This window comes from Bradyrhizobium sp. ORS 111, from assembly GCF_045571485.1.
Lineage (GTDB): Bacteria > Pseudomonadota > Alphaproteobacteria > Rhizobiales > Xanthobacteraceae > Bradyrhizobium.
Map to the genome: position 1 here is coordinate 4599133 of NZ_CP120701.1, position 56890 is coordinate 4656022.

Annotated in this window: 53 protein-coding genes, 1 tRNA gene and 1 pseudogene (2 of these 55 running past the window's edge); 19 read left to right on the plus strand and 36 right to left on the minus strand. The window is 64.0% G+C overall.

Going from position 1 to position 56890, the window contains the following annotated elements; translation table 11 throughout:
• Positions 1–251: the 5' portion of an acetoacetate decarboxylase gene (locus P6U30_RS21575; protein ID WP_407164934.1), read on the minus strand. 532 nt of this gene lie to the left of the window's left edge; the window shows 251 of its 783 coding nt (coding positions 1–251); its start codon is at positions 249–251; its stop codon lies beyond the left edge, outside the window.
• A gap of 217 nt (positions 252–468) precedes the next feature.
• Between P6U30_RS21575 and P6U30_RS21580 the strand changes: the two genes are divergently transcribed.
• Positions 469–1635 (plus strand): patatin-like phospholipase family protein, encoded by a 1167-nt coding sequence (locus P6U30_RS21580; protein ID WP_407164935.1) that lies wholly within the window; start codon positions 469–471, stop codon positions 1633–1635.
• A 176-nt stretch (positions 1636–1811) separates the two neighbouring features.
• Here P6U30_RS21580 and P6U30_RS21585 read toward each other — a convergent pair whose 3' ends face one another.
• Both P6U30_RS21585 and P6U30_RS21590 read right to left on the minus strand, forming a co-directional pair.
• A complete protein-coding gene (locus tag P6U30_RS21585; protein ID WP_407164936.1) occupies positions 1812–3371 on the minus strand; it encodes an acyl-CoA carboxylase subunit beta in 1560 nt (519 codons plus the stop codon).
• Entirely contained in the window at positions 3301–4275 is a 975-nt protein-coding gene (locus tag P6U30_RS21590) for an IclR family transcriptional regulator (protein ID WP_407164937.1), read from the minus strand. Before P6U30_RS21590 ends, P6U30_RS21585 begins: the two co-directional genes overlap by 71 nt.
• A 129-nt stretch (positions 4276–4404) precedes the next feature.
• Between P6U30_RS21590 and P6U30_RS21595 the strand changes: the two genes are divergently transcribed.
• The 3 genes from P6U30_RS21595 to P6U30_RS21605 all read left to right on the plus strand — a co-directional run bounded on the left by P6U30_RS21595 (position 4405) and on the right by P6U30_RS21605 (position 8049).
• Positions 4405–4626 (plus strand): acetyl-CoA carboxylase biotin carboxyl carrier protein subunit, encoded by a 222-nt coding sequence (locus P6U30_RS21595; protein ID WP_407146826.1) that lies wholly within the window; start codon positions 4405–4407, stop codon positions 4624–4626.
• A 153-nt stretch (positions 4627–4779) separates the two neighbouring features.
• The gene (locus P6U30_RS21600) at positions 4780–5943 is read left to right on the plus strand and encodes a TAXI family TRAP transporter solute-binding subunit (RefSeq protein WP_407164938.1); all 1164 of its coding nucleotides are present in this window, start codon (positions 4780–4782) and stop codon (positions 5941–5943) included.
• Between the two features lie 51 nt (positions 5944–5994).
• Positions 5995–8049 carry a TRAP transporter permease gene (locus P6U30_RS21605; protein WP_407164939.1) on the plus strand — a complete coding sequence of 685 codons (2055 nt, stop codon included), beginning with the start codon at positions 5995–5997 and terminating at the stop codon, positions 8047–8049.
• 259 nt (positions 8050–8308) lie between these two features.
• Here P6U30_RS21605 and P6U30_RS21610 read toward each other — a convergent pair whose 3' ends face one another.
• Positions 8309–8632, minus strand: a complete 324-nt coding sequence (locus P6U30_RS21610) for a YMGG-like glycine zipper-containing protein (protein ID WP_407164940.1) — start codon at positions 8630–8632, stop codon at positions 8309–8311.
• Positions 8633–9264: 632 nt separating this feature from the next.
• Between P6U30_RS21610 and P6U30_RS21615 the strand changes: the two genes are divergently transcribed.
• The 3 genes from P6U30_RS21615 (at position 9265) to glsA (ending at position 12239) form a co-directional block, all read left to right on the plus strand.
• Positions 9265–9492 carry a hypothetical protein gene (locus tag P6U30_RS21615; RefSeq protein WP_407164941.1) on the plus strand — a complete coding sequence of 76 codons (228 nt, stop codon included), beginning with the start codon at positions 9265–9267 and terminating at the stop codon, positions 9490–9492.
• A 213-nt stretch (positions 9493–9705) separates the two neighbouring features.
• The gene (locus P6U30_RS21620) at positions 9706–10002 is read left to right on the plus strand and encodes a hypothetical protein (protein ID WP_407164942.1); all 297 of its coding nucleotides are present in this window, start codon (positions 9706–9708) and stop codon (positions 10000–10002) included.
• Between the two features lie 377 nt (positions 10003–10379).
• The gene (gene glsA, locus P6U30_RS21625) at positions 10380–12239 is read left to right on the plus strand and encodes a glutaminase A (RefSeq protein WP_407164943.1); all 1860 of its coding nucleotides are present in this window, start codon (positions 10380–10382) and stop codon (positions 12237–12239) included.
• Between the two features lie 174 nt (positions 12240–12413).
• Here glsA and P6U30_RS21630 read toward each other — a convergent pair whose 3' ends face one another.
• The 15 genes from P6U30_RS21630 to P6U30_RS21700 form a co-directional block, all read right to left on the minus strand.
• Entirely contained in the window at positions 12414–12941 is a 528-nt protein-coding gene (locus P6U30_RS21630; protein WP_407164944.1) for a carboxymuconolactone decarboxylase family protein, read from the minus strand.
• Positions 12942–13358: 417 nt separating this feature from the next.
• Entirely contained in the window at positions 13359–13718 is a 360-nt protein-coding gene (locus P6U30_RS21635; RefSeq protein ID WP_407164945.1) for a Zn-ribbon domain-containing OB-fold protein, read from the minus strand.
• Positions 13715–14851 carry a thiolase family protein gene (locus tag P6U30_RS21640; protein ID WP_407164946.1) on the minus strand — a complete coding sequence of 379 codons (1137 nt, stop codon included), beginning with the start codon at positions 14849–14851 and terminating at the stop codon, positions 13715–13717. The genes P6U30_RS21635 and P6U30_RS21640 overlap by 4 nt, the downstream gene beginning before the upstream one ends.
• Before the next feature lie 162 nt (positions 14852–15013).
• Entirely contained in the window at positions 15014–16180 is a 1167-nt protein-coding gene (locus P6U30_RS21645; RefSeq protein WP_407164947.1) for an acyl-CoA dehydrogenase family protein, read from the minus strand.
• An 11-nt stretch (positions 16181–16191) separates the two neighbouring features.
• Positions 16192–17394 carry a CaiB/BaiF CoA transferase family protein gene (locus P6U30_RS21650; RefSeq protein ID WP_407164948.1) on the minus strand — a complete coding sequence of 401 codons (1203 nt, stop codon included), beginning with the start codon at positions 17392–17394 and terminating at the stop codon, positions 16192–16194.
• Positions 17395–17534: 140 nt separating this feature from the next.
• On the minus strand, positions 17535–17735 hold the full coding sequence (locus P6U30_RS21655) for a hypothetical protein (RefSeq protein ID WP_407146838.1): 201 nt from the start codon (positions 17733–17735) through the stop codon (positions 17535–17537).
• 94 nt (positions 17736–17829) lie between these two features.
• On the minus strand, positions 17830–19359 hold the full coding sequence (locus P6U30_RS21660) for a class I adenylate-forming enzyme family protein (protein ID WP_407164949.1): 1530 nt from the start codon (positions 19357–19359) through the stop codon (positions 17830–17832).
• 16 nt (positions 19360–19375) lie between these two features.
• Positions 19376–20545: an acetyl-CoA acetyltransferase gene (locus P6U30_RS21665; RefSeq protein ID WP_407164950.1), complete on the minus strand. Its 1170-nt coding sequence runs from the start codon at positions 20543–20545 to the stop codon at positions 19376–19378.
• Positions 20546–20588: 43 nt separating this feature from the next.
• Complete coding sequence (gene eda / locus P6U30_RS21670; protein WP_407164951.1) at positions 20589–21236, minus strand: bifunctional 4-hydroxy-2-oxoglutarate aldolase/2-dehydro-3-deoxy-phosphogluconate aldolase; 648 nt, start codon at positions 21234–21236, stop codon at positions 20589–20591.
• A complete protein-coding gene (locus tag P6U30_RS21675) occupies positions 21233–22189 on the minus strand; it encodes a sugar kinase (protein ID WP_407164952.1) in 957 nt (318 codons plus the stop codon). The genes eda and P6U30_RS21675 overlap by 4 nt, the downstream gene beginning before the upstream one ends.
• A gap of 28 nt (positions 22190–22217) precedes the next feature.
• Complete coding sequence (gene denD, locus P6U30_RS21680; protein WP_407164953.1) at positions 22218–23204, minus strand: D-erythronate dehydrogenase; 987 nt, start codon at positions 23202–23204, stop codon at positions 22218–22220.
• A gap of 60 nt (positions 23205–23264) precedes the next feature.
• On the minus strand, positions 23265–24188 hold the full coding sequence (locus P6U30_RS21685) for a carbohydrate ABC transporter permease (RefSeq protein ID WP_407164954.1): 924 nt from the start codon (positions 24186–24188) through the stop codon (positions 23265–23267).
• Positions 24189–24254: 66 nt separating this feature from the next.
• Positions 24255–25214 (minus strand): carbohydrate ABC transporter permease, encoded by a 960-nt coding sequence (locus P6U30_RS21690; protein WP_407164955.1) that lies wholly within the window; start codon positions 25212–25214, stop codon positions 24255–24257.
• Between the two features lie 108 nt (positions 25215–25322).
• Positions 25323–26642, minus strand: coding sequence for an ABC transporter substrate-binding protein (locus P6U30_RS21695; RefSeq protein WP_407164956.1), 1320 nt, complete (start codon positions 26640–26642; stop codon positions 25323–25325).
• Between the two features lie 78 nt (positions 26643–26720).
• On the minus strand, positions 26721–27788 hold the full coding sequence (locus P6U30_RS21700) for an ABC transporter ATP-binding protein (protein WP_407164957.1): 1068 nt from the start codon (positions 27786–27788) through the stop codon (positions 26721–26723).
• A 207-nt stretch (positions 27789–27995) separates the two neighbouring features.
• Here P6U30_RS21700 and P6U30_RS21705 point away from each other — a divergent pair, with 207 nt between their 5' ends.
• The 5 genes from P6U30_RS21705 to P6U30_RS21725 all read left to right on the plus strand — a co-directional run bounded on the left by P6U30_RS21705 (position 27996) and on the right by P6U30_RS21725 (position 32871).
• Positions 27996–29024 carry a LacI family DNA-binding transcriptional regulator gene (locus P6U30_RS21705; protein ID WP_407164958.1) on the plus strand — a complete coding sequence of 343 codons (1029 nt, stop codon included), beginning with the start codon at positions 27996–27998 and terminating at the stop codon, positions 29022–29024.
• A 213-nt stretch (positions 29025–29237) separates the two neighbouring features.
• Positions 29238–31076, plus strand: coding sequence for an IlvD/Edd family dehydratase (locus P6U30_RS21710; protein ID WP_407164959.1), 1839 nt, complete (start codon positions 29238–29240; stop codon positions 31074–31076).
• 125 nt (positions 31077–31201) lie between these two features.
• Complete coding sequence (locus tag P6U30_RS21715; RefSeq protein ID WP_407164960.1) at positions 31202–31933, plus strand: SDR family oxidoreductase; 732 nt, start codon at positions 31202–31204, stop codon at positions 31931–31933.
• A gap of 25 nt (positions 31934–31958) precedes the next feature.
• Positions 31959–32705, plus strand: a complete 747-nt coding sequence (locus P6U30_RS21720) for an SDR family NAD(P)-dependent oxidoreductase (RefSeq protein ID WP_407164961.1) — start codon at positions 31959–31961, stop codon at positions 32703–32705.
• A gap of 40 nt (positions 32706–32745) precedes the next feature.
• The gene (locus tag P6U30_RS21725; RefSeq protein ID WP_407164962.1) at positions 32746–32871 is read left to right on the plus strand and encodes a hypothetical protein; all 126 of its coding nucleotides are present in this window, start codon (positions 32746–32748) and stop codon (positions 32869–32871) included.
• Between the two features lie 110 nt (positions 32872–32981).
• On the opposite strand, the gene P6U30_RS21730 is transcribed toward P6U30_RS21725, so the two are convergent.
• Positions 32982–33851 (minus strand): LysR substrate-binding domain-containing protein, encoded by an 870-nt coding sequence (locus P6U30_RS21730; protein ID WP_407164963.1) that lies wholly within the window; start codon positions 33849–33851, stop codon positions 32982–32984.
• Between the two features lie 93 nt (positions 33852–33944).
• Between P6U30_RS21730 and P6U30_RS21735 the strand changes: the two genes are divergently transcribed.
• From P6U30_RS21735 to P6U30_RS21750, 4 genes are all read left to right on the plus strand, one after another.
• Positions 33945–34853 carry a DMT family transporter gene (locus P6U30_RS21735; protein WP_407164964.1) on the plus strand — a complete coding sequence of 303 codons (909 nt, stop codon included), beginning with the start codon at positions 33945–33947 and terminating at the stop codon, positions 34851–34853.
• A 95-nt stretch (positions 34854–34948) separates the two neighbouring features.
• Positions 34949–35629: a site-2 protease family protein gene (locus tag P6U30_RS21740; protein ID WP_407164965.1), complete on the plus strand. Its 681-nt coding sequence runs from the start codon at positions 34949–34951 to the stop codon at positions 35627–35629.
• Positions 35630–35680: 51 nt separating this feature from the next.
• On the plus strand, positions 35681–36091 hold the full coding sequence (locus P6U30_RS21745; RefSeq protein WP_407152575.1) for a hypothetical protein: 411 nt from the start codon (positions 35681–35683) through the stop codon (positions 36089–36091).
• 251 nt (positions 36092–36342) lie between these two features.
• Positions 36343–37563, plus strand: a complete 1221-nt coding sequence (locus tag P6U30_RS21750; RefSeq protein ID WP_407164966.1) for an ABC transporter substrate-binding protein — start codon at positions 36343–36345, stop codon at positions 37561–37563.
• A 106-nt stretch (positions 37564–37669) separates the two neighbouring features.
• On the opposite strand, the gene P6U30_RS21755 is transcribed toward P6U30_RS21750, so the two are convergent.
• The 7 genes from P6U30_RS21755 to P6U30_RS21785 form a co-directional block, all read right to left on the minus strand.
• Positions 37670–38458, minus strand: coding sequence for a TonB family protein (locus tag P6U30_RS21755; RefSeq protein WP_407164967.1), 789 nt, complete (start codon positions 38456–38458; stop codon positions 37670–37672).
• Positions 38459–38474: 16 nt separating this feature from the next.
• Positions 38475–38939, minus strand: coding sequence for a TonB system transport protein ExbD (exbD, locus tag P6U30_RS21760; protein WP_407164968.1), 465 nt, complete (start codon positions 38937–38939; stop codon positions 38475–38477).
• Between the two features lie 3 nt (positions 38940–38942).
• Positions 38943–40004, minus strand: coding sequence for a tonB-system energizer ExbB (gene exbB / locus P6U30_RS21765; protein ID WP_407164969.1), 1062 nt, complete (start codon positions 40002–40004; stop codon positions 38943–38945).
• 2 nt (positions 40005–40006) lie between these two features.
• Positions 40007–40696, minus strand: a complete 690-nt coding sequence (locus P6U30_RS21770) for a Fe2+-dependent dioxygenase (RefSeq protein WP_407164970.1) — start codon at positions 40694–40696, stop codon at positions 40007–40009.
• Positions 40697–40717: 21 nt separating this feature from the next.
• Positions 40718–43279, minus strand: a complete 2562-nt coding sequence (locus tag P6U30_RS21775; RefSeq protein WP_407164971.1) for a TonB-dependent receptor — start codon at positions 43277–43279, stop codon at positions 40718–40720.
• A gap of 255 nt (positions 43280–43534) precedes the next feature.
• Positions 43535–43774 (minus strand): hypothetical protein, encoded by a 240-nt coding sequence (locus P6U30_RS21780; RefSeq protein WP_280979466.1) that lies wholly within the window; start codon positions 43772–43774, stop codon positions 43535–43537.
• Between the two features lie 111 nt (positions 43775–43885).
• Positions 43886–44347 carry a MarR family winged helix-turn-helix transcriptional regulator gene (locus P6U30_RS21785; protein ID WP_407164972.1) on the minus strand — a complete coding sequence of 154 codons (462 nt, stop codon included), beginning with the start codon at positions 44345–44347 and terminating at the stop codon, positions 43886–43888.
• Between the two features lie 188 nt (positions 44348–44535).
• Here P6U30_RS21785 and P6U30_RS21790 point away from each other — a divergent pair, with 188 nt between their 5' ends.
• The 3 genes from P6U30_RS21790 to P6U30_RS21800 are packed head-to-tail and all read left to right on the plus strand — an operon-like array spanning position 44536 to position 49454.
• Entirely contained in the window at positions 44536–45705 is a 1170-nt protein-coding gene (locus tag P6U30_RS21790; protein ID WP_407164973.1) for an efflux RND transporter periplasmic adaptor subunit, read from the plus strand.
• Entirely contained in the window at positions 45702–48848 is a 3147-nt protein-coding gene (locus P6U30_RS21795) for a multidrug efflux RND transporter permease subunit (RefSeq protein WP_407164974.1), read from the plus strand. The genes P6U30_RS21790 and P6U30_RS21795 overlap by 4 nt, the downstream gene beginning before the upstream one ends.
• A 57-nt stretch (positions 48849–48905) precedes the next feature.
• Entirely contained in the window at positions 48906–49454 is a 549-nt protein-coding gene (locus P6U30_RS21800) for an invasion associated locus B family protein (protein ID WP_407164975.1), read from the plus strand.
• 32 nt (positions 49455–49486) lie between these two features.
• On the opposite strand, the gene P6U30_RS21805 is transcribed toward P6U30_RS21800, so the two are convergent.
• The 9 genes and pseudogenes from P6U30_RS21805 to cyoB all read right to left on the minus strand — a co-directional run.
• Positions 49487–50203, minus strand: a complete 717-nt coding sequence (locus P6U30_RS21805; protein WP_407164976.1) for an ABC transporter ATP-binding protein — start codon at positions 50201–50203, stop codon at positions 49487–49489.
• The gene (locus tag P6U30_RS21810) at positions 50200–50970 is read right to left on the minus strand and encodes an ABC transporter ATP-binding protein (protein WP_407164977.1); all 771 of its coding nucleotides are present in this window, start codon (positions 50968–50970) and stop codon (positions 50200–50202) included. Before P6U30_RS21810 ends, P6U30_RS21805 begins: the two co-directional genes overlap by 4 nt.
• Positions 50960–51943, minus strand: a complete 984-nt coding sequence (locus P6U30_RS21815) for a branched-chain amino acid ABC transporter permease (RefSeq protein ID WP_407164978.1) — start codon at positions 51941–51943, stop codon at positions 50960–50962. The genes P6U30_RS21810 and P6U30_RS21815 overlap by 11 nt, the downstream gene beginning before the upstream one ends.
• Positions 51943–52806, minus strand: a complete 864-nt coding sequence (locus P6U30_RS21820; protein WP_407164979.1) for a branched-chain amino acid ABC transporter permease — start codon at positions 52804–52806, stop codon at positions 51943–51945. Before P6U30_RS21820 ends, P6U30_RS21815 begins: the two co-directional genes overlap by 1 nt.
• Positions 52807–53303: 497 nt before the next feature.
• Positions 53304–54557, minus strand: coding sequence for an ABC transporter substrate-binding protein (locus P6U30_RS21825; protein WP_407164980.1), 1254 nt, complete (start codon positions 54555–54557; stop codon positions 53304–53306).
• Positions 54558–54926: 369 nt separating this feature from the next.
• A tRNA-Gln gene (locus P6U30_RS21830) sits at positions 54927–55000 on the minus strand.
• A gap of 226 nt (positions 55001–55226) precedes the next feature.
• On the minus strand, positions 55227–55613 hold the full coding sequence (gene cyoD, locus P6U30_RS21835; protein ID WP_407164981.1) for a cytochrome o ubiquinol oxidase subunit IV: 387 nt from the start codon (positions 55611–55613) through the stop codon (positions 55227–55229).
• Positions 55610–56251 carry a cytochrome (ubi)quinol oxidase subunit III gene (locus P6U30_RS21840; protein ID WP_407164982.1) on the minus strand — a complete coding sequence of 214 codons (642 nt, stop codon included), beginning with the start codon at positions 56249–56251 and terminating at the stop codon, positions 55610–55612. Before P6U30_RS21840 ends, cyoD begins: the two co-directional genes overlap by 4 nt.
• A pseudogene (gene cyoB / locus P6U30_RS21845) lies at positions 56251–56890 on the minus strand (cytochrome o ubiquinol oxidase subunit I); it runs 1356 nt beyond the window's last position. The gene P6U30_RS21840 and the pseudogene cyoB overlap by 1 nt, the downstream one beginning before the upstream one ends.

Below are 56890 nucleotides of genomic sequence, written 5' to 3' on the forward strand. Positions count from 1 at the left end.
GCGGGGATCACGAGGCCGGACTCGGTGTAGCTGCCGAAGCCGGAGCTATCGGGCATCTTGATCCATTCGTAATGCACGATCGGATCGGCAACCGGCTCCAGCGGCTCGGGCAGGCCGGCGCGGATCAGCTCCGGGTCGGTCTCATAGGTGATGACCAGGAATTCGCGGTCGATGAAGCGGTATGGACCGGCTGGATAGCTCGGACCGGCGGCCGGCATCGACGGAAGCTTGAGCAGTTCTTCCCTGCGCATCGCGACAACCCCCTGCTTGAAATGTCGGCGGGGAGGCTAGCGACCCTGATTGACAGCGATGTGAGGGATTTCCGTCAGCCGCGTGACCTGCGCTTCGCAAGACAAGGCCATGCTCACCATGCAGGCAAGTGCGCCGGATACGGGCGGCACGGACGCAGCGGTTGTCATCACGGCGTCATGGCTCGGCTGAATTCTCGCCGCGCAAGGAGTGACGGTCATGGATGCGCGATCCCCTCACCTCGATACGATCGATCACGCGACGCCGGGCTGGCGGCCCGAAGGGTGCGATCGGGTCGCATTGGTCTTGCAGGGTGGCGGCGCGCTCGGCGCCTACCAGGCGGGCGTCTATCAGGCGCTGCACGAGGCCAATATCGAGCCGGATTGGGTGTGCGGCGTCTCGATCGGCGCGATCAACTCGGCGATCATCGCCGGCAATCCACCGGAGCGACGGCTGGAGCGGCTGCATACGTTCTGGGATCGCATCACCAGCCGCAAGATCTGGCACTACACCCCCGACGGCGACATCTTCCGCAAGGCGCGCAATCTCACCAGCTCATGGATCACGACCACGCTGGGACAGCCCGGCTTCTTCACCCCGCATCCGACCAATCCGTGGTTCAGCCCGACCGGCGCGCGCACCGCCACCAGCTACTACGACACCGCGCCGCTGCGCGAGTCGCTGCTCGAGCTGGTCGATTTCGGCCGCATCAATTCCAAGATCATGCGCTTCGCGGTCGGCGCCGTGAACGTGCTCTCGGGCAACTTCATCTATTTCGACAATGCCCATGACGAGATCATCCCCGAGCACATCATGGCGAGCGGCGCGCTGCCGCCGGCCTTGCCGATGGTCAAGGTCGGCACCGACCACTTCTGGGATGGCGGCATTGTCTCCAACACGCCGCTGCAGCATCTGCTCGACCAGGAGGACAGCCTGAACTCGCTGGTGTTCCAGGTCGATTTGTTCTCGGCGCGCGGCGCGCTGCCGCGCGACATCCAGGACGTGATGGCCCGTCACAAGGACATCATGTATTCGTCGCGCACCCGCTACAACACCGATGTCTACCGCAAGACCTATGCGCTGCGTACCGCCTTGCACCGCGCGCTGTCGAAGATCCCGGACGACGAGCTGTCGGAGGAGGAACGCCAGCTCAAGAAGACCAACAGCACCCTGCCCGGGATCACGCTGCTGCAACTGATCTACCAGCAGAAGGCCTATGAGGGCGACGCCAAGGATCACGAATTCTCGGGCACCTCGATGCGTGAGCACTGGGCGAGCGGACATGAGGACACCAAGCGCTCGCTGAAGCGCCGCGACTGGATCAAGATGCCCGAGAGCGGCATGGGCATCGTGATCCACGACGTGCATCGGGAGAGCGAGCCGTAGCCGATGGTCCTGAGCGTCATTGCGAGGAGCTCGCGACCAAATTGCAAAGCAATTTTGCGCTGAAGCGACGAAGCAATCCATGCTTCAGCAAGCGGTGACGTGGATTGCTTCGCGGAGCCTGTCATCGGGCGCGCATTCGCGCGACCCGTTGGCTCGCAATGACGATCGGCCGGCAGCTAAGGCCGCGTCACCATGTTGCCGGGCGGGCCCGGCGTGCGGATCGGCTCGGCGAGGCGCGCGAACTCGCACAGCAGCGAGCGCGTCTTGCGCGGGTCGATCACCTCCTCCACCCAGAACTTCTCGGCGGAGCGGAACGGCGAGCGCAGCTTGTTGAGACGGTCCTCGATCTCGCGCAGCTTCGCGGCGGGATCGGCCGCCGCCTCGATCTCCGCGCGATAGGCCGCCTCGATGCCGCCCTCGAGCGGCAGCGAGCCCCAATAGGCCGACGGCCAGGCGTAGCGCATCGAGAAGCGGTTGGCCGGCTGGTGCACCACGCCTGCGACGCCGAACGCATTGCGGATGATGATGGTGCACCAGGGCACCGTGCTCTGGTTGACCGCTGCCATCGCCCGCACGCCGTGGCGGATGGTCGCCGTCTTCTCCGCCTCGAGCCCGATCATGAAGCCGGGGCAGTCCATCAGATAGACCACCGGCAGATGGAAAGTCTCGGCGAAGTCGACCCAGCGCACCACCTTCTGGCAGGCGTCCGCCGTCCACGAGCCGCCGTAATGGAACGGATCGCTCGCCAGCAGCAGCACCGCCCGGCCCTCGATCCGCGCCAGCCCCGTGATCATCGGCCGGCCGAAATTGGCGCTGACCTCGAAGAACGAGCCCTTGTCGACCACCGCCTCGATGATCGGGCGCATCTTGTAGACCTGCCGGCGACTGCGCGGCACCGCCCTCAGCAGCGACTCCTCGGCCCGCTCAGGATCGTCGGTGCACGGGATCGTGGGCGGCAGCTCATAGACCGACGACGGCAAATAGGACAGGAAGCGCCGAGCATATTCGAACGCCTCCTCCTCGGTCTCGACAGCCTGGTCGATCCCGCCGGCGCGGGTCTGGATATCGGCGCCGCCGAGCTCCTGCTTGGTCAGATCCTGGCCCAGCCGCTTCACGACGGGGGGACCGGCGACGAACATCGCGGAATCCTTCGTCATGACGGAGTAATGCGTCGCCGCCAGCCGTGCGGCGCCAAGGCCGGCGACCGAGCCGAGCCCAAGACCGACCACGGGTACGCGGGCCAGATTGGCGAGCGTGAACCAGTAGGAGCGCGTGCCGCCGACGCCGCCGGGCAGATTGGCGGCGCCCCTCGTCTCGATGGTCTTCACCGAACCGCCGCCGCCCGAGCCTTCGATCATACGGATGATCGGCAGCCGGAAGTCGTGCGCCATCTCCTCCGCCATCAGTGGCTTGGCGGAAATCGACGCGTCGGCCGAGCCTCCGCGCACGGTGAAGTCGTCGCCGACCACCACCACGGTGCGGCCGTCAACCCTGGCGCGGCCGAACACGCAGTTCGCCGGCGTCAGATGCTTGAGCTCATTGTTCTCGTCATATTCGGCGATGCCGGAGATGGCACCGATTTCGTGGAAGCTGTTCTGGTCGACGAGCTTGTCGATGCGTTCGCGGACGGTCAGCCGGCCCTGGTCACGTTGTCGCTTGACCTTGTCAACGCCTCCCATCTCCCGCGCGAATGCTTCGCGCCGGGCGAGGTCGTCGAGTTCCGGCTTCCAGGTCATTCATTGCCTCCGTCTTGATCATCTTGTTGTTGTTATGAGCGGTCACCGGAAGCGACTTACGATCGAGCCGGTTGGAGAAGATATCGCCGTCGGCGCCTTCGAGCAGGCTGCCGACCGCGGCGCCGAGCTCGACCATCTGCGGCGCGACTTCGGCATGCAGCCGCTTCTCGTCATACATCGCCGAGAGCAGGCCGATCGTGGTCACGACATAGGTCTGATATTGCGGCGACCACAGCGGCACCGCGACACCATTGATGTGCGGGCTCCAGAGGCCGCAGGCGACGACATAGCCATGTTCGCGCAGATGACGGCGATTGGCCTCGATGCGCGGCGTCAACAGCTTCGCGCCATCGGGCATCTCGCGCTCCATCTCCGCGATCAGCGCATCGCCGACCTCCGGATCGAGCGCCGCGGTATAGGCATGGCCTGCGGCCGTCGTCGCCATCGAGATGCGGCTGCCGGTGGTCTCGTGCAGCCCGAGCGCGTTCGCGGCGCGGGCGAATTCGAGGTAGACCAGATGGAAGCGATCCGGGATCACGAAGCCCACGGTGCCCGGCAGTTGCTCGGCGACATCCTGCAGGCGCAGCCGGATCAAATTGCGAAGCTGCAGCCCCTTCATCATCGTCGTGCTCATCGCCACCGCGCTCGGGCCGATGCGATATTTCTGATCGCGCGGCAGATAGACGAGCTGTCCCATCCGCGTCAGCGTGTGCGTCAGGCGCGACACCGTCGAGCGCGGCAGACCGCAGCGATTTGAGATCTCGAGATTGCCGAGACGAGACTCGTGGCCCTCGAAGCACCGCAACACATCAAAGGCGCGCGAAACCACCTGAATGACATCGCCGTCGCCTGTCTCGCCGGCGAGCATTCCCTGCCTGCTAAGCCGTTCCGAGCGCCGTCCCATATCCCTGGCTCCGTTCCGTCCTACGGAATAAAATTCCGCTTGCAGAACAAGCTACCTCAGGCAATGTGCGGCCACAACAAAAAGCCGTTCGCCGGATGAAATTTCGGCAAGGCGGTATCGGAGAGTGGAATGCCAGACATCAAGATCGTGACCGAAGTCGCCGGGCGCGTTTGCGCGCTTCCTGTTGAGACCGGCAGCAGCGTCGGCGATGGCGACGAGATCGCGTTCGTCGAAGCCATGAAGATGGAAATACCCGTCACCTCGTCAACAGCAGGGAAAATCAAGTCGATTCTGGTCAAGATTGATGACGTGATCGCTGAAGGTCAGGCCGTCGCAATCATCGAGGCCTGAGCGCCGCCGCCCAAAACTCACCCGCGACAATCTGTCTGGTGATGCAATAGCGCAAATCGCCAGCTCGTCGCCTGCCGGCGTTGCCATCGCAGGATCGTGATGCAATCATTTCTCCCGCGAAAAGTTTCGCACAGCGAAACATTGGGAGGAATTATGATTCATCGGCTGATGGCGCTCGCGCCTGCCGCTCTTGCCGGCCTTTCCCTGACGACAGCGCTGCCCGCCTCGGCCGAGGACATCAAGCTGCCGCCGACCATGGCGGTGACGGCCTATGACACCGGCACCGCCGGCTTCAATATTGCGGTCGGTGTCGGCAAGATGCTGAAGGACAAATACGGCACCGACGTTCGGGTGCTTCCGGCCGGCAACGATGTCGCGCGCCTGGCGCCGCTGCGCGCCAAGCGAGCGATCTCCTCGGCGATGGGATCGGGGACCTACTTCGCGCAGGAAGGCGTGTTCGAATTCGGCGCCAAGGAATGGGGCCCGCAGCCGCTGCAATTGCTGCTGTCGTCGGTTGACTGCAATTGTGGCGCGCTCGGCGTGGCCGCCGATGCGGGCGTCAAGGAGATCAAGGATCTCCGCGGCAAGCGCGTCGGCTTCGTGGTCGGCTCGCCGGCCCTGAACCAGAATTCGCTCGCGATGCTTGCCTTTGGCGGCCTCACCAAGGACGACGTCAAGGTCGTCGAATTCGCCAGCTACGGCGCAATGTGGAAGGGCCTCGTCAACAACGACGCCGACGCCGCTTTCGGCACAACGATTACGGGCCCCGCCAAGGAAGCCGAGACATCGCCGCGCGGCCTGGTCTGGCCGCCGCTGCCCGCCAGCGACAAGGAGGGCTGGGCGCGCGTGCACAAGGTCGGCTCGTTCTTCTTCCCGCAGACTGCGACCTGCGGTGCCGGCATCTCGCCCGACAAGCCGATCGAGCTCGGCAACTACCCCTACCCGATCTTCGTCGCCTATGCCTCGCAGCCGGTTGAGCAGGTCTATGCCATCACCAAGGCGATGATCGTGAACTACGACGCCTACAAGGATTCCGCGCCGGGTGCCGCGGGGCTCGGCGCCGATCGTCAGACCAAGAACTGGGTCGTGCCGGTGCATCCTGGCGCCGTGAAGGCGCTCAAGGAGGCCGGTCACTGGAGCGCCGAGCAGGACGCCCACAACAACGCGCTTTACAAGCGCCAGCAAGTGCTGGCCGCGGCCTGGACGGAATACGGCAAGTCCAGCCCGCCCTCCGACGATAAAGCCTTCCTCGACGGCTGGATGAAAGCGCGCGCATCGGCGCTCGCCAAGGCCAACATGCCGAACGGCTTCGAGTAGCGGCCGAAAGCCGCCCACCGCATAAGGCAATCAGGATTCTGGGGGACTGCGATGTCCGATAGCGCTGCGGCTGCGCCCGCGAAGAAGATCGAGTTCGAGGATCCTCATGCCGGCCTTGGCAACCTCCAGGAGGCCGAGGTTACGCGCGTGCGCACACTGCGCGGCGGCTGGCGCTGGACGCTGGTCGTTGCCACCGCCGCCACCATCCTGCTCTGCATCAACCAGCAGTTCTCGCTGCGCTTCTTCATCGACTACACCCAGCTCAACACCGAATATTTCTATCTCCTGATCGCGTTGATGCTTCCCTTCACGTTCCTGATCTTCCCGGGGGCGGACAACGCACCACTGAACCGCATCCCCTGGTACGACGTCGCGCTATCGTTCGTGACGTTTGCCGCCGCGATCTGGCTGATGCTGAACGTGCGCAAGGCCGCGCAGTTCGGCTGGGAATCCGATGGTGCGCCACAGAACGTCATCGTTGCGGGCCTCGTGATGTGGGCCGCGCTGATGGAGGCGCTGCGCCGCACCGGCGGCTGGAGCCTCTTGCTCTGCGTGCTGCCCTTCACCGTCTATCCGCTGTTCGCCGAGGCCAACTGGCTTGGACCCTTCAGAGGCTCGCAGCTCACGCTCGACCAGACCACGGCTTATCACGTGCTGTCGGGCGAAAGCCTGCTCGGCATTCCGATCCAGGCCTTTGCCGACACCGTGATCGGCTTCTTGGTGTTCGGCACGGCGCTGATGATGACCGGAGCCGGAAAGTTCTTCATCAACCTCGCCTTCGCGCTCTGCGGCACCTTCCGCGGCGGCGCGGCCAAGGTCTGCATCTTTGCCTCAGGCCTGCTCGGCATGATGTCGGGCTCGATCGTCTCCAACGTGCTGACCGCCGGCACAATGACCATTCCCGTGATGAAGAAGAGCCGATTCCGCGCCTCCTATGCCGGCGCGATCGAAGCCTGCGCGTCGACCGGCGCGGTGCTAGCGCCGCCGGTGATGGGCGCGACCGCGTTCGTGATCGCGCAATTCCTCAACGTCAGTTACGCCGAGGTCGCGGTCGCCGCCATCATCCCGGCCGTGCTGTACTATGTCGGCCTGTTCATGCAGGTCGACTGCTACGCCGCACGCCATGGGCTGAAGGGTATTCCGCGCGCCGAGCTGCCGCGCGTGATGGATACGATCAAGGACGGCTGGTACTACGTGTTCGTGATCGCGCTGCTGATCGTGATGCTGCTCTACTTCAAGCGCGAGAGCCACGCACCGTTCTACGCGACCGCATTACTGTTGGTGCTGAACCAGATCTTCTCGAAGGACACCCGCTGGACGCTGGCGACCATCACCAAGTTCCTCGAGGTCAACGGCCGCACCTTCGTCGAGCTCGTCGGCATCCTTGCCGGCTGCGGCCTCCTGATCGGCGCGTTCTCGATGACCGGCGTGGTGTCGAGCCTCGCCAACGACCTGCTGACGCTCGCCGGCGACAATGCGCTCCTGCTGCTCGTGATGTGCGCGTTCACCAGCCTGATCCTCGGCCTCGGGCTGACGACGACGGCCTGCTATATCTTCCTCGCGATCCTGGTGGCACCGGCGCTGGAGAAGCTCGGGCTCAACCGGATGGCCGTGCACATGTTCATCTTCTATTGGGGCATGCTGTCGTCGATCACGCCGCCGGTCGCGATCGCTTCGTTCGCCGCCGCCGGCATCGCAGGCTCGCCGGCGATGAAGACCGGATGGGAATCGATGTGGGTCGGCAGCATCATCTACTTCATCCCGTTCTTCTTCGTGCTCAATCCGGCGCTGGTGCTGCAGGGACCGAGCCCCTACCTTGCCGGCCTCGGCTTGATGGCGCTCGCCACCTTCGGCACGCTGTTTATCTGCGGCGGCATCCAAGGCTACCTGGCTTATGTCGGCGATCTCCGCGGCGCAGGCGCCCTGGAGTGGCCAGTGCGCGTGCTGCTGGTGATCGGCGGCTTCGTGGTGGCGACGCCCGGCGGGGGCATCAACCCGCTCTCGCAGGTTCAGGTGACGCTGCTGGGGCTGGCAATCCTCGTGCCCACGACCGCGGTTGCACTCGTGTTGACCCGCCGCCAGGCACCGCTCCTCAACCAGTTATGACGCAATCGGCACCGTTGCCGCGGCTTGCTGAGCAAAGCACGACATAATCGTCTCGAGCGCGCAGTCAAAAGCATGACGGCGGCCGATCAGAGGCCAGCATGTTGTCGAGCCTGTCGCTCAGTGCAATAGAGCCGCTGGGCGCGCGCGGTTTAGGCCAATACAGTCGGCAACCGAGTTACGATTGCGATCTGATTGCCGCCTCGCACGGCGTCAACTTGTTTCGTCAGAGGTCAGGTCGCCGATTTCGGGGCGCTTGGCGTCAGTACTGGCCACGATAATAGCGCTCATCGCACTCGGCGACGTAGATGCTGCCGTCCGGAGCGCGATAGCGGCACATGGTGCGCCCGCCGTACTGTGGCTGCTGCGTAGAATTGGCAACAGCGGCGCCAAGCAAGGCGCCTGCACCGGCGCCGAGAACCGTGCCTGCGGTGTTTCTGCCGATGGCTTGACCAATCAGCGCCCCGCTGGCCGCGCCCAAGCCTGCTCCAACCAGTGTGCGCTGGTCTTGGGGGGTCTGTGCGCAGCCGGCAAGCGAAGTGCCAAGGGCCACCATAGCCACGGCGGCGATCTTTAGAACGTTCATAATGATCCTTTGCGTTGAGCGTACACGAATGGCCCTGGCCAAGCTTTGCAGTTGGATCGGCCGGAAGCGCGCGAGAGCAATTTCGATTCCGACTTGGGCGGGGGAATGGGGCATAGTTAGGTCAACACGAATAGCACCCCGCGCAGAAGTGGCGAAAGTCATGTCGGCACGTTGCTCGGTACGCAGGACTGCACTCGCAAGATGCCGGCACGACACGACGAGGCCCCTCTCTGTGGGCCTTTGTGTATGAGGAAGCAAAAGACGGCCCGGCGCCAAGGGCCTTGGGGTAGTCCTAGGAGTGGCCGGGCCGTCTATGCTGGGTGCCGCGTGTGTGGCACCCAAGCATTACCAATAACCGGTTCGAGCAAGAGGGCGCGGTCTCGGCTGCGGGGCTGGCTGAAGATGATCTGAGCGAGACCGCGTTGACCTCGCGCTGGTGTTGCGAGCGTGGCGAGCCATCGTGGCGACGCTCTGGCTGGACCGTGGCGTGATCATGGTTCACCACAGTTCGTGCCTATCGCGCACGAGATCATCGAGCATTGGAGCCACCTCCGCAGGTCGAAAGTAACTTGTCTCTCCCACGGCTTCGTCATGTTGTCCGAGGCTCGCGCCTTGAGAAGGACGGAGACTTGATGACCGTTGCTAACGACATTCTGCGTGTGGTGATGGCGCAGCCTGGACTGTCTGCGGAAGGCATCGCCGGCAAGCTGTTCGGCGACAAGGCCACGATGCAACGCGTCAATGCAGCATGTCGTAGGCTTGTGGAAGAGCGACGGCTCGTTCGCCGCGGCAGGGGCGGCCCATCCGACCCATTCACCTATCACCTGCCGACGCATCCCAGCATCCTGACACCGACGTGACGCATCTAGCGATGGCTGGCACAAGTGCGCTTATCACTAGTGCAGCCAGCGACCCATGAGCGACGCCGGCAAAATCCGACAATAATCCTGACGCGATAGGCCGATCGGGGCTAACCGGCGGTCCTCACGCCAAATGCGAGCCATCGGCGCTTGGCGAGGAACGGTCGATGTTCGCTCCCGTTACACCGGTTCAACCTCAAGGAGGGAGTTCCGATGTTGAAGATTACTTTGGTCTTGGCGATAGCCGCAGCGGCACTGACCACGATCCCGCTTGCCACTCCAGCCAAGGCTCAAAACGTCAAGATGGCCCAAGGCGTTGATGTCCAGGTCGGACGGGATCGCGAGGATCGTTACTACCGAGACCGTGACCGCTACAATCGCGACACAACCGTTGGCATCGGCCCTGGGGGCGTCACCGTCGGTCCAGGACGGCGCTGCCGGACAGAGAGCGTCACGGTGGACCGTGGCGATGGCCGTAGGATCACGCGCCGGGAGCGCCGCTGCGACTGAGGTCGAGGTCTCTCCGATTGGGTTCACTGCCGAGGTCGTTACCTCGGCGGTCTGTCCCCACGCGTCGTATCGTCGGTCACGCGGCGGCATCACTGACCGTCGTTGCAAAAAAAGCCCCCGGTCATCGCAGGCCGAGGGCCGAAGGACGTCTCTCGTCCGTCAGGCAGGGAGACATGGCACATCTTCTCTGAGAACGCCTCAAGTACAACGGTACTAAGGACGTAGCGGACGAGCCGAAGGCCGCCTCGGCAACCCTTCTATCGTCAAGGACCGTCGATCACCCGAAGGATCGCAGTGATCGCAACGCCAGCTCCCCCGTCATGGGACTGGTTCCGAACCAGTTGCGCGCGCGCTGATTGCGTTGCACAACGGAGGCGATGAAACGATCGCCTCCACCCGTCACCCCCACCACCACGGCCTGGTCCAGCTCGAAGCCGCCGCTGCTGCGGTTTCTGCACACTTGTTACGCAGATTTCCTGCCCGAGACCGGCGGCACCGTCGCCGACTACATTCCCGAGCTTGGCAAGGCCGATCCTGCCCATTTTGGCATCAGCCTCGCGACCCTCGACGGCCACGTCTACGAGGTCGGCGACAGCCGTATCCCCTTCACCATCCAGTCGATGTCGAAGCCGTTCGTGTTCGCGCTGGCGCTGGACACGCTGGGTGCCGAGCGGGTGGAAAGCGTGATCGGCGTCGAACCGTCGGGGGATCCCTTCAACTCGATCCGGCTGAATGCGCAAAACCACCCCTTCAACCCGATGGTCAACGCCGGCGCGATCGCCTGCTCAGGCCTGATCCACGCGGCCAAGGGCGACGGTGCGTTCGCGTATATCCGCGACGCGCTTGGGCGCTTCGCCGGCCGCGAGCTCGATGTGGACGAGGCGGTCTATGCCTCGGAGAGCGCGACCGGCGACCGCAACCGGGCGATCGGCTATCTGCTGCGCACCAATGACGTGATCACCGAGAACGTGCCTGACGTGCTCAACGTCTATTTCCGGCAATGCGCGATCCTCGTCACCGCGCGCGACACCGCGGTGATGGCGGCAACGCTCGCCAATCACGGCGTCAACCCGCTGACCGGCGAGCAGGTGGTGACACCCTACGCGATCTCCCGCACGCTCTCGGTGATGACGTCATCGGGCATGTACGACTATGCGGGCGAATGGATCTACCGCGTCGGCATCCCCGCCAAGAGCGGCGTCGGCGGCGGAATTCTGGCGGCGCTGCCGGCGCGGCTCGGGCTCGGCAGCTATTCGCCGAAGCTCGACAAGCACGGCAACAGCGTGCGCGGCATCAAGATTTGCGAGGCGCTGTCCGCACATTACGACCTGCACATGCTCAATCGCAGCGACGACGCGCGCCACAGCATCATCGCCGATTACAATATCGGCAAGAATCCTTCGCGGCGGGTGCGCCGCCCCCAGGAGCAAGAGATTCTGGCCAGGCACTTCCAGGAGGTGCGCGTGATCGAGCTGGTCGGCACGCTGTCGCTCTCCAATGTCGATTACGTGTCGCGCCGCCTCGCCGGCGGACCGCGTCCACAGTTCGTGATCTTCGACCTTCGCCGCGTCACCGCGACGACGCGTGCCGGCGCGCGGCTGGTGGCGGAAGCCTTCAGGGAGCTGGCCGAGCTCGGCGTCACCGTGGTCCTCTCAGGCATCAAGCGGACGTCGCGGGAGTGGGCGACGATCAGCGAGTGGACCAGCCGGCTCGGCAATATCAGGGATTTCTACCTGCTCGACACCGCGATCGAATGGGCCGAGGACCAGATCGTCTACCGCTACGGCGGCTCGATCGACTTCTTCGAGACCACCGAACTTTCGGAGCAGCCGCTACTCGCCGGACTGAGCGAGCAAGAACTCGCCAGCCTTAATGCGCTCAGCACGATCACGACCTACCAGCCGAACGAGAAGATCGTCGCGGCCGGCGACGAGGCGACCTCGTTGTTCTTCCTGCGCAGCGGCGTCGTCCATGTCACCCTGCCCGACGGCATCAGGCTGGCGACGCTGACCGCCGGCATGGCCTTTGGCGAGATGGCGCTGCTGGAGCCACGACGCTCCGCCGACGTGCTCGCCGACATGTCGGCGACCGCCTATGAGGTGACAATCCGGGACTTCGAGCATTTTCGGCGCGAGCATCCCCATGGCGGTGAGCGGATCATGCGTAACCTCGCGCAGATCCTCGCCGAGCGGCTGATCATCGCGAATGCCAAGGTCGAACTGCTGACGTCGGGCTGAGTCTCCTCCCTCTCCCAGCCCTTGCGGGAAGAGGGTCGGGGTGAGGGGCGGCTTCCGCTAAGTGGCTCGGAATGGAGTTCGCGGAGACTCCCCCCTCAACCGGGCCGCATTCCGCTTCGCTGCATGCGCTCCGGCCTCTCCCCGCAAGCGGGGCGAGGCAAAGGAGGCATCAGCCTAGCTCACCACTTCCGTCACCGGCTGCATGTCGATCTCGAAGGTCTCCAGGAACTTCGAGGTCATGATGTAGAACCCGACCGAAAGCTGCAGCTCGATCAGCGCGCCCAGTGTCAGCTTCGAGGCGATCGCCCTGAAGGTCGCGTCCGTCGGCTTCTTGAGCTTGACGATCTCGTCGGTGAAGGCGAGCGCCGCGCGCTGCACGTCGTTGAAGCAGGTCGCGGCCTGCCAGTTCTCCAGCGCCGCGTTCTGCTCGTCGGTGACACCGACATTCTTGCCGATCCGCTTGTGCGCAACGATCTCGTAGGGGGCTTCGCAGAGAATGCCGGTGCGGGTGATCGCAAGCTCGCGCACGACGGGATCGAGTTCGCCCTTGTGACGGATCGCGCCGCCGAGCCGGCAATACTGTTCGAAATAGCTCGGCGAATGCGCCATCATGCGAAAGATGTTGGCGTTGCGGTTCTTGTCCAGGATCTCGCGGGTCCGCGGGCTTGCCTGTGCGGGATCGGAGTAATCGATACGGGCCATTTCCTAACCTTGATCGTGTTGCCGTTTCTGTCGGTTCCAAAACACTATCTGCCGGCCGTCGCGCGAGCAACACGCCCGAGCCAAATTGCCGCCGCAATGCTAATCAACCTTCACGCGGTCGATATTCGCTGAGTGGGGACTCGTCAAAGCGAATACTCGTCGCGGGGTGTTCCGAGTACAAAATCTGACCGTCGAGCGCTTGCAGCGCAACGATGAGTCATGCCCGGGTCTAGGGAGAACGCATGAAGGAAGCCACCAAGAGGGCGGCCTCGGAGGCGCTTGCGCAAGTGCTGGCGGTGACGGCGATGCTCGTCATCGCCAGCGTCATTTTCTACTGGCGATAGTACCCGTGACTTGGAGGGGCGAAGGCGAATGGTCAGGCTGGGTATCGCGTCCTGATTGGTTCGCCCTCGCCCCTCACCTTGCCTTCTCGAAATACGGAACCAGCCGTCCCGCGAATTGCGTGAAGCGGGCGGTGACCTTGTCGCCAATGGCAAGGGCATTGTCACCGTGAGCCATCATGCGGAATCCCTCATCGGTATCGACCAGCACGATGTTGTAGGGCACATGCGCCCGCGTCTCCGGCGTGGCGGCGCGGCAGACCAGCGAGGTCGCATACACCGTCCCTACCCCGCTGGCGCGACGCTCGGTCACATCAGGCGAGCCACAGGCCCCGCAGAAGCTGCGGCGGAAATATTGCCGGGCACCGCACGCGTTGCAGGTTTGATAGACGATGGCTTCCGCGCCCTTGGTCCAATCAATGATCTGCCCGCTCATCGTACGCGCTCCAGGAACATGCTGACATGCGAGGACAGCACGCCGCCATCGCCATGCAGCAGCGCGATCGAGGCATCGCGAACCTGACGATTGCCGGCGCGGCCGGTCATCTGCAGATGGGTCTCGACCAGATGGGCCATCGCACCGCCGACGCCGCAATGGCCGTAGCTGAGCAGACCGCCATGAGTGTTGAGCGGCATCTCGCCGTTCTGATCGAAATATCCGGCTCGAACCCGGGCCGCCGCTTCGCCGCGCTTCGCGAGTCCCAAATCCTCCAGCAGCATCGCAAGCGTGATGGTGAAGCTGTCATAGACCGCGGCATAGCGGACATCCGCAATCCCGAGGCCTGCTGCCTGCTTCGCCTTCGCGATCGAAATCTCCGCGCCGAGTTCGCTCAATGCGGGCGCGGCCGTGACGTGTTGATGGGTGTGGGCCTGCGCGCAACCGCGGACCCGCACCTGCCTGTCGCTGGTCGCTTCGCGGCTGATCACGAACGCCGCGCCGCCGTCGGACACCGGGCAGCAATCCAGCAGCTTGAGCGGCATCGCCACCGGCTTCGAGGCCATCACGTCGGCAACCGTGATCGGCTCGTGAAACTGCGCACCGGGATGCATCAGCGCATGCTTGCGCATCAGCACCGCGAACTCGGCGAGGTCCTCCTGCGTCACGCCGTACTCATGCATGTAGCGCGTCGCCACCAGGCCGTAATAGGCCGGGATCGTCGGCCCCAGCGTCACCTCGTAATCGGGATGGCCGACCTGGGCCAACGCCTGGATCGAGGCGTCGCGGCTCTGCCCGGTCAGCCGGTTCTCGCCGCCGACCACCAGCACGTGCTTGGCGACACCGGCATCGACCAGATGATGCGCCAGCATGGTCATCGCAAGGCCGGTTGCGCCGCCGACCTGCACCGCGTGAGCATAGGACGGGCGAATGCCGAAATGCTCGGCGAACACGGTCGCCAGCATAATGTGCGGTGAGACCGTCGAATAGCCGCACAGGATGCCGTCGATGTCGGAGCGCTTCAGCCCTGCATCAGCGATCGCGAGCTCGGCTGCCTTGCTCATCAGGTCGAGCGAGGACGAGCCCTCGTGCTTGCCGTAGGACGTGAGGCCGACGCCGGTGATGAAGCTCATCTCTTCACCTCCCCTTGCACAGCGGAGGTCGGCTTGCGCAGCAAGCCGGGTGGGGATCTGTCTCCGCCCCATCTGCTCTCACCCGCGGCTGACCCCCACCCTGCCCTCCCTCTTTCAGGGGGAAGGAGAAGACAGCGGCGCGCCTCCCCGAGCCCATTCTCATCAATACGACTTCGGCAGGCCAAGCACCTTCTCCCCGATGAAGCTGAGGATCAGTTGCGGGCTGATCGGCGCGATGCGCGGGATCAAGGATTCCCGCAGATAGCGCTCGACGTGATATTCCTTGGCGTAGCCGAAGCCGCCGTGAGTCATCACTGCCTGCTCGCAGGCGTGGAAGCCGGCCTCGGCCGCGAGATATTTGGCGGAGTTCGCGGCGGGACCGCAGGGCAGGTTCTGGTCATACTGCCAGCCGGCGCGCAGCACCATCAGCCAGGCGGCCTCGAGCTCCATCCAGCACTTCGCCAGCGGATGCTGGATCGCCTGGTTCATGCCGATCGGACGATTGAACACGATACGGCCCTTGGCGTATTCCGACGCCCGCTTCAGCGCAATCTGGCCGAGGCCGACGGCTTCGGCCGCGATCAGGATGCGCTCGGGGTTCATGCCGTGCAGGATGTATTCGAAACCGCGGCCCTCCTCGCCGATGCGGTCCTCGACTGGGATCTCGAAATTCTCGAAGAACAATTCGTTGGAGTCGACGGGCTTGCGGCCCATCTTCTCGATCTCGTGCACGGTGACGCGCTTGCGATCGAAGTCGGTGTAGAACAGGCTGAGACCGTGGGTCGGGCTACGCACCTCCTCGAGTGGCGTGGTGCGGGCGAGCAGCAGGATCTTGTTGGCGACCTGCGCGGTCGAGATCCATACCTTCTGGCCATTGACGATGTACTTGTCGCCCTGGCGCACCGCGCGGGTCTTGAGCTGGGTGGTATTGAGGCCGGTGTTCGGCTCAGTGACGGCGAAGCAGGATTTGTCGCGGCCGTCGATGATCGGCGGCAGCATGCGCTGGCACTGCTCCTTGGTGCCGAACACCACCACGGGATTGAGTCCGAACACGTTCATGTGCACGGCGGAGGCGCCGGACATGCCGGCGCCCGACTCCGAGATCGTGCGCATCATGATCGCGGCGTCGGTGATGCCGAGACCGGAGCCGCCATATTCCTCGGGGATGCAGATGCCGAGCCAGCCGGCATCGGCCAGCGCGCGATGGAAGTCGGCCGGATAGCCGCCCTCCTTGTCCTTCTTCAACCAGTAGGCATCGTCGAAGCGCGAGCAGATCTTCCCGATGGCATCGCGGATCGATTCCTGGTTGGCCGAGAGTGCGAAATCCATGGGTGCTGTCCTTAAATGTTGTTCGCAAGCTTGGTGACGCCGTCGCGCACCATCGCGGCGATCTCGTCAGTGGAGTAGCCCATCTCCCGCAGGATCTCCTCGCCGTGCTGGCCGAGCCGTGGTGCCAGGCGTTGCGGCTCTGCCTTGGTCTCCGACCAGCGCGCCGACACCTTCATGCTGCGGATGCGCCCTTCGGTCGGATGCTCCGCAACCGGGAACATGCCGGTCGCGACCATATGCGGATCCTGCAACAGGCTCTCGAGGTCATGCATCGGCATGACCGGCACGTCGGCCTGCTCGAGAATCTCGTTCCACTCGGCGGTGGTCTTGGTCAGCAGGATACGCGCGAGCTCAGCATAGACCGTATCGATATTGGTGGCACGGCCGGCGAAGGTCGCGAACTTCGGATTGCTGCGCAGGTCGTCGCGCCCGGTCGCCTTGAAGAAATTCTCCCACTGCTTGTCGTTATAGACGATCACGCAGATGTAGCCGTCGGACGTCTTGTACGGCCGCCGGTCCGGCGAAAGGTGGCGCGCATAGCCACCCTTGTCGAGCGGTGGATCGTAGGTCAGCCCGCCCATGTGATCACCCATGACGAAACCGGCCATGGTCTCGAACATCGGAATGTCGACGCGCTGGCCCAGCCCGGTCCGGTCGCGATGCACAAGGCTCGCACAGATCGCGCCGACCGCGGTGAGACCGACGATGCGATCGACCAGCGCATTCGGCACGTAGCGCGGTACGCCGTCGGACGTCTGCGCCATCAGCGCCGGCAACGCGGTGGCGCCCTGAATCAGATCGTCATAGGCCGGCTTGGCGGCATACGGTCCTTCCTGGCCGAAGCCGAACACGCCGGCATAGACCAGCCGCGGATTGACCTTCGCCACCACGTCGTAGCCGAGTTGCAGCCGGGCCATCGCCTGCGGGCGCACATTGTAGACGAGCACGTCGGCCTTCGCGATCAGCCGCAGCACCGCCTCGCGCCCGGCCGGCTTCTTCAGATCGAGGCAGATCGAGCGCTTGCTTCGGTTGGTATTGAGGAACACCGGCCCCATGCCGGGATGTCGCGTCGGACCGATCTGCCGCGTCACGTCGCCGTCGGGCGATTCCACCTTGATAACGTCGGCACCGTAATCGCCGAGCATCTGGGTGGCATAGGGGCCCATCAACACGGTCGTCATGTCGACGACCTTGATGCCCTGCAGTGGTCCCATCGTTCCGTTCACTCCCGGCTGTTCTGGATTGAAACCTAGTAACGGGAGGTTTTTGCCAAGATCAAGCTGCGCCGGGCGTATGGGCGTATGCGTGCCGGCGCCAGCCGCGCCGGCCGGAGCAGACAGGCGGAGATGCCGGACTATTTGTCGATCATCGCATCGCGTGCCTTCACGAGCTTCTCCAGCTCCGCATTCTGCTGCTCGATCCGCTCGGAAATGCGCTCCTCGACTTCGGCGCCTGCCGCACCGGCGGCCTGCTCGATCAGTTGCCTGATATTGTCCCGGAGGATCGCGATGCGGTCGTTCAGTTCCGAAAGCGACAGAGAGGTTTCAATTCCCATGGCAGGTACTCCGGATGACAGGCGCTCATGAGGTTAGCGCGACCGGGCGCAGCCGCCTATAGCCATCGCAAATGTCCGCGGCAGGCAGACCGGCCTACTTTGCCATCATATCCCGCAGCGCGGTCTTCAGCACCTTGCCGTAGTTGTTCTTCGGCAGCGCATCGAGATAGACGTAGCGCTTCGGGCGCTTGAACCGCGCGATCGAGGCGAGGCAATGCGCGTCGAGCTTGCGGTCGTCAGCCGCGGCGCCGTGCTGTAGTACGACGCAGGCGACGACGATCTCACCCCATTCCGGATCCGGCACACCGATAGCCGAGACCTCGCGGACATCGGGATGGGTCAGCAAGGCTTCCTCGACCTCGCGCGGATAGATGTTGGTGCCGCCGGAGATGATCACGTCCTTGGAACGATCCGACAGCGTGAGGAAGCCGTCGGCGTCGAGGCGGCCGACGTCGCCGGTCCGCAGCCAGCCGTCCTTCAGGGTTTCCGCATTGGCCTTCGGATTGTTCCAGTAGCCGAGCATTACGGTTGAGCCCTTGACCTCGATCTCGCCGGTCTCGCCGGCGGGCAAAGGCTTGCCCTCCTTGTCCGTGATGCGCACGGTGACGAGGCTCTGCGCGGTGCCGACCGAGGCCAGCCGTTCGAGATAGCGCGGATGATCGCTGCGCCGGTGCCAGTCGCGCGACAGCGCGGTGATGGTCATCGGCGATTCACCCTGACCGTAGATCTGCACGAAGCGCTGGCCCATGGTCGCCATCGCGTCCCTGATGTCGGCGAGATACATCGGCCCGCCGCCATAAATGATGGTGCGCAGCCCCTCGCCGTTCTCGCCGCGCCGCTTCGCGGCATCGACCAGGCGGCGCACCATGGTGGGCGCCGCGAACATGACGACATTGTCGAGCTGACGGCCGAGGTTGAGCACTTCGTCCGGATCGAAGCCGCCGGATTGCGGAACAACGTGCCGGCCGCCCATCCGCACATGCGGGAAATTGTAGAGGCCGGCGCCGTGCGAGATCGGCGCGGCATAGAGCGAGGCATCGTTCGGCGTTGCCGCATCGACATCGGCGAGATAGCACAGCGACATCGCAACGAGGTTGCCGTGGCTCAGCATCACGCCCTTGGGCCGGCCGGTGGTGCCCGAGGTGTAGAACAGCCAGGCGAGATCGTCGGTCTCGCGCGGCAGCGGGGTGGGCGCGCCCTCGCCGCTGCGCATGGCGCGGTAGGTGTCGCTGTCGACGGAGAGCATGGTCATGCCCGCGGGACAATCGTCCTTGGCCTCGGTCAGTGCGGCGATCGTGTCGTCGGACACGAAGGCGAGCTTGGCGCCGCCATTGCCACAGATCCACGCCGCCTCGCGGCCGTGCAGCTTGGCATTGATCGGGATCGCGGCCGCGCCGATCCACCAGATGCCGTAAAGGCATTCGAGATATTGCGTGCAATTGCTGGCAAACAGCGCGACGCGGTCGCCGGCGGTGATGCCGTGATCACGCGCCAGCGCTGCCCCGATCGAGGCGGCGCGACGCGCAAAGGTCCCGTAGTCGGCGTCGAGGTCGAAGCCGGTCAGCAGCGCCGGCGCGTCGGGACGTGCCCGCGCCGTCGCTGCCAGCCATTCGGCAATGTTCATCGCCGAAGGCCCGCGATTACTTCGCCGGCTCGAGGATCGAGACGTAATTGGCGACCGCGGCACCGCCCATGTTGAAGATGCCGCCGAGCTGGGCGTTCTTGAGCTGCATGCCCTCTGGCGCCTGCCCGGTGAGCTGCATCGCGGTCATGACGTGCATCGAGACGCCGGTCGCGCCGATCGGGTGGCCCTTGGCCTTGAGCCCGCCGGACGGGTTGACGGGCAGCTTGCCGTCCTTCTGGGTCCAGCCTTCCTTGATGGCGCGCGCGCCCTGCCCCTTCGGCGCCAGGCCCATCGCCTCATATTCGATCAACTCCGCGACCGTGAAGCAGTCGTGGGTCTCGACAAAGGAGAGATCGGAGAGCTGCAGGCCGCCCTTCTGCAGCGCGCGCTGCCAGGCCACGGTGCAGCCTTCGAACTGCAGGATGTCGCGCTTGGACATCGGCAGAAAATCCTGGGCGTGCGCGGTGGCGCGGATGTTCACCGCCTTGCCCATCTTCTTCGCGGTCTCGGCGTCGGTCAGCACCAGCGCCGCGGCGCCATCCGACACCAGCGAGCAGTCGGTCCGCTTCAAGGGACCGGCGACATAGGGGTTCTTCTCGCTCTCGGAGCGGCAGAACTCGAAGCCGAAATCCTTGCGCATCTGCGCATAGGGATTGGCGACGCCGTTCTTGTGGTTCTTGGCGGCGATCATTGCCAACGCGTCCGACTGGTCGCCGTACTTCTGGAAATAGGCCTGCGCGATCTTGCCGAACACGCCGGCGAAGCCGCCGACGGTGTCGCCGTCCTCAGGCAGGTAGGATGCCTTCAAGAGGTTCTTGCCGATCTCCGGGCCCGGCGTTCGCGTCATCTGCTCGACGCCGACCACCAGCACGATCTTCGCCGCGCCAGCTTCGATGGCGCGAATGCCCTGGTGCACGGCGGCGGATCCCGTGGCGCAGGCGTTCTCGACCCGAGTAGTCGGCTTGAAGCGCAGCGCGGGATCAGCCTGCAGCACCAGCGAGGCCGTGAAGTCCTGCGGGGAGAAGCCGGCGTTGAAATGGCCGAGCATGATCTCGTCGACGTCGGAGGCGGAAATGCCGGCGTCAGCGAGCGCGTCGTTGGCGACCTTCACGACGAGTCCTTCGACGGTCTCCGCGTCGAACTTTCCGAATGGCGTGTGGGCCCAACCCACGATGCTGGCTGTCATGGCCGATCTCCCTGTTCCTGTTCGAAATTCATGTAACCTATCTTCAGGCCGCTTTCAGCGATTTCATCGTCTGCGCACACATGGCGGTTATGCCGGACCAGTTGCGGGCGCGGATGTCCGAGGCCGGGCACAGCCAGGAGCCGCCGACGGCCAGCACGTTCGGCTCGGCGAGCCACGTCGCCGCATTGGCCTCGCCGATCCCGCCGGTCGGGCACACCCTGACATTCGGGAACGGGCCGGCCAGCGCCCGCAGTGCCTTGATACCGCCAGCCTGCTCGGCCGGGAAGAATTTGACCACGTCAAAGCCATGCGCAAGAGCTTGCATCAGCTCGGATGCCGTGGCGATCCCCGGCGCGAAGGGCAACCGGCTGGCGGAGGCGGCCTTGAGCAATTCGGGCGTCGCGCCCGGGCTGATGCCGAACCTGGCGCCGAGCGCCTCCGCGCGTGCCAGGTCGTCGCCATTGAGGATCGTGCCGATGCCGACAATCGCCTCAGGCACGTCGGCGATGATCGCCTTGGCCGCCTCGACCGCGACCGCCGTGCGCAGCGTCACCTCGAGCGTCCGTACCCCGCCGGCGACCAGCGCCTTCGCAAGCGGCACCGCATCCTGCAGCCGCTCGATGGTCAGCACCGGGATCACAGTGGCTTGCCGGATCAGCTCCGCGGTCTGGTGCTGCTTTGATGTCGTCATGAGGAGGCCTTGCGGGATGTTGAGGGCCGTGGCGCCCGCTTGGGCGGCATGGCGTAGCGTGGAATGATCGCGCCGGGATAGCACACCACGACGCCGGCAAGACGATGGCCCGCGCGGGCCGCATCCTCCGGTCCGGCACCGCTGAGACGCGCCGCGAGATAGGCGGCGGCAAAGCTGTCACCAGCCGCGGTGGTGTCGACTGCAGGCTTGATCAGTGGCTCCGCCCTCACCTCGCCCGATCCACCGGCGAAACGCAGGATGCAGGCCGGCTCCGCGAGCTTGAGCACCACCTCCGGGCTCGATATGCCGGCAAGCAGCGCTGCGGCGCTCTCGCCCGGATAAAGTGGCGCCAGATCTTCGGTCGATGCGAGCACGATATCCGCGCCCTCGAAGGCAGCACTGAACGCCTTGCGCGCGACGTTGAGATCAGGCCAGCCGCGGGCCCGGAAATTGGTGTCGAACGCAAACCGCGTGCCCAGCAGCCGTGCTCGCTTCAGCCCCGTCATCAGCCGTTCCCGGCCGGCCTCTTGCAGGATCGAGAGCGTGATCGCCGAGAGATAGACCACGTCATAGCTCGCGAGCGAATTCAGGATGTCTTCTGTCTCGGGCAGGTCCATCAGGCTGCGCGCGGCCGCACTGTCGCGCCAATGGAAGAAGCGCCGCTCGCCCTTGTCGTCGGTCTGGATCAGATACAGTCCCGGCAATTTGCCAGGCAGCCGTGCGACACGCTTGGTGCCGATACCCTCCGCAGTCCAGCCCGCGATCATCTCCTCGCTCAGCGCGTCGTCGCCGAGCGCCGTGATGTAGTCGACGTCGACGCCGAGCCGGGACAGATAGACGGCGGTGTTGAGCGTGTCACCGCCGTAGCCGCGCGCGTACAGGCCGCTGCTCGGACCAGCCGTGGCCTGACGCAGCTCGATCATGCATTCGCCGATGCAGGCAACCCGGGTCATCTCGGAAGCCGCTCGTGTGAACAACGCCTTAGGCGGCAAATTTGCCGCCAAGCTCGTCCTCGATGTGGATGCGAATGATGTCGTCGAAGGTCTTCTCGGCCGTGGTGAAGCCGAGCTTGAGCGCGCGCTCCGTGGCGAAATCGCGTGGCCATCCCGAGACGATGCTGATGATGGTCGGATCGGGCACCCGCCTGATGCGCGCGGTGACATTCTTGCCGGCGACACGCTCCAGCGCCGCGATCTGCTCGCCGACGGTGGCTGATAGCCCGGGCATGCTGAGATTGCGCCGCGGGCCGATCGCGCTGAGGTCCATGGTGCCGGCATGGATCAGGAAGCCGACCGCCGATTTCGGCGAGGCGTGCCAATGCCGCACGTCCTCGGAGACCGGCAGGATCGCCTCCTCTCCCGCGAGCGGCTCGCGGATGATGTTGGAGAAGAAGCCGGACGCCGCCTTGTTCGGCCTACCCGGCCGCACGCAAATCGTCGGCAGGCGGATCGAGATGCCGTCGAGCAGGCCCTTGCGGGTGTAATCATTGATCAGGAGTTCGCAGATCGACTTCTGCGTGCCATAGCTCGTCAGCGGCGTGTGGAAGAATTCGTCGCCGATCTTCTCAGGGAACGGCGCGCCGAACACCGCGATCGAGGACGTGAACACCAGCCGCGGCTTGTAGTCGCCTCCCACGGCGCGGATCGCATCGATCAGATGGCGGGTGCCATCGAGATTGATCCGGTAGCCCTTGTCGAATTCGGCCTCTGCCTCGCCCGACACGATCGCGGCGAGATGGAAGATCACCTCGGGCCGCTCGGCAATCAGCGGCGCTGCGGCGCCGGCATCGGCAAAATCGGAGGCGACGACGTTGACCGGAATCTGCGCGTTCGCCGGCTTGGCCGGCGCCACCACGTCCTGCAGTGTCATTTTGGTGATGTCTTGCTTGCCGAGGCGGCCTTCGCGCAGCAGGCGTTCCGTCAATTTGCGGCCGACCATGCCGGCGGCGCCGAGGATCAGAATATGCAAGACCCAACTCCTGTTGACCTGTCCCGTTGACTTGGACTTCAGACGCGGGGCCTTAGGTGCTCATTCTTTCACGGCCCCCGTCATGGCGGAGACATAATGCTCAACGAAGAACGCGTAAAGGATAACCAGCGGCAACGAGCCGCATAGCGCCCCTGCCATCAGGGAACCCCAGCGATAGACGTCGCCGTCGACGAATTCGTTGACGATGGCAACCGGCACCGTCTTGTTCGGGGTCGATTGCAGGAACGTCAGCGCGTAGATGAACTCGTTCCAGCACAGCGTGAAGCAGAAGATGAAGGCCGAGATCAGGCCGGGAACGGCGAGCGGCAGTACGATCTTGATCAGGATCTGCCAGCGGCTGGCACCGTCGATCAGCGCGCATTCCTCGAGCTCGAACGGGATGGTCTTGAAGTAGCCCATCAAGAGCCAGGTCGAGAACGGGATCAGGATCGTCGGATAGGTCAGGATCAGCGCCAGCGGCGAATCGAACAGACCATATTGGAAGACGACGGTCGCCAGCGGGATGAACAGAATCGACGGCGGCACCAGATAGGCCAGGAAGATCAGGCCGCCGACAACGTTCGCGCCCTTGTAGCGCAGCCGTACGATCGCATAGGCCGCAAGCACGCTCGCGATGATCGAGAGCACCGTGGCGCCGACCGCCACATACATCGTGTTCCACAACCAGTGCGGATAGTAGCTCTCGAACAGGAGCTTGTGGATGTGCTTGAAGGTCGGATTCCAGGTCCAGAAAGGATTGTACTTGTCGAGGTCGAGCAACTGGTCGTCCGGCTTCACCGCCGTCAGCGCCATCCAGTAGAACGGAAACAGCAGGATGACGACGATGATCGACAGCGGGACGTAGAGCGTCACGATGCGCCGCGGCACCGATTGGAGGTAGCTCATGCCCTCGCTGTTGTCGACGCGGGAGGCTGTCGACAGGATGGTCTTGAGATCGAGTTTCGATGCGGGGAGATCAGTCATTGTTCTCTCCCGGGCGCGCGCGGGGCCTGCCCCGCTGCCGCAAACGAATACGCAATACGGCAGGGATCAATCATTGTTCTCTCCCTGTTGCCACTTCCTGCGCTGCAGTCCGAACCAGGAGATCATGATCGCGCCGAGCAGGAACGGGATCATCGCGCTCGAGATCGCGGCGCCCTCGCCCAGTTGCCCTCCGATGATCGCGCGTTGATAGGACAAGGTCGCCATCAGATGCGTCGCGTTGACAGGGCCGCCGCGGGTCATTGCCCAGATGAGTTGGAAGTCGGTGAAGGTGAACAGCACCGAGAACGTCATGACGACGGCGATGATTGGCGTGAGCAGCGGGTACGTGATGTGGCGGAACATCTGCCAGGAGCTCGCACCATCCAGGGTCGCCGCTTCGTAAAGCGACGGCGAGACCGTTTGCAGACCTGCCAGAAGCGTGATCGCGACAAACGGCACGCCACGCCAGATGTTGGCGAAGATCACGCAGATGCGCGCCCATGTGGGATCGCCGAGGAAGTTGATGTTCTGGCTGATCAGCCCGAGATGCTTCAGCGACCAGGAGATGATCGAGAACTGGGAGTCGAAGATCCACCAGAAGGCCAGCGCCGACAGCACCGTCGGCACGATGAACGGGATCAGCACGGCGGCGCGCAGCAGCGCCTTGAACGGCATCCGCTCGTTGAGCAGCAGTGCCAGATACAGACCGATGGCGAATTTCAGGGTGCTCGCGACGAAGGTGTAGAGCAGCGTGTTGAACACCGAGAGCCAGAAGATGGCGTCGCCCCACAGCCACTCATAGTTCTCGGCGCCGATGAACTGGCCGATCCGACCTATGCGGGCATCCGTGAACGACAGCCAGATGCCGAGCCCCAATGGATAGGCCAGGAAAAAGATCAGGAACGCCATCGCCGGCAGCATGAACCAGAAGCCGAGCCAGTTCCTGTTGTGGCGGAGCTGGTCCCAGGCGGTCGCTTCGCGCATTTCGGTCTTCGCGCGTCTTGGTGCAAGGGCGATGTCAGCCATGGGCGATGTCCCGGTTGCTCAACTGATTGAGCATGACCACGCAATAGTCCAACGATGGCATTCCAATGATGGCGCGGGCTGCGGATCGCGCCGCCCGCGCCAGTCTCGTCAGCGATAGATTCGCTTCAACTGCCGTTCGGCCTCGGCGATGGCCGTCTTGGCATCCTTGGCGCCGGTGCAGTAGTTGGCGAACATGTCGACCACGATGAAGTCCGCGATCGCGGTCGCGGCCTTTTCACCGGGCGAGCCAATGCCGGACGCCGGCAACGCCCGCTTGCTCGCCTCGGCGAACACCGCGTTCTTCGGATCCGCGGTCCATACCGGAGCGGAGTCGTAGGCGTTCAGCGTATGCGTGAGATAGCCCCGCGCGCCGGACAGCCATTTCTCGAAGTTCTCTTTCTCCAGCATGAAGGCGATGAAGGCCTTTGCAGCGTTGGGGTATTTGCAGAAGTTGAAGGCAAGGATCGGCACTGCGAGTTGCAGTTCGGTCGGCTTGCCGATCGGTCCGACCGGCCAAAGCGCGTGGTAGGTGTCCTCGGCCAGGTCCTTCTTGCTCGGGTCGTCCTTCGCTGCGACGTAAATGGAAATGCCGTTCGAGGTGCAGTAAAGCTCGCCGGCGAGGAACGCCTTGTTGTTCGACGAATCGTTCCACGAGGCCACGCCGGGAATGAATGTCTCGGAGAGCGCCTTCGCATATTCCAGCGCCTTTGCAGTCTCCGGCGAGTTGATGACGACCTTGTCATCCTTGTCCACGGTCCAGGCGTTGTGACCCCAGAGAACCCAGTACAGCCAGGCGTTCGCGTCTCCGGTCGCATGGCCGAGCGCAAATCCAGCGGGCGTATTGTTCGCCTTCATCGCCTTGCACATCTCAAGGAAGCCCGGAAAATCCTTCGGGAAATCCTTGAAGCCCGCCTTGTCGGTCGCCGACTTGCGATACGTCATGTAACCGCCGATGGTCGCGACGGGGATGCCGAGCCAATCGTTGCCCTGCTTGCAGGTCTTGGCCGCCGCATCGGTCCACCCGCCGTACTTCTTGCCGAGATAGTCGGCAACGTCGTTCATCTTGATGACCTTGGTCGGGAAGAGCTGCGGCAGCGTGTGCAGACCCCAGGCCATATCGAGACCCGAACCGGTGTTGGCGGCAACCGAGGCCTTGGGCTGGACGTCCTCGAACGACTCGCTGAACACGTTCATCTCGACGCCGGTTGCCGTCTTGAACGCAGCCACGATGGCATTGAACGCGTCGTCTTCGGCAGGCACGAAGCGCTTCCAGCGCATCAAAGTGAGCTTGGCGCCGGACTCCGCCTTCCAGGGCGCGGTCTGCGCCCAGGCCTTGGCGAAATCGAGCAGCGCCGGCCCGGTCAACATGCCGGTTGCGGCCAGCGCAGTGCCGCCCTGAAGTAGCGAGCGGCGAGTAAAATCGTGCATCGTCCTTCCCTCCCTATGAATGATTTTTATTATTCTTGAGCCCGGCTTGTTGGTCAGCCGTTGCAATCAGTCCGTCAGTCAGCCATTGAGCCGCTGCCCCGTTCCATCGTCGAACAGGTGAACGAGCGCCGGATCCGGCTTGAGCCGAACCTTGTCGCCCGGGTTGAACAGATGCCGCTCGCGGAACACCGCGACCACCTGCTCACCGCCGAGCTTGGCGAACACCTGGGTCTCCGACCCGGTCGGCTCGACCACGACGATCTCGGCCTCCGCGCCGTCATCGGCGATGGTGAAGTGCTCAGGCCGCACGCCGTAGACTGCGGGCTTGCCATCCGAATTGGCAGGCGCCGTCTTCAGCGGCAGTTGGACACCGTTCGGCCCCTCGAAATAGGCCGCGCCGTTCACCTTGACGTTGCCCTTGAGGAAATTCATCGCGGGCGAGCCGATGAAGCCGGCAACGAACTGGTTCGCCGGCGTGTCGTAGAGCTCGAGCGGCGAGCCCATCTGCTCGACGATGCCGTCATGCATCACCACGATCTTGTCGGCCATGGTCATGGCCTCGATCTGGTCGTGCGTGACGTAGACGGTCGTGGTGCGCAGACGCTGATGCAGCTCCTTGATCTCGGTGCGCATCGCGACGCGCAGCTTGGCGTCGAGGTTGGACAGCGGCTCGTCGAACAGGAATACCTGCGGATCGCGCACGATGGCGCGGCCCATGGCGACACGTTGACGCTGACCGCCGGACAGTTGCCGCGGATAGCGATCGAGCAGCGGCGTCAGCGCCAGGATTTCCGCGGCGCGCTTGACGCCGGTTGCGATCTCATCGGGCTTGGCGCCGCGCAGCTTGAGCGAGAAGCCCATATTGTCGGCGACGGTCATGTGCGGATAGAGCGCATAGTTCTGGAACACCATCGCAATGTCGCGCTCTTTGGGCTGGACATTGTTGACGACGCGGTCGCCGATCGAGATCGTGCCGGAGGTGATGTTCTCGAGCCCCGCCAGCATGCGCAGCAGGGTCGACTTGCCACAGCCGGAGGGACCAACCAGAACGACGAATTCGCCGTCCTCGATCGGGATCGTCACGCCGTGCAGGACTTCAAAACTACCAAAAGACTTCCGCACGTCGCGAATTTGGACCGACGACATCCACTTCCCTCCCTCAAGTTCCCGGCGGCGTCCGACGGATGCCGCGACCGCTCTGCTTTTTCGACCGGCTTCGCTGTCACGAGGCCCGATTGGACTGACGTTATTGTCCGCAGTTTGTCTGGTTTTGGCAATCGTTCGATTAGCAACGGCTTGGTAGCGCTGTCAATATCGGTTTGTCCGCGGCAAAGCCTGTGATATGAGCGATAAATGGCCCGAAAGCGCATCACGCCAGGCAAAATCCGGCTTACCGAAGTCGCCAAGCTTGCCGGCGTCAGCCCGATCACCGCTTCGCGCTTCTTCAGAAATCCCGAGGCTCTCTCGGTTGGCAAGCGGGCCCGGGTCGAGAGTGCGGCAAAAGAACTCGGCTATGTGCCAAATCTGGCCGCGCGCGCGCTGGCCTCGCAGCGCTCCGAGGTGATCGGTGTCCTGATCCCGTCGCTGACCAACAACGTGTTCGCCGACGTGTTGCGCGGCATCTATGACGCGCTCGACGGAAGCCGTTACAGCATCCAGCTCGCCAATACCCGCTACAGCATCCTGCAGGAAGAGCGGCTGCTGCGTCTCTTCCTGGCACAGAAGCCAGCCGGCCTGATCGTGACGGGCATCAATCAGACCGCGGAGTCCCGCACCATCATGGAATCGGTCGATTGCCCGATCGTCCAGATCATGGAGACTGGCCCTGCGCCGCTCGACATGATGATCGGATTCTCGCATTTTGACGCGGCGAAAGCCGCCATCTCCCACCTGCTCGACCAAGGCTACCGGCGGATCGGCTTTCTCGGTGCGCGGATGGATCCGCGGGTGCAGCGGCGGCTCGACGGCTATCGCTCGGCCATGAACGAGGCTGCGCTGTTCGATCCGACGCTGATTGTCACCACGGCGGTGCCGACCTCGGTGACATTGGGCGGCACGCTGTTCGCCGACCTGCTCGCCAAGGCTCCGGAGATCGATGCGGTGTTCTGCGTCAATGACGACCTCGCGCTCGGCGCACTGTTCGAATGCAAGCGCCGGCACATGGTGGTGCCGGACCAGATGGCGATCATCGGCTTCAACGATCTCGAATTCATGGCTTCGAGCGTGCCGACGCTGAGCAGCGTACGCACCAACCGCTACGAAATGGGCAGAAACGCTGCCGCCATGGTGCTCGAGGCGCTGGACGGGCGCCGGCCCGCCCAGCCGGTGGTCGATCTCGGCTTCAGTATCATGGAGCGGCAAAGCTCAGCACGCCGCGGCTGACATCCATCCGACGATGATTCGTCGCAGATCGGCAAAGATGACAAAATGATAGCGCAACCAAAACTCTTCAACTAAGGTCCAATTCCGCTGGCGATCACATCTGCTCGTGATCGCCGGGTTTGTAATGCGCGGCAATTTGCGCAAGGTAGAAACCACGTCGAGATCAGAGCCCTGAGAACGGGCCGATACGAGTTTGCATTGCGGGAGAAACCAATGACAAAACCCCACACCAACGGGCACAGCGCCGCAGATCAGGCCGGCAAGGGCAAAGGCCGCAAACTCCGCTCGCAGGAATGGTTCAACAATCCGCACAATCCGGGCATGACCGCGCTCTATCTCGAGCGCTATCTCAATTACGGATTGACGCGGGAGGAACTGCAGTCGGGCAAGCCGATCATCGGCATCGCCCAGACCGGCAACGACCTGTCGCCCTGCAACCGGCATCACCTCGAGCTTGCGCATCGGGTGCGCGAGGGCATCCGTGCCGCCGGCGGCATCGCAATGGAGTTTCCGACCCATCCGATCCAGGAAACCGGCAAGCGCCCGACCGCGGCGCTTGACCGCAACCTCGCCTATCTCGGCCTGGTCGAGGTCCTGTTCGGTTATCCGCTCGACGGCGTGGTGCTGACCACCGGCTGCGACAAGACCACGCCGGCCTGCATGATGGCCGCGGCGACCGTCAACCTGCCTGCGATCGTGCTGTCGGGCGGGCCGATGCTGAACGGATGGCATGAAGGCCAGCGCACCGGCTCCGGCACCGTGGTGTGGAAGGCGCGCGAGCGGCTCGCGGCGGGCGAGATCAACTATGAGCAGTTCATCGAGATCGTGGCCTCCTCCGCCCCCTCGGTCGGCCATTGCAACACCATGGGCACCGCCTCGACGATGAATTCGCTGGCGGAAGCGCTGGGCTTCTCGCTGCCGGGCTGCGCGGCGATTCCGGCGCCCTACCGTGAGCGCGGCCAGATCGCCTACGAGACCGGAAAACGCATCGTCGAGATGGTCTGGGAAGACCTCAAGCCATCGGACTTCCTGACCCGCGAGGCGTTCGAGAACTGCATCGTGGTGAACTCCGCGATCGGCGGCTCGACCAACGCGCCGATCCACATCAATGCGCTGGCGCGCCATGTCGGCGTCGAGCTCTCGATCGACGACTGGCAGAAATACGGCCACGACGTGCCGCTGCTCGTGAACATGCAGCCGGCGGGCTTCTATCTCGGCGAGGAGTATCACCGCGCCGGCGGCGTACCCTCGGTGGTGCGCGAATTAATCAAGCACAAGCGCATCCATGAAGGCGCCCTCACCGTCAACGGCCGCACCATGGGCGAGAACTGCAAGGATGCGCCGGCTCCGGACGGCGACGTGATCTGGAGTTACGATAAGCCGCTGGTGAAGGACGCCGGCTTCATCGTGCTGCGCGGCAACCTGTTTGATTCCGCGATCATGAAGACCAGCGTGATCTCCACCGAGTTCCGCGAGCGTTACCTGTCCAACCCAAAGGACCTCAACGCCTTCGAGGGCCGCGCCATCGTGTTCGAGGGCCCGGAGGACTATCACGAGCGGATCGAAGACCCCGCGCTCGACATCGACGAGCACTGCATTCTGTTCATCCGCGGCACCGGCCCGATCGGTTATCCCGGCGGCGCCGAGGTCGTGAACATGCAGCCGCCGGCGGCGCTGATCAAACGCGGCATCCTGTCCCTGCCCTGCATCGGCGACGGCCGGCAGTCCGGTACCTCGGGCTCGCCGTCGATCCTCAACGCCTCGCCGGAAGCGGCTGCCGACGGCGGGCTCGCGATCCTGAAGACCGGCGACAAGGTCCGCATCGACCTCAACAAGGGCAGCGCCAACATCCTGATCTCGGAGGATGAGCTGCGGACGCGCCGCGCCGAGCTGAAGGCCAAGGGCGGCTTCCCCCATCCGGCGAACCAGACGCCGTGGCAGGAGCTGTACCGGCAGACCGTCGGCCAGCACGCGACCGGCGCCTGCCTTGAGCTCGCGACCCGCTATCACGACATCGCCGGCAAGGTCGGTGTTGCGCGCGACAACCACTGACACCACAATCCGTCATTGCGAGCAGCGCAGCGACGAAGCAATCCATGCCCCGCAGCGGATAATGGATTGCTTCGCTTCGCTCGCAATGACGACACCAACGCCAAGACGAATTCCGGGAGAGATAAATGTCTGATCGACTGAAGGGTAAGCGCGCCGTGGTCACCGCCGCCGCGGCGGGCATCGGGCGCGCATGCGCCATCGCATTCGCGCGTGAAGGCGCCACCGTGATCGCGACCGATATCAACGAAACCGGCGTGTCCACCCTGGGCAAAGAGGGCATCGCCGAAGCCGTCCGGCTCGACGTTCGCAACACCGCCGATGTCAATGCCTTCGCCAAGCGCGTTGGAAAGGTCGACATCCTGCTCAATGCAGCGGGCTTCGTGCACAATGGGACGATCCTGGACTGTTCGGAAGAAGACTGGGACTTCTCCTTCGACCTCAACGTCAAGTCCATGCATCGGACCATCAAGGCGTTTCTTCCGGCGATGCTGGCGGGCGGAGGCGGTAGCATCGTCAATATCTCATCCTGCGCCGCGCTGCGGCCGCCCGCCAACCGCTATGTCTACAGCGCGTCGAAGGCGGCGGTCTCGCTGCTGACGCGCGCGGTCGCGCTCGATTTCATCACCCAGGGCATCCGCTGCAACAGCATTTGCCCCGGCACCGTGGAGACGCCATCGATGCTCGATCGTGCGGCTGCCGCGGGTCCCGACGGTCGCGAGAAGTTCGTCGCGCGCCAGAAGATGGGCCGGCTCGGCACCGCCGAGGAAATCGCGGCCATGGCGGTCTATCTTGCGAGCGACGAGGCCGCGTTCACCACCGGTGTCGACATGGTCGTCGACGGTGGCTTCATGCTCTGACCCCGACGCGATCAAAGGCTTCCACATGAACAAGATCGATCTCAACGGTCGCTGCGCCGTCGTCACCGGGGGCGCGCAGGGCTTTGGCCGCGCAATCACCGAGCGCTTCGTCGCATCCGGTGCCAAGGTAGCGATCTGGGATTTCGACCAGCCGCTGGCCGACAAGACCGCGAAAGCGATCGGCGACGGCGTGATCGCGATCAAGGTCGACGTCGCCGATCCCGCCGCCGTGGATGCCGCGCGCGACGCGACGCTGAAGGCGTTCGGCAAAATCGACATCCTCGTCAACAATGCCGGCATCACCGGAGCCAACAAGCCAGTATGGGAAACCGATCTCGACGACTGGCGCAGGGTGATGCGCATCAATCTCGAGGGTCCCTTCATCTGCTGCAAGGCGATCGTGCCCAGTATGATCGGCCAGAAATACGGTCGCATCGTCAACATCGCCTCGATCGCCGGCAAGGAAGGCAATCCAAACGCCGCACACTATTCGTCGTCGAAGGCCGGCCTGATCGCACTGACGAAATCGCTCGGCAAGGAGCTCGCGCAGCACGACATCCTGGTCAATGCAGTGACGCCGGCCGCGGCCAAGACGGCGATCTTCGACCAGATGACGCAAGCGCATATCGACTTCATGCTGTCGAAGATCCCGAAGGGCCGCTTTGTGCTGGTGGAGGAACTCGCCTCGATGGTGGCGTGGCTCGCCTCTGAGGACTGCGCCTTCTCGACCGGCGCGGTGTTCGACATCTCCGGCGGCCGCGCGACCTACTAGACATGAACGGATTTCGGGTCGATCGGACACAAGCCCGGCCATGACGAAACGCGATTGCCTGACCGCCACAGGCGCGCGCAACCAAAAAAGTCGAAAACAACCCCATGCAAAGGAGCTGGCCCATGCAAAGGGGCTGGCGGTTGCCGGCTTCGACAAGGCAACTTGACACGTCGGGCAAATCAGGGATACATTTCCAATATTCCGAAATTGCGCAAGCGCCTCCGCCCTGCCCGCAAGCGGGAGGGGGACGCAGTTCCGACGCGGCAGATACCTGTTCTAACTCGCCCGCTTCGCCGGCCGCCGAAGCGCGGCGACGAGATGATCGGCCAGCAGTGACGCCGCGCGCGAGAGGTTTTGTGCGCGATGCAGACGGATCTCCGCCCGCGGCAGCGGCGGAAGACCGTCGCGTGCGCTCAGCCGTCGCAGCGTCGGCGGAAACGTGCCCGACTTCAACACGGTCACGGCGAGGCCCTGCGCCGCGATCGCCTCGACCGCGGACAGGCTGTGGCTGACGAAGGCAAGCCGCCACGGCCGGTTCGCTTGGTCGAGCGCCTGCATCGCCCAGCTCCGGAACAGGCAGCCCTGCGGATAGAGCGCGACCGGGAGCGGGTCGCGCTGCTCGACACGATGCTCTGCGCTCGCGGCCCACACCGCCTGCTCGGTTCTCAGCAACTCACCCTCGCCGCGCCCTTCCGGATGCATGGCGATGACGAGGTCGTAAGCATCGCCGAGCCGATCCGTCATCGACGACGTCAGGCCGGTTTCCATCTCGACGTGGATCAGCGGGTAATTGGCGACAAAGCCCGCAAGCAACGGCGGGACGATCAATGAGCCGTAGTCGTCCATCACACCGAGACGAACACGCCCATCCATTCCGTGCGCGCGCACCCGGCCGACGGCCTCATCACTCAGGCTGAGAATGCGCCTTGCGTAGCCGAGCAGTCCCTCTCCGGCTGCGCTCAGGTCGACATTGGACCTGGTGCGGTGAAACAGCTCCGCCTGCAGCCGCTCCTCCAGCCGCTTCACTTGCATGCTGATGGCTGATTGCGTCCGGTTCAGCGCTGAGGCTGCGCGGGTGAAGGACCGATGGTCCGCCACCGCGACAAAGGCGCGTAGGAGATCGGGATCGAGAATTGGAGCGCTCATAACAGTCTGTGATTTATCTCATCAAATATATTCCATTTCCTGATTATGGCCCCAGCCCTAGATTGCGCAAGCAAAACAGAAGGATCGAATGGAATGGGCGAGGCTTGGGGAGTCTTGGCGGCGGTGCTGTCGAGTGCGCTCGGCGGCACGTCGATCGGGGCGACGCGGTTTCTGGTCGGGTTCATCGATCCGCTGGCGATCGGTTCGTTCCGGTTCGGCATTGGCATGCTGCTGCTGCTTCCACTGGCTCTGTCGCAACTCCGGGCCTGGCCGCCGCGGCGCGACTGGCCCGGGGTCGTGGGCCTCGGCCTGTTGTTCTTCGCGGCGTTTCCGATCCTGTTCAACGCATCGCTGATCTTCACCACGGCGGCGCGCGGCGCGCTGGCGCTCTCCACGCTGCCCCTGCTGACCATGCTGGTCGGCGCCGCGCTCGGCAGCGAGCCGCTCAGCGCCCGGAAGACCACCGGCGTCCTGGTCACGATCCTCGGAGTTGCGCTCGCCCTGCTCTCCGGGCTTGCGATGGCGCCGGCAGGTGCCTGGCGCGGCGACTTTCTGATGGTCGCCGCCGCGCTTTGCATGGCGCTCTACAGCATCTGGTCAAAACCCTTCATCCGCCGCTCCGGCCCGATTGCCTTCACCACATTGGCGATGGCGGCCGGCGCCGCGTTCCTCGTCGCGGCCTCGCTTGTTCGCGGCAGCTTCGCACCGGTTGCGGATTTCGGCGCAGCGCAATGGTTCGGCGCGATCTATCTCGGCGCCTTCGGCGCCGCCCTGACCTTCTACCTCTGGTCATTCGCGCTGGAGCGGACAACCCCGACCCGCGTCGCGATCTCCGTCACCGTCAATCCCATCGCTGCCTCGCTGGTCGGCGCCGCATTCCTCGGCGAACCGCTGCGCTGGAACGTGATGGCCGGGATCGTGACCGTCTTCGCGGGCATCTGGATCGCGACCACCGAGCCGCGCTCGCATGTGGACGCCGCCGTCGCCCCCGATCCGCACTGACCCCCGGGAACCCGCCACCGCTCGGCCAGCACAGGCGTTGGCAAATTCGTGCTAGCCTGACGGTTCGGTCCCTCGCGAACCAAGGCGGAGCGCATTTGAACATCTCCCTTTATGGCATCTCCGTCTGGGTGCTTCCGCTCATCATCGCCATCACCTTCCACGAGGCCGCGCACGGCTTCGTTGCGCACCGGCTCGGCGACAACACCGCCTGGCAGCTCGGCCGCGTCACCTTCAACCCGCTCAAGCACATCGATCCGTTCGGCACGCTGATCTTGCCGGCCGTGCTGCTCATGGCACAATCGCCGTTCCTGTTCGGCTATGCGAAGCCGGTGCCGGTGAACTTCCGCAAGCTCAACCATCCGAAGCTCGACATGGTGTGGGTGGCGTTGGCAGGTCCCGTCACCAACATCATCCTTGCGACCGCGGCCGCGCTGGCGTTCCACGCGCTGCCTTTCGTGCCGGCGAACGCCGCGCAATGGACTGCAGACAATCTGAAAAACGCGTTCCTGATCAACATCGTGCTTGCGATCTTCAACATGATGCCGATTCCGCCGCTGGACGGTGGCCGGGTTGCGGTGGGACTGCTGCCGCGTCCGCTGGCAATCCCGCTGGCGCGGCTGGAGCCGTTCGGCATGCTGATCCTGATCGGGCTCCTGATCCTGCTGCCCATGATCGGCGCCCGCCTCGGCCTAAATCTTGATGTTATTTCCGCGATACTGCGAACACTGACCGGATATGTAATCCAGGCCCTTCTCCTTATAACCGGGAACACATAGTTTGATTTTGGGCAGGAACGCTTCGAGGCCATGGTGATCAAAGCTGCCGATATGCTGATTGCACGACGTGCCGATACGCGTGCGCGTGCCGACTTTGCGACCTGGAAGATGATGGCCAAGCTGAACGGCACGTCCGCCCTGCCGCCGGAAGCGCAGAATTTCCTGGTCACCTACAAGAAGCTTCTGGACCAGATGGACGATGCCAAGGCCAGCGAAGCCACCATTCAGCTAATGTACCGGACCTATTATGCCGAGATGGGAGGGGCCGGCGCGGCTCCCGAGGTTCCAGCCCGCACGCGCGAACCGGTCGCCGACAGCGGAAACGTCACTGCCTTCCGCCGCCTTCCGGCCAAGCCGAAGCAAAGCGCATCCGGCCCGAACGCTCAGCGTCCGCTGCCGGTCGCGCTCATCTTCGGCTGCCTCGTCGTGGTCTACGTCGCGATCCGCTATTACTGGCGATAGCACCGACGCGAACCGGCATCCGCTTCGCTCGACGACCCTCACCCGAAAGCGCTCCAGCAAACAACGCGAGCCGGTCGCGTTTATGCGCGCGGCCGCGCTGGCTCCCGCTTCGCGTCGATCCATCACCGGCCTGGTTTATTGGCCGCGAGATGGAATATCGCGTGTGACCGATTGGGTCGCACGACCTAGGCGACGTCATTGCGGCCGGGCATAATGAGGAACTCAAAAAACAAAATCATACTGGAGGAAAGATGAAGCGATCCATTGCAGCCCTCGCCGCGGCCACGAGCCTGATGATCAGCGGCAGCGCGCTGGCCCAGACCATGGACAAGGTCGTCAAGGTGGGTGCGCTCGGCGATCAGTCCGGTCTCTATCAGGATATCGGTGGACCGGGCTCGACAGTGGCGGCGCAGATGGCGATCGAGGATTCCGGGCTGCTGGCAAAGGGCTGGAAGATCGACCTGATCTCGGCCGATCATCAGAACAAGCCCGACGTCGCCGTCAACATCGGCAAACAGTGGATCGACGTCGACAAGGTCGACGTGTTCGTGGACCTCGCGGCCTCCAACGTGGGGCTCGCGATCGCCAATCTCTCCAAGGAGAAGAACGTCGTTAACCTGAACTCCGGCTCGGGCTCCTCCGACCTCACGGGCTCGCAGTGCACGCTCAATACGGTGCACTGGCCCTACGACACCTATATGCTTGCCAACGGAACCGGCAAGGCGCTGGTGAAATCCGGCGGCGATAGCTGGTTCTTCATCACCGCCGACTATGCGTTCGGCCAGGCACTGGAGCGTGACACCAGTGCGGCGGTCGCCGCAAGCGGCGGCAAGGTGCTCGGAAGCGTCAAGCATCCGCTCAACACTGCCGACTTCTCGTCCTTCCTGCTGCAAGCCCAGAGTTCGAAGGCGAAGGTCATCGGCCTTGCCAATGCCGGCGGCGACACCACCAACGCGATCAAGCAGGCGGCCGAATTCGGTATCGTCGCGGGCGGCCAGAAGCTTGCGGGCATGCTGATGTTTATCACCGACGTGCACGCGCTCGGCCTGAACATCGCGCAGGGCCTGAACTTCACGGAAAGCTTCTACTGGGACATGAACGACCAGACCCGCGCCTTCTCGAAGCGCTTCATGGAACGATTCAAGAAGAACCCACCGACCATGGTGCAGGCCGGCGTCTACGCGTCGCTGATCCATTACTTCAAGGCGCTGGAGGCGCTCGGCGGCAATCCGCACGATGGACGTATGGTGGTCGCCAAGATGAAGGAGCTGCCGACCGACGATCCCCTGTTCGGCAAGGGCTCGATCCGCGCCGATGGCCGCAAGATCCACCCGGCCTATCTGTTCGAGGTGAAGAAGCCTTCGGAATCGAAGTATCCGTGGGACTATTACAAGCTGGTCGCGACCATCCCTGCGGACGATGCCTTCCTGCCGCTCGACAAGAGCGCCTGCCCGCTGGTGAAGAAGAACTGATTGGTTCGCACGAACCGTAAGGCGGATGGGCACCATCCGCCTTCTCCGCGACATACCCCGGTCACGGCTTGTGGAACGGTTCGCGTTCCCCGGGGACGTGGGTGCGTCAGCCTTTGCCCTTGACGCGGAAGATCACCGGGAGCGTGAAGCTGAGACCTTCGTCGGCAACCAGCGGCGGCGGTGCCGGAACCGGATCTGAGCGTTTGATCATCGAAAGCGCCGCCTGGTCGAACGCAGCGTCGCCCGATCCCTTCTCGATCGCCATGTCGAGGACATGGCCGAGCCGGTCGAGCGTAAAGCGGACATAGATTTCGGCCGACTTAAGCGCACGGTCGGTGGGATACTTCTTGTGCTTGTCGAGATGCGCCATCAGGCGCTTCTGCCAGGTTTCGCGTGCGTGCCGCAGGGCGTTGCCATTGCCGATGACCGGTGCCACCGAGCGCGGCGCTTCGGGCGCGGCTTCCACGGTCGGCATCGCCGTCGCCTCGGCAGCGACCGACTCCTGCGATGCCGCGGTCTGGACGGCGGCAACCTTCTGCTCTTCTTCGGTGGGCTTCTTGTTGTCGTTCTCCGTCACCACCCGATCGGCGTCTTCGGTCTCGGTCGGCGTGTCCTTCGGCAGATCGGTCTCCTTGACCTCGGCCTTTTGTTCGTTGACCTGCGGCGAGGCCACCGACGCATCCGCATCCGGACCCGCCGGCAAATCGGTGACCTCACGATTTGGTGCTGCCAGTTCGACCCCGACCTCTATTGCCGACACACCGGAGACATCCTCCGGCTCTTCCTCCTGCAGATTGGTCAGAGCGAGCGCCGCCCCGCCGACGTGCAGCACAAGAGCGATCACCGCGGCCGAGACCCACAGTATTTGGGACGGCTTCTGTTCGAGATCGGACATCGGCGTCAGGCCTTCGTCATGGGTTCGGTGTCGTCGGCGCGCCTTGCGCCGCCGCGTCCGGAACTCCTTCCAAGGCGACCAGCTTGACCTTGGAATAACCGCCCTTACGCAGGAACTCCAAGACATCCATCAGTTCGCCATAGGGGACCGCCCGATCGGCGCGCACGAAGATGTACTTGTCCTTGCTCATGTCAGGAATGGCGTCGAGCGCGCTTACCAGATCGACCCGCTTGACGAACGTTTCCCCGATCGCCAGCGACAGGTCCGGCTTGATGCTGACATAGGTCGGCTTGTCAGGCTTCTTGGTCGGCGTCGCGGTCGACGTCGGCAAATCGATCGGCAGGTCGACGGTCGAGAGCGGCGCCGCAACCATGAAGATGATCAGCAGCACCAGCATCACGTCGATGAACGGCGTGACGTTGATCTCGTGCGATTCCGCGAAATCGTCGTCGGTATCGTTCTCTGCGACTGAGAAAGCCATCGCCTACTCCGCCGCCGCAGCGCGCGCGTGCGAACCTTGCGGCAGGCTGCCATGGGTGCGGTCGAGATCACGTGACAGCAGCCGTGCCGCGGCGCCCGAGGCCCGGTTGACGAGCTCGAGGTAGGTCTTCGTCACGCGCGAGAAATGGTTGTAGATGATGACCGCGGGGATCGCCGCGACCAGGCCGATCGCGGTGGCGAGCAGCGCCTCGGCGATGCCGGGCGCCACCACGGCGAGGTTCGTGGTCTGCGACTTCGAAATGCCGATGAAGCTGTTCATGATGCCCCAGACCGTGCCGAACAGGCCGACGAAGGGCGACGTCGCGCCGATGGTTGCGAGCAGGCCCATGCCGAGCCGGATGCGGCGAGCCTCTGCCCGGACGATCTCGGAGAAGCTGGACGCGGCGCGTTCCTTGATGCCGCTGTCGCTGGAGATGCCGGCCGACAGCCGGCCCTCGCGCATCGCGGCCGCGATGAAGGACGACAGCACATTGCCCTTGGCGCCGAGCGCGAACTGCGCTTCCGCCAGCGAGCGTGCTTCGCCGATCTTGGCGAGAGCAGCGCGCAGCCTGCCCTGGGCCACTGTCAGCTCGATCATCTTGGCGATGAACACCGTCCAGGTGACCAGCGAAGCGAAGGCCAGACCGATCATCACCGCCTTCACGATGATGTCGGCGTTCATGAACATGGTCCACGGCGACAATTCATGCAGACCTGTCGCGGTCGTCTTCAGCGACCTGCTGTCGCCGCCAGCCGGCGCGGCTGACGACACATCGGTGGAGGGCGATCCTGAGGTCGGCGCTGGGGCCCCGGCCGGCGCCGGGGCGGCGGCTGGTGCCGGCGCGGCCTGCGCTTGCGGAGCTGTTGGAACCGGCTGAGCCAGCGGCGCGGGCGGCTGCGTCACCGCCGCGGGCTGTTGTGCCACCGGTGCCGCCTGAGTCCTGGACGCGGGCGCAGATTGCGCGGCAGGCGCCACCGGCTGTTGCGCCGATGACGGCGCAGCCAGCATCAACATCGCCAGCGAGGCGACCATGGCGGATGCAGCACGGAACAAGGATGTCTTCATCGTTACACTTCAGCCCAGTGGCGGATCAGGTTGTGATAAATGCCGGTCAATTTGACCGTTTCAGGGTCATCGCGCCCCAGCCGTTCCACCAGGGCCTGTATCGCCGTATCGAGGTCAAAGATCAGGCTGCGCGCATGCGCATCCCGTACCATGCTCTGCAACCAGAAAAAAGACGCCACCCGCGTCCCCCTGGTGACGGGCGTGACCAGATGCAGGCTGGACGCAGGATAAAGGACCAGATCACCTGCCGGCAACTTGATTTCATGCGAGCCGTAGAGGTCTTCGACGACGAGCTCGCCGCCGTCGTAATCTTCCGGCTCCGATAAAAACAGCGTGACCGACAGGTCGGTGCGGATCCGCATGCCGGTCAACCTGTCGCCACGCACCGCGTTGTCGACGTGCAGGCCGAAATGATGCCCGTCGCTGGCGGCGTACCGATTGAACAAGGGTGGAAAGATCCTCAGCGGGATCGCGGCCGAGATGAAGCGCGGGCTCGCCGACAGCGCGGTCAGGATGCGGTTGCCGAGTTGCCGCGCGACCTCACCGTCGGGCGGCAGTTGCTCGTTGCGCTTCACCAGGGCAGAGGCCGCTCCGGCCGTCGAGCGTCCGTCTTCCCAATCGCCGACCTCCATGATGCGGCGGAAGTCCGCTACATCAGCCTTGCTCAGAACATTGGGAACACAGACCAGCATCTCGACGCTTCGAAGCCTCTCTCAGTAACGCGCTGAAACAACCAGATACGCGGCGCGTCCCGGCGCTTCCAGCACGAACGGGGCCGCGCTCTGATACAGAGCATCGTAGTAGCGCTTGTCGAAGATGTTGTTGACGAACAGCTTCACCGTCCAGTTCTTGTCGATCTTTGCTTCGGCAAAGGCGTCGAAGCGCCAATAGCTCGGGATCGACGTGCCCTGGTTGGCGGCGAGCAGCGTGCCTCCATACACCTTCGAGCGATACACCGCCTGCCCGCCGATCTCCCAGATGTCGGTGAGCTGGTACTTCGTGAGCATGCTGAACGACTGATGCGCGACGTTGGCGAGCGGCAGCCCGACGTTGCTCGTGTACAGTGTCCTGTTGGCCGGCGGTGCCAGAGACTGCGTCACCTCCGACTGCATTAGCACGAGACCGCCGAACACGCTCCACTTGTCGGTAATCTTCCCGCCGACGCCGAGATCGATGCCGCGGATGCGGTAAGCGGCGCCTGCCGTGATGCAGGACACGTTGCCGGTGGTTCCCGCGGGATAGACGCATCCCGGAATCGCCGCGGCCGCGGTCGCGCTGCCGACGTTCTGCGCTTCGCGCGCGTTCTCCTTCTCGGTCTGGAACAAGGCCGCGGTTACCAGCAGATGGCGGTCGAACAGCTCCCACTTGGTGCCGATCTCGATGGCCGTGTTCTTTTCCGGTCCGAAGATCTGATTGTTGCCGCCGTTGAGAACCGGATTGATACCGCCATAGGCGGTGCTGGTGCCGTCGAACTCGGCGCCGACAGGGTTGGACGAAGTCGCGTAGGCCGCGTAGACGCTGCCGTTCGGCAGCGGCTTCAAGGTGAGGCCAAGGTTAAAGTTCGGCATCCCGAACTCGGCCGACTGCCGGCCGATGGTGCCATTCGTCGCGTATCCGGACGTGTTGATGTTGTAATCGTCGTAACGGACGCCGCCATTGAGGATGACGAAGTCATTGTAGTTGGCGGTATCCATGACGTAGCCGCTCACGGTATCGATGCCGACCTTGGTCGGCCTGCCATTGAGAGTCGGGCCGACCGGGAACGGGATATTCGTGTATTGCGGATAAAAGACGCTGACGCCGGCCAGCGAGCCGGTGCCGTTGAAGGATGTCGGCCCCGTCGTCAGCTCCGACCGAAGTCCTGAATAACTGTCGATCGAGGACCGCTCGTTGTCGTACTCGATGCCTGCCGTCGTCGTGTGCTTGAACCCAAGGCCGTCGACCGACTTGTAGGTCGCCTCGGTCTGGTTCGCGAACACATCGGTAATCTGAAGCCGGCTCTGCGGATTCGCGGTTAGCGTGTACGCAGTGAACGGAGCGCCAGGAGCCAGCGTCGGCGATTCAGGCAGAGTGCCGATGTAGTTCTGGGTCGAACGCGATTCCCGGATCTTGTTGCTGATCACGAGGTCCGGCGTGACCTGGACCTCGGCGTTGATCGTGCCGATATCCTGCCCGGTCCTGAAGAAGTCGCGATTGACGAAGCCGTAGAAATTGTTGCGGTTGACGCCGAAATCCGGGAACGGGCCGCCGGCCGTGCTGGCGGTGCTCGGCCGATAATAGGGCACGCCGAAATCCGGAATGCCGGTGAGCTCGGTGTGGATGTAGTTGCCGGTGATCTTCACCGCGTCGATCGGCTTCCACGTTCCGGCGACGAATGCGCCATCGCGATTATCGGTGACATAGCTGCGTCCGGCGACGCCGGCATCCTGGAACAGACCGCCGGCGCGGATCGCCAGCGTCGGGCTGATCACCTGGTTGACATCGAGCGTCACCCGCTTGGTGCGATCGGTGCCGAACGTGGTGTCCATGTTGTAGAAGCTGTTCTGCGTCGTCGCCTGCTTGGTGACGATGTTGATTGCGCCGCCGGTGGTGCCACGCCCCGCAAAGGACGAGCCGGGCCCACGCAGGATCTCGACCTGCTCGGTGAAGAAGTTCTCGCGGACGCTGACGCCGGCGTCACGCACGCCGTCGATGAAGATGTCGTTGCGCGCGTCGAAGCCGCGGATGAAGAAGCGGTCGCCGAAGGCATTGCCGCCCTCGCCCGTGCCGAGTGTCACGCCGGCCGTGCTCAGGATCGCAGATTTCAGCGAGGTGGCATTCTTGTCTTCGAGCACGTCCTTGGTCAGCACGGTGACCGACTTCGGCGTGTTCAAGATCGGCTCGGGAAACTTCCCGGATTGCTGCAAGCGATCGCCTTTGTACGGCGCGGCCGGATCGGCGTAGGGATCGCGGTCGGCTGCGAGACCGCCGGCATTGGGAAACGGCACCGGCGCCTGTTGCGCCTGCTGATTGCGCCGCGCCGCACGGCGCAGTGCCGTGCGGGCGCGGACCTGATCGGGCGTCGGTTTGGACGTCGCAGGACGCGGGCGAGCGACCGGGGCATCGACCGTCACCGGCGGGAGGTTAGACTGCTGCGCTTCGGCACCCGAAAAGGATGCCACCGCGATCAGACCTGCGACCGCCGACACCTTCGTCCCCGAATAGCTCGCACCATCGTCGATCGAACCGAGCGCCGCGTCAAAACGCAGCGACCTTGGTGCCTTTGCATTGCTCATTCCACACGCCCCCGAAATCAAGCTCGTCCACGAGTCCGAACCGCGACGAACTGTCTCTTCGGTTACTGAGCGTGAATTTTCGGGTCAATGCGATCGCAGCAACAACGTGCTTGAATCGCCCCAATTCAAAGCGATTCTAATCTGCAGTCTGAAATCGTTCTAAATCCAGATTTTTAAGTGTTCTAATAACGGTTCTAATAAGTACGGAGATACTGCTGGCCCGTCGGTGTTGCCCGCTCCGAACGGCACGCAACATCAATCCGTGCTTGGCGGCTTCATCAGCGAAAACAGCTCATCGACGGTGCGTTGCGCGACCTGCCGCACGCGCTCGGTATTGTCCATGCCGGCGATATTGACGCCGTTGACCACGGCTTTGATCTCGTCGCGGAAGTCGGTGAGGAAGCGCAGCGGATCACGCTGCTCGTTGGCGACCCGGGCGATCAATCCCGTGATCAGGATCTGACACGCCATCATGCGCCCGTTCAATTCGTCCATCGCGGCTCTCCCGTCTCGCATCATCGACGCGCGATATGAACGACATCGCCCGACGTTTCAACCGGCGCATGGCTCGCCACGATCGAGTTGGCCGACGAGCGCGACAACGCGTTATTTCGCGGCGACGGTCTCCAGTCCATCGTCGAGAGCCTTGATGCGATCCTTGACCGAGCGGAGCGTGGCTAGTCCGCTTTCGACATGTGCGTCCGACACGTCACGCAGCACGTCGCTTGCGATCGCATCGCGCAGACTGTCGAGATCGTCCACGAGTTGACGTCCGCGCTTGGTCAAGAACAAGCGATTGGCGCGCCGATCCTTCGGATCTGGCCGTCGTTCGAGCAGGCCGTGCTCAACCAGGCGATCGAGCAGTCGCACCAGCGAGATCGGCTGCAACTCGAGCACGTCGGCAAGATCGACTTGGGACAGTCCCTCCTGCTCGCGCAGACGGAAGAGCACGATCCATTGCGCGCGGGTTGTGCCACGTGCCTTGGCGCGGTGATCGATGTAGTTGCGGAGCAGTCGCGAGCTCTCGACAAGCTGTGCAATAAATTGGCGTTTGAGATCGGTCGACATCGCATTTCCCGGTCGGGACGTTTCCGTTTGTTTCTGACCTAAATCTTTCCAAATGTTTAGGATTCTCAAGTCGTAGTGTGTTTACACATTAAGTGCACGCATATTATATCCGCAAGCTCTGGGAACGGTTTCCATCACCCCCTATTGTTCGTCCGACCCAAGATTGTCCGTCGAAAACAAGAGCGAGCATGTCCAAGTCACGCGCAATTGGTTGGGTTTTGCTGATCGCCGCGATAGGCGGAGCCGGTTACTTTGGCTGGCATAAATATCAGGGCAACAAGCTGGCGGCTGAAGCCGCGCAGAAGCGCGCTGCCACGCGCCCGGCGGTCCCGGTCAAGATCGCACCGGTCGAGAAAGCCGATTTCCCGGTCTACCTGACCGGTCTCGGCACCGTGCAAGCCTTCAACACTGTTCAGGTCCGCACCCGGATCGACGGCCAGATCACCAACATCCACTTCAAGGAAGGCCAGTTCGTCAAGGCGGGCGACACGCTGGTCGACATTGATGCACGGCCGTATCAGGCAGCGCTTGACCAGGCCAAGGCCAAGAAGGCGCAGGACGAAGCCAACCTCGCCAATGCCAATCTGGATCTGCAGCGCTACACCAGGCTCGGCGAATTCGCCACCCGCCAGCAGACCGACACGCAGCGTTCCACGGTCGCTCAGTTGACTGCGCAGATCGCGGCCGACGATGCCGCCATCTTCAACGCGCAGACCCAGGTGGATTACGCAACGGTGAAGTCTCCGATCGACGGCATCGTTGGGCTGCGACTGGTCGATATCGGCAACATCGTCAATGCCGCGACCCAGACCGCGATCGTGTCGATCACGCAGATCGAGCCGATTGCGGTGATTTTCACCGCGCCCGAAGACCAGCTACCCGACATCAAGGCCGCGCTGGCCGAGGCGCCGCCGAAGACGATCGCCCTATCGACCGACGGCAAGCGCCCGTTGTCGACGGGAACACTGGCGCTGATCAACAACCAGGTCGACACCACCAGCGGAACAATCCGGCTGAAGGCGGTGTTCGACAACAAGGACCATGCGCTGTGGCCGGGCCAGTCGGTCTCGACCCGGCTGCTGGTCCGAACCTTGAAAGGCGCAACCGTCGTCCCGGATGACGCAGTGCAACACGGCACCGATGGCCTTTATGCATTTTCGGTGAATCAGGACAACAAGGCCGAGCTCCGCAAGATCAAGGTCAGCCAATCGATCGATGGCAAATCGGTGGTCGACGAAGGCCTGTCGCCGGGCCAGCAGGTGATCGTTGCGGGCCAGTACAAGGTGTCACCGGGGACTCTGGTGACGACCGCGGTGGCCAGCTCGGACCAGGCTCAGTCGAAGGTTAAGGACGAATGAGCGACGGAATTTCCGCACCATTCATTCGCTACCCCATCGGCACCTCGCTGCTGATGGCCGGCATCCTCTTTGTCGGTCTCGTCGCCTATCCGTTGCTGCCGGTGGCGCCGCTGCCGCAGGTCGACTTTCCGACCATCCAGATCACGGCAAGCTTGCCGGGCGCCAGTCCTGAGACGATGGCGACCTCGGTCGCCCAGCCGCTGGAGCGCCAGTTCGCCCAGATCCCGGGCATCGCGCAGATGACCTCGACGAGCTATCTCGGCACCGCGTCGGTCACGATCCAGTTTGACCTCAACCGCAGCATCGACGGCGCCGCCAATGATGTGCAGGGCGCGATCAACGCGGCAAGCGGCCAGTTGCCCAAAACCCTCCCTTCGCCGCCGACCTATCGCAAGGTCAACCCTGCCGACGCGCCGATCATGCTGCTGTCGGCAACCTCAGACACGCTGCCGCTGACCACGGTCAGCGACTCCGTCGACGCCCAGCTTGCCCAGCAGATCAGCCAGATTTCCGGCGTCGCGCAGGTCATCATCGGCGGGCAGCAGAAGCCGTCGGTGCGCGTCCAGATCGATCCCGCCAAGCTGGTCGCAAAAGGGCTGTCGCTGGAAGACGTCCGCACCGCGATCGCAAGCGCGACCGTCGACAGTCCCAAGGGCAATATCGACGGCGTCAGTCGCGCCTACACGATCTATGCCAACGACCAGTTGCTCAAGGCAGACCCCTGGAACGATGTCATTATCGCTTACCGCAACGGCGGGCCGCTGCGGATCCGTGACATCGGTCAGGCGGTCGACGGGCCCGAAGACGCCAAACAGGCGGCCTGGGCGAACGGCAAGCGCGGCGTGTTCCTCGTCATCTTCAAGCAGCCGGGCGCCAACGTCATCGACACCGTCGACAAGATCAAGGAGGCGTTGCCACGCTTGGTCGCGGCGATCCCGCCGGCAATCAAGATCGACGTGATCAGCGACCGCACCACGACGATCCGCGCCGCGGTCGAGGACGTTCAGTTCACCCTGCTCCTGACCATCTTCCTGGTCGTGATGGTGATCTTCATATTCTTGCGCAGCTTCTGGGCGACCGTGATCCCCGCGGTGACGGTGCCGCTTGCCCTGCTCGGCGCCTGCGCGCTGATGTGGATTTTCGGCTACACGCTCGACAACCTGTCACTGATGGCGCTAACGATCGCGGTCGGCTTCGTGGTCGACGACGCCATCGTGATGCTGGAGAACATCAGCCGCTACATCGAGGACGGCGAACGACCGTTGGCCGCCGCCTTCAAGGGGTCGAGCGAGATCGGCTTCACCATCGTCTCGATCAGCGTCTCGCTGGTCGCGGTGCTGATCCCGTTGCTCCTGATGGGCGGCATCATCGGCCGCCTGTTCCGCGAATTCGCGGTCGTGCTGGCGATGACGATCTTCGTTTCGATGTTCGTGTCGCTGACCCTGACCCCGATGATGGCGTCGCGCTTCCTGCGTGCCCACAGCGAGGAGCGGCACGGCCGCTTCTATCAGCTCAGCGAGCGCGGTTTCGTTGCAATGCTGCGCGGCTATGAACGCGGACTCAACCTCGCGCTGCGCTGGAAGTTCACGACGCTCATGGTTTTCTTCGCAACGCTGGCATTGTCGGTCTACCTGTTCGTCATCATCCCGAAAGGCTTCTTCCCGCAGCAGGACGTCGGCCTGATCACGGCGACCTCGGAAGCCAACCAGGACATTTCCTTCGCCGACATGAAGCGCAAGCAGGAGGCGCTCGGCAAGATCATCCTGGAAGATCCCGCCGTGGCGTCGGTCGCGATGGCGATCGGCGGTAGCGGCCGCGCCGGCAACAACGGCAACCTGTTCATCACCCTAAAGCCGCTGAAGGATCGCGACGCCAACGCGCAGCAGATCATCGCTCGCCTGCGGCCGAAGCTTGAGAAGGTCGAGGGCGCCCGGCTGTTCATGCAGGCCGCACAGGATGTCCGCCTCGGCGGGCGGCCGACCCGCACCCAGTTCGAATTCACGCTGCAGGACGCCAACCTCGCCGAGCTGAACGAATGGGCGCCCAAGATCCTGACCAAGATGCAGACGCTGCCCGAGCTGCGCGATGTCGCGACCGACCAGCAGACCAAGGGCACTACGGTCGAGCTGCAGATCAACCGCGACACCGCCTCGCGCTACGGCATCCAGCCGCAACTGATCGACGACACGCTCTATGATGCCTTCGGCCAGCGCCAGGTGACGCAATATTTCACCCAGCTCAACAGCTACCACGTCATCCTCGAGGTGCTGCCAGAGTTGCAGGGCGCGATCGACACGCTGAACAAGATCTACATCAAGTCGCCGCTGACCGGCGACCAGGTGCCGCTGTCGACCTTCGCGAGATGGACCAGCGTGCCGGTGCGGCCGCTCTCGATCAGCCATCAGGGCCAATTCCCGGCGATCACCATCTCGTTCAACCTGGCGCAGGGCGTCGCGCTCGGCCAGGCGACTGAGGCCGTGCAGAGGGCGATGGTCGAGCTCGGCGCGCCGCCGACTCTGAGCTCGAGCTTCCAGGGCACCGCGCAGGCGTTCCAGCAGTCGCTGTCGACCGTGCCGCTGCTGATCCTCGCCGCGCTCGTGGTGGTCTACCTGATCCTCGGCATTCTCTACGAGAGCTACATCCACCCGATCACGATTCTGTCGACGTTGCCGTCGGCCGGTGTCGGCGCGCTGGCAATCCTGATGGCGGCCGGCTTCGACTTCTCGCTGATCGCGTTGATCGGCATCATCCTGCTGATCGGCATCGTGAAGAAGAACGGCATCATGATGGTCGACTTCGCGATCGCCGCCGAGCGCGACGACCATCTGGAGCCGGAAGCGGCGATCCGTCAGGCCGCCCTGCTCCGCTTCCGCCCGATCATGATGACGACGATGGCCGCGCTGCTCGGCGGCGTGCCGCTTATGCTCGGCACCGGCACCGGCTCGGAAATCCGCCAGCCGCTCGGCTATGCCATGGTCGGCGGCCTGATCGTGAGCCAAGCGCTGACGCTGTTCACCACGCCCGTGGTCTATCTCTACCTCGACCGGGTCTCCAACGCCTTCGCGAATTGGGGCCGCTCGCAGCGGCCGGGCGACGACGCCGACGACCGCAGGGACGGATCAGTCAAGGAAGCTGCCGAGTGACTTGACTTTGGGCGTTCACCGGCACATCCGAAAGGCGTTCAGTTCGGAGCTGGTGCCGTGAAGGTTGTCACAAAGTCGCTGTTGGTCGTGCTTACCCTGTTCGGCATTGTCGGCTTTAGCCATGCCCAAACTTCCAAGGGCAAGAATGCGCCGGCCCCGGCTCCCGTCGCACCCCATGCCGACGCCGCCCCTGCAAACAATCCGGGCTGGGTCGCACGCTGCACCAGCGCAAGCCGCGACGCGCCGCTCGAATGCGCGATGGAGCAGACGGCCGTGCTCAGCAAGACCGGCCAGCTCGTCGTGCTGGTCAATATTCGCGTGCCGGGCGACACCCGCACGCCGGTCGCACTGATCCAGCTACCGCTCGGGCTCAACCTGGCGGTCGGCGCCAGGCTGCAGGTCGACGATGGCAAGAGCGCCGACGTGGCGATCCAGACCTGCGAGGCGCGCGGCTGCTACGTCAACACGCCGCTCGCCGCCGACATCCTGGCCGCGCTAAGGTCGGGCAAGCAGCTAAAGATCTCGTTCCAGAACCTCGCCAAGGAAACGATCACCATCCCGATGCCGCTCAACGACTTCGCGGCGGTGTACGACAAGATCAAGTAGGCGGCTGGCGCCTGCGCCAATCCGCATCACGATCATCCGCCGAGATAGGCCTTCTGCACCTGCGGATCGTCGGCGAGCGCGGCGGCCGTCCCCGACAGCACGCTCCTGCCGACCTGCAGCACGGTCGCGAAATCGGAAACTTCAAGCGCCAGCTCGATCGATTGCTCGGCGAGCAGGATGGTCAATCCCTCGCGGTGCAGGCGGCCGAACGTCTCGTACATGGATTCGACCACCGCGGGCGCCAGCCCCAGCGACGGCTCGTCCAGCATCAGCAGCTTCGGATCGCTCATCAGCGCGCGGCCGACCGCCAGCATCTGGCGCTCGCCGCCGGACATGGTGCCGGCGCGCTGGAGGCGGCGCTCCTTCAGCCGCGGAAAGATGTCGTAGACGCGCTCCAGCAGCGTCTTGACGTGGCTCTTGTCGCGCAGCGGGGTTGCGCCGAGCAGCAGATTGTTCTCGACGCTCTGCTGCACGAACAGCCGCCAGCCTTCCGGCGAGAGCGCGAGCCCCCTGCGCACGACCGCGAACGCGCTTTGCCCGGCGAGTTGTTCCCCGGCGAAGCTGATTATTCCGGAATGCACGGGGATGAGACCCGCGATCGCGTTCAGCGTCGTGGTCTTGCCGCCGCCATTGGAGCCGAGCAGCGCGACGACGCTTCCCGCCGGCACCTCGAGCGAAACGTCGGATACGCCGATCAGATCGCCGTAACGCACCTCCAGATGCTCGATCCTGAGCAGCGGACCGGTCATGTCGTAGGCCCGCCCATCAGCTCGATCGGGGTGTGGCCGGCGGCGACCTTGGCGGCGGCGCGGGTGCCGAGATAGGCGGCGATGACGGCCGGATTGGCGGTGACCTCCCGCGGCGTGCCGCGCGCGATCTCCCTACCCTGATGAAATACCATGACGCGGCTCGCCAGCGACATGATCACTTCCATGATGTGCTCGACGATCACGAGCGTGATGCCGGAGCGATGGATGTCGCGGACGAGGTCGATCGCGAGCTGCACCTCGCGCTGGGTCAGCCCCGCCATAGCCTCGTCGAGCAGCAGGATCCTGGGTTCGGTCGCGAGCGCCCTCGCGATCTCGAGCCGCTTGCGGCCGGGCGTGCCGAGCGAGCGCGCCGGCGCATCGGCGAGTCGGTCCATGCCGACCCGCGCCAGCACGGCACGTGCCTTGGTCTCGGCCTCGGCGCGATGGCTGGTGCGCAGGAAGGTGCCGATCATGACGTTCTCGAGCACCGTCATGCCCTCGAAGGTCTGTGGCACCTGGAAGGTGCGCGCGAGCCCGAGCCGCGCCCGCGCCTCCGGCGACATGCTGGTGATGTCGTGACCTTCGACAAACACCTTTCCGGAAGTCAGTGCGAGGTCTCCGGTCAGGCAGTTGAAGAAGGTGGATTTGCCGGCCCCGTTCGGGCCGATCAGGCCGAGGATGTCGCCCTGCTCAAGCGTGACGCTCGCGGCGTTCACCGCCTTGAAGCTGCCGAACGCCTTGGTGATGTCGCGTGCTTCAAGGAGCATTGCTAGCCCCCTTCGTGGAATCGACCTTCGTCCTCTTCGCCCGCAGGCGGTTGACCAGCGCCAGGATGCCACCGGGCTGGAAGCGCGCGATCAGCACGATGATCGCGCCATATACCACGAAGGTCAGGCCGGCGCCCTTGCCGCCGAGCAGGCTGTTGGAGATCTCCTCCAGCGGCACCAGGATCGCTGCACCGACCAGCGGGCCGAACAGGAGGCCCGCGCCGCCGAGCGCGGCCATGATCAGGATCTTCACCGAGATCAACAGCCCGAGCCCGGAGTCCGGGTCGACGAAGCCGAACATCATCGCGTAGAGCGCGCCGGCGACGCTGGTCAGCCCCGCGCTCAGCATATAGGCGTACAGCTTGATACGGCTGGCCGGTGCTCCAAGCGAGCGTGCCGCGCGCTCGGAATCCCTGATCGCGCGGAGATAAAATCCCATCCGGCTGTTCGCCATCCACCAGGTGATCAGGAGCGTGATCGCGAGGACGGCGAGGAACAGATAGTAGTACGGCAGCGCCGAGATGAAGGAGAGGTCGAACACGTTGCGCGGCACGGTTGGGCCGCTCAGACCGACCGCTGCGCCGAGATAGTCGGTGTTGGTGACGATCAGCCGGGCGAGCTCGGCGACCGCGATTGTCGCCATGCTGAAATAATGCCCCGACAGCCGCAGTGTCGGCACGCCGATCACAGCCGCGATCGCCACGCTGGCGACCAGCCCGACGGGGATGCCGACCAGCGGCGACAGCGCATAATGCGCATAGGCTCCCATCGCGGCATAGGCGCCGCAGCCGAAGAACACGGCGTGCCCGACCGAGACCTGGCCGGCATAGCCGCCGATGATATTCCAGGCCGACGCGGCGATCGCATAGAGCAGCACCAGCGCGCCGAGCCGCTGCTGGAACGGCGTCGAGAACACCCAAGGGTAAGCCACGATCAGCACGATCGCGATTGCGAGCCAGAAAGTGCGGCGCATCACGTCTTGCCCATCAGGCCTTGCGGCCTGAACCAGAGGAAGCCGAGGAACAGGGCGTAGACCACCATGTCCTTGTAGACGGCGCCGATCAGATAGCCCGACAGCGATTCGATCACGCCGATCAAAAGGCCCGCGACCAACGCTCCCGGCACGCTGCCGAAGCCGCCGAGCGAAACCGTGACGAAGGCGACGATGCCGAGCGTCTCGCCGACCGTCGGCACGACATAGAAGAAGGTCGCGATCAACGCGCCGGCGAGCCCGGTGGCGCCGGCCGCGATCGCCCAGGCGATCGCCTGCATGCTATCAGGGCGGATACCCATCAACTGCGCCGCCGTCGAATCCTCGGCGACCGCGAGCATCCGCGAACCGAGCGTCGTGCGCGTCAACAGCAGATGCAGCCCGAGCGTCACCAACAGCGCAACGATGCCGGCAAGCAGCCGCGACGCCTCGATGCGGATGCCGAGCACATCGAATGTGCCGCCGACGAGATCTCCGGGCAGCGAGAGGAAATTGGCGCCGAACCACCAGAACACTGAATAACGGAGCAGCAGCGCCAGCCCGAACGTGCCGAGGATCTGCGCGAGCATCGGCCCCTTCATGACGTCTCGGATCAGGCCGAAATAGACGGCGATGCCGAGCGTCGCGAGCAGCAGCGTCGCCAGCGGCGCACCGACGAGCGGGCCGCCGCCGAGCAGCGTGTACACCACATAGGCGACGTACATGCCGAGCATGACGAAATCGCCGTGGGCAAAATTGACCACGTTCATCATGCCCCACACCAGCGTCAGGCCGGAGGAGAACAGCGCGTAGACGGCCCCAAGCAGGAGGCCACCCACGATCACCTGGACAAGAACAATGGACATCGATTAACGCCCGATCAGGTGTGACGTCGCCGTGAAAGCACCTTGCACCTCTCCCCGTCGGGGCAGGGCTATCGCATTTGGGAGAATTTGGGAGGAGAGCGCCCTGTGACCATCCTTCGAGACGGCCGCCTTTGGCGGGCTCCTCAGGATGAGGTTTTGTTTTGCGGCACAATAGTAGACCCTCATGGTGAGGAGCGCCGCTTGCGGCGCGTCTCGAACCACGAGGCCGAGTTCGTGCGCAGCCGCCCAAGGCGACATATGCGATTGCCCTACCCGTCGGGGAGAGGTCGGCGCGCAGCGCCCGGTGAGGGGCCGCGGCTCCAACGAGAGAGCGGCCCCCCTCACCCGCGTCTTCGGCGCGACCTCTCGCGACAGAAGAGGTCGCGCTTCAGCGTGGAGCCAGTTCAATCTCATCTCAAGCGCACCAATGCGTTGATGCCTTCGCCCCATCGACGGCGGCAGGAAGGCCGGAGCCCTGCGCCCCGCCCTCCACCTCATCACCAGCCCTTGAAGGGCATGACCGGCGGCTTCACGGCATTCGCTTTCGGGAACACTGCGACGTAGTTCTCGCCGTCCTGCAACTGGATGATCAGGCCGGAGGCGAGGACGTTCTGGCCCTTGTCGTCGAACTTGACGCCCTTGTATCCGATCATCAGTTGATCCGGCTTCAGGTCGGTCGCTTTCAGCGCGGCCTGGATCTTGGCCGGCTCAGTCGAGCCTGCGCGATCGATCGCATCGGCCAGCACGAAGAAAGCCTGCATCTGGCGCGCCGCGGTGTCGTCGACCTCGTCGCCGCTCTTCTCCTTGTAGAGCTTGGCGATGACCGCGGTCGGCGAGCCGGCAGGGCCGACGCTCCAGGACGATCGGTTGAACACGCCCTGCGAGATCTTGCCGACCGCCTTGATGAAGGACGGATCGGAATAGCCGGAGTCGTCGGCGAGCAGCATCGGCGGCTTGTAGTCCAGTGCCTGCATGGTCTTGGCGAACAGGATCGCATCCGACGTGTAGGAGATCATGATGACGATGTCGGGCTTCTTGTCCTTGAGCTGCAGCACCTGGCTCTGCACATCGGTCGCATTTGTGGTGTAGGCGACATCCTGCGCAATCGGATGCCCCTTCTCCTTGAAGGTTGCGGCGAGCGTGTTGGCGACGGATACGCCGTATTCGGTGGTGTCATGCACCACCGCAATGTTGTCGGTCTTGGCGCCGGCGGCCTTCATCTCGGTGAAGAAGTCGTAGTAAACCTTGGCGAAATCGGTCGCGATCGGCGTGGTGCGGAAGAACCATTTGAAGCCGCGCTCGGTCAGATTGGACGCAACCGACTCGCCGTTGACGAAGGGAATGCCGTACTTCTCGGCGATCGCGCTCGCGGTCAGCGTGATGCCGGATTGATAAGCGCCGGTGAGGGCCACCACCTTCTCTTCGGTGATCAGCCGCAGCGCCTGGTTCTGCCCGGTCGCGGGGCTGCCCTGGTTGTCGGCGAACACCACTTCGAGCTTGGCGCCACCGAGACCGGCGAGCCCGGCATTCTTGGCAAGCGGGAAATTGCCGAGCTCGGGATGCGCATTGTTGATGATGTCGAGCGCGACCTCGATCGCGGCCTTGGCGTGCACGCCGGCGCTGGCGGCATTGCCGCTGAGGGGAAACACCGCGCCGATCTTGACGGTCTTCTGCTGCGCCAGCGCACTGGAAGCCAGACCCATCACGATCGCGGCCGCGGCGAGCGGCCCGACAAGCTTCGACACTCTCATGTGAACGTCTCCGAGATCCCGTGGCCGTGTTGGCGGAAAACGCTCGGGCAAACTGCCGCCGTCTCCCCCATTTTGTTTTTCTTGGTGTGCCAGCATCGCACGGGCCTCAGGAGCCGGCAAGTTAAGGCGCCGCTGGTTGCCATGCCTGCGACTAAAGTCGCTGCAACGGGATGTGGCAGCGGCGATCCTCGCGCGTGACGCGTGGACGCGCTTATGGCCCCGGCCGGCGCATGAAGAGATTGTGGACCGCCGCACCAGCGCCCGGGAATGAAGATGTTTACGGACAGGCTCGGCGACGCCGAGGTACCAAGAACGTCGGTTTGCCGGAGGAGCCGGTCCAGTCAGGTGAATGGGAAAGAATTACTGATCTGGCTGGGGAACCTGGATTCGAACCAAGACAAACAGAGTCAGAGTCTGTTGTGCTACCGTTACACCATTCCCCAAAAATTGCTCAACAGAGTCAATAGCTTAGCTGAATGACCGGGCAATCTTTGCGGCGAGCCGGCTGACAAATCAGCGCCTCGCGCGAGTGGGGTCCTTCTACCCGCTTGGTCCCGGACTTGGCAAGCATTGATGATATCTGATTGGCGTCAAATTGCCTTTCCTTTGGCGTTGGCTGGCGTTGGCGTGTCGGGGCTGCCGTTCCCGGCGCTCGAAGCGAACTGACGGCTACCGCTGCATCTGCATGATCTGATCCATCGGCATCATGTTCTGGTTCAGGTTGGCCATGATCCACAACGATCCGCCGATCACCAGAAAGACGATCAGGACGCCGAACGCCAGTGCCATCACGTTGTTGGTGTTGTCGGGTCCCGTCGTGATGTGCAGGAAGAACACCAGATGCACGCCCATCTGGGCGATTGCCAGCACGACGATCGCCACGGGGATGCTCGGTTGCCACACCAGATCGGTGCCGGCGATGAAGAATGAGGTGACGGTCAGCACGATGGCGAGGCCCAGGCCGACCACGTAGCCGAGGATCCGGGTGCGAACCTGGATTTCGCCTTCATCGCCCGGTGCGACGTCGATCGTGTGATGTTCCAGAAGATCGCTCATTGTCCTGCTCCAAGCAGATAGACCACCGAAAACAGCGCCACCCAGATGATGTCGAGCGCGTGCCAGAACAGAGCGAAGCACATGATGCGGCGCTGGATGTCGGCACGAAATCCCTTGGCCGTGACTTGCGCCATCATCGTCAGCAGCCAGAGCACGCCGGCCGACACATGCAGGCCGTGACAGCCCACCAGACTGAAGAAGGCGGTCAGGAAGGCACTCCGCGTCGGACCGGCTCCGCGCGCGACGAGGCTGGCAAATTCCCGCGCCTCGAGCGAAAGGAATGCCAGCCCGAGCGCGCAGGTCAGCGCCATCGCCAACTGATAGAGCGTCTTCTCCCGCACATCGGCGGCGATGGTGGCGAGCCCGCAGGTGAAGCTCGACAACAACAGGCACCCCGTCTCGGCCGCGACTGAGCGAAGATCGAATAGTTCGGCTCCCTTTGGTCCTCCCGCGGTCTGCCCTGATAGCACCGCATAGCTTGCGAAGAAGCACGAGAACATCACGATGTCGCTGAGCAGGAATATCCAGAAGCCATAGCCGGTCACGATCCGCTTGGACGCGGGCCCGGCATGCTCGGCGGTGGCGCCGAGGCCACCCAAGTGATGCGGATCGGCGTGTGCGGTGGCGACCGTTGCCATCAGACCGCTCCGCTCATCAAGGCGCGGCGCTCGGCGCGATTGGCCTGGTCGATCCGCGCCACCTCGGCCGCCGGGATCACGTACTCATCGTGGTCGCGCCAGGCGAACACCACGAACGTCGCGAACGCGCCGATCGCGCCGGTGGCGACCATCCACCAGATGTGCCAGATCAGTGCGAACCCCATGACAGTGGCGAAGAATGCGCAGACGAACCCGGTCGGCGAGTTGCGCGGCATCTCGATATCCTGGTAGTCGGGCTTCTGATCGCCCATCCCCTGCAGCTTCGCGCGCTCCTTCATCGCCCAATAGGCGTCCTCCCCGCGCACATCGGGCGCAATGGCGAAATTGAACACCGGCGGCGGCGAGGCCGTCGCCCATTCGAGCGACCGGCCGTCCCAGGGATCGCCGGTGCGATCGCGCAGCTCGGCGCGACAGCGAATGCTGACCACGAGCTGCAGGATCTGACACACGACGCCGATGAGAATGATGATGGCGCCGACCGATGCGACCATCAGCCACGGACGCCACTCCGGGACATCGTAGTGCTGCATGCGCCGCGTCATGCCGAGCAGGCCGAGCACATAGAGCGGCATGAACGCCACGTAGAATCCGATCAGCCAGCACCAGAACGCCGCCTTC

Coding starts and splice junctions, on each gene's coding strand:
- P6U30_RS21615 (WP_407164941.1), top strand. CDS start 9,265: ATGACCGTTGCTAACGACATTCTGCGTGTGGTGATGGCGCAGCCTGGA.
- P6U30_RS21655 (WP_407146838.1), bottom strand. CDS start 17,735: ATGGGAATTGAAACCTCTCTGTCGCTTTCGGAACTGAACGACCGCATC.
- P6U30_RS21675 (WP_407164952.1), bottom strand. CDS start 22,189: ATGACCCGGGTTGCCTGCATCGGCGAATGCATGATCGAGCTGCGTCAG.
- P6U30_RS21780 (WP_280979466.1), bottom strand. CDS start 43,774: ATGGACGAATTGAACGGGCGCATGATGGCGTGTCAGATCCTGATCACG.
- P6U30_RS21805 (WP_407164976.1), bottom strand. CDS start 50,203: ATGACCGGTCCGCTGCTCAGGATCGAGCATCTGGAGGTGCGTTACGGC.
- P6U30_RS21640 (WP_407164946.1), bottom strand. CDS start 14,851: ATGAGCTTCATCACCGGCGTCGGCCTCACGTCCTACGGCAAGCACGAG.
- P6U30_RS21705 (WP_407164958.1), top strand. CDS start 27,996: ATGGCCCGAAAGCGCATCACGCCAGGCAAAATCCGGCTTACCGAAGTC.
- P6U30_RS21795 (WP_407164974.1), top strand. CDS start 45,702: ATGAGCGACGGAATTTCCGCACCATTCATTCGCTACCCCATCGGCACC.
- P6U30_RS21820 (WP_407164979.1), bottom strand. CDS start 52,806: ATGTCCATTGTTCTTGTCCAGGTGATCGTGGGTGGCCTCCTGCTTGGG.
- P6U30_RS21785 (WP_407164972.1), bottom strand. CDS start 44,347: ATGTCGACCGATCTCAAACGCCAATTTATTGCACAGCTTGTCGAGAGC.
- P6U30_RS21660 (WP_407164949.1), bottom strand. CDS start 19,359: ATGAACATTGCCGAATGGCTGGCAGCGACGGCGCGGGCACGTCCCGAC.
- P6U30_RS21700 (WP_407164957.1), bottom strand. CDS start 27,788: ATGTCGTCGGTCCAAATTCGCGACGTGCGGAAGTCTTTTGGTAGTTTT.
- P6U30_RS21600 (WP_407164938.1), top strand. CDS start 4,780: ATGATTCATCGGCTGATGGCGCTCGCGCCTGCCGCTCTTGCCGGCCTT.
- P6U30_RS21635 (WP_407164945.1), bottom strand. CDS start 13,718: ATGAGCGGGCAGATCATTGATTGGACCAAGGGCGCGGAAGCCATCGTC.
- exbB (WP_407164969.1), bottom strand. CDS start 40,004: ATGAAGACATCCTTGTTCCGTGCTGCATCCGCCATGGTCGCCTCGCTG.
- eda (WP_407164951.1), bottom strand. CDS start 21,236: ATGACGACATCAAAGCAGCACCAGACCGCGGAGCTGATCCGGCAAGCC.
- P6U30_RS21840 (WP_407164982.1), bottom strand. CDS start 56,251: ATGGCAACGGTCGCCACCGCACACGCCGATCCGCATCACTTGGGTGGC.
- P6U30_RS21745 (WP_407152575.1), top strand. CDS start 35,681: ATGCTGATTGCACGACGTGCCGATACGCGTGCGCGTGCCGACTTTGCG.
- P6U30_RS21750 (WP_407164966.1), top strand. CDS start 36,343: ATGAAGCGATCCATTGCAGCCCTCGCCGCGGCCACGAGCCTGATGATC.
- P6U30_RS21690 (WP_407164955.1), bottom strand. CDS start 25,214: ATGGCTGACATCGCCCTTGCACCAAGACGCGCGAAGACCGAAATGCGC.
- P6U30_RS21610 (WP_407164940.1), bottom strand. CDS start 8,632: ATGAACGTTCTAAAGATCGCCGCCGTGGCTATGGTGGCCCTTGGCACT.
- P6U30_RS21710 (WP_407164959.1), top strand. CDS start 29,238: ATGACAAAACCCCACACCAACGGGCACAGCGCCGCAGATCAGGCCGGC.
- P6U30_RS21650 (WP_407164948.1), bottom strand. CDS start 17,394: ATGGGACCACTGCAGGGCATCAAGGTCGTCGACATGACGACCGTGTTG.
- P6U30_RS21595 (WP_407146826.1), top strand. CDS start 4,405: ATGCCAGACATCAAGATCGTGACCGAAGTCGCCGGGCGCGTTTGCGCG.
- P6U30_RS21755 (WP_407164967.1), bottom strand. CDS start 38,458: ATGTCCGATCTCGAACAGAAGCCGTCCCAAATACTGTGGGTCTCGGCC.
- P6U30_RS21825 (WP_407164980.1), bottom strand. CDS start 54,557: ATGAGAGTGTCGAAGCTTGTCGGGCCGCTCGCCGCGGCCGCGATCGTG.
- P6U30_RS21735 (WP_407164964.1), top strand. CDS start 33,945: ATGGGCGAGGCTTGGGGAGTCTTGGCGGCGGTGCTGTCGAGTGCGCTC.
- P6U30_RS21725 (WP_407164962.1), top strand. CDS start 32,746: ATGACGAAACGCGATTGCCTGACCGCCACAGGCGCGCGCAACCAAAAA.
- P6U30_RS21715 (WP_407164960.1), top strand. CDS start 31,202: ATGTCTGATCGACTGAAGGGTAAGCGCGCCGTGGTCACCGCCGCCGCG.
- P6U30_RS21645 (WP_407164947.1), bottom strand. CDS start 16,180: ATGGATTTCGCACTCTCGGCCAACCAGGAATCGATCCGCGATGCCATC.
- P6U30_RS21665 (WP_407164950.1), bottom strand. CDS start 20,545: ATGACAGCCAGCATCGTGGGTTGGGCCCACACGCCATTCGGAAAGTTC.
- P6U30_RS21810 (WP_407164977.1), bottom strand. CDS start 50,970: ATGCTCCTTGAAGCACGCGACATCACCAAGGCGTTCGGCAGCTTCAAG.
- glsA (WP_407164943.1), top strand. CDS start 10,380: ATGAAACGATCGCCTCCACCCGTCACCCCCACCACCACGGCCTGGTCC.
- P6U30_RS21815 (WP_407164978.1), bottom strand. CDS start 51,943: ATGCGCCGCACTTTCTGGCTCGCAATCGCGATCGTGCTGATCGTGGCT.
- P6U30_RS21720 (WP_407164961.1), top strand. CDS start 31,959: ATGAACAAGATCGATCTCAACGGTCGCTGCGCCGTCGTCACCGGGGGC.
- P6U30_RS21770 (WP_407164970.1), bottom strand. CDS start 40,696: ATGCTGGTCTGTGTTCCCAATGTTCTGAGCAAGGCTGATGTAGCGGAC.
- P6U30_RS21605 (WP_407164939.1), top strand. CDS start 5,995: ATGTCCGATAGCGCTGCGGCTGCGCCCGCGAAGAAGATCGAGTTCGAG.
- exbD (WP_407164968.1), bottom strand. CDS start 38,939: ATGGCTTTCTCAGTCGCAGAGAACGATACCGACGACGATTTCGCGGAA.
- cyoD (WP_407164981.1), bottom strand. CDS start 55,613: ATGAGCGATCTTCTGGAACATCACACGATCGACGTCGCACCGGGCGAT.
- P6U30_RS21630 (WP_407164944.1), bottom strand. CDS start 12,941: ATGGCCCGTATCGATTACTCCGATCCCGCACAGGCAAGCCCGCGGACC.
- P6U30_RS21580 (WP_407164935.1), top strand. CDS start 469: ATGGATGCGCGATCCCCTCACCTCGATACGATCGATCACGCGACGCCG.
- P6U30_RS21775 (WP_407164971.1), bottom strand. CDS start 43,279: ATGAGCAATGCAAAGGCACCAAGGTCGCTGCGTTTTGACGCGGCGCTC.
- P6U30_RS21585 (WP_407164936.1), bottom strand. CDS start 3,371: ATGACCTGGAAGCCGGAACTCGACGACCTCGCCCGGCGCGAAGCATTC.
- P6U30_RS21730 (WP_407164963.1), bottom strand. CDS start 33,851: ATGAGCGCTCCAATTCTCGATCCCGATCTCCTACGCGCCTTTGTCGCG.
- P6U30_RS21590 (WP_407164937.1), bottom strand. CDS start 4,275: ATGGGACGGCGCTCGGAACGGCTTAGCAGGCAGGGAATGCTCGCCGGC.
- P6U30_RS21620 (WP_407164942.1), top strand. CDS start 9,706: ATGTTGAAGATTACTTTGGTCTTGGCGATAGCCGCAGCGGCACTGACC.
- P6U30_RS21695 (WP_407164956.1), bottom strand. CDS start 26,642: ATGCACGATTTTACTCGCCGCTCGCTACTTCAGGGCGGCACTGCGCTG.
- P6U30_RS21685 (WP_407164954.1), bottom strand. CDS start 24,188: ATGACTGATCTCCCCGCATCGAAACTCGATCTCAAGACCATCCTGTCG.
- P6U30_RS21790 (WP_407164973.1), top strand. CDS start 44,536: ATGTCCAAGTCACGCGCAATTGGTTGGGTTTTGCTGATCGCCGCGATA.